Origin of the sequence: Enterovibrio norvegicus (genome assembly GCF_002876705.1) — a bacterium.
In the GTDB taxonomy this organism is placed as follows: Bacteria; Pseudomonadota; Gammaproteobacteria; order Enterobacterales; family Vibrionaceae; genus Enterovibrio; species Enterovibrio norvegicus_B.
Genome location: NZ_MDAG01000013.1, coordinates 5,597 through 63,267, shown reverse-complemented (window position 1 = coordinate 63,267; position 57,671 = coordinate 5,597). Strand labels below are relative to the sequence as shown.

Annotated in this window: 51 protein-coding genes (1 of these 51 cut by a window edge); 27 read left to right on the top strand and 24 right to left on the bottom strand. The window is 47.5% G+C overall.

From position 1 onward, the window contains the following. Both BCT27_RS07905 and BCT27_RS07900 read right to left on the bottom strand, forming a co-directional pair. Positions 1-337, bottom strand: partial view of a response regulator gene (locus BCT27_RS07905; protein WP_102395493.1) — the 5' portion only. It extends 1,493 nt beyond the left edge of the window; 337 of the gene's 1,830 nt are visible here — the first part of the coding sequence; it begins with the start codon at positions 335-337; its stop codon lies beyond the left edge, outside the window. A gap of 201 nt (positions 338-538) precedes the next feature. Next, positions 539-1,432 carry a helix-turn-helix domain-containing protein gene (locus BCT27_RS07900; RefSeq protein WP_102395492.1) on the bottom strand — a complete coding sequence of 298 codons (894 nt, stop codon included), beginning with the start codon at positions 1,430-1,432 and terminating at the stop codon, positions 539-541. A 123-nt stretch (positions 1,433-1,555) separates the two neighbouring features. Here BCT27_RS07900 and BCT27_RS07895 point away from each other — a divergent pair, with 123 nt between their 5' ends. From BCT27_RS07895 to BCT27_RS07860, 8 genes are all read left to right on the top strand, one after another. Then, positions 1,556-2,632, top strand: coding sequence for a 4-oxalomesaconate tautomerase (locus BCT27_RS07895; RefSeq protein WP_102395491.1), 1,077 nt, complete (start codon positions 1,556-1,558; stop codon positions 2,630-2,632). A gap of 92 nt (positions 2,633-2,724) precedes the next feature. Further along, positions 2,725-3,597 carry an amidohydrolase family protein gene (locus tag BCT27_RS07890; RefSeq protein WP_102318351.1) on the top strand — a complete coding sequence of 291 codons (873 nt, stop codon included), beginning with the start codon at positions 2,725-2,727 and terminating at the stop codon, positions 3,595-3,597. Between the two features lie 10 nt (positions 3,598-3,607). Then, entirely contained in the window at positions 3,608-4,318 is a 711-nt protein-coding gene (locus BCT27_RS07885) for a 4-carboxy-4-hydroxy-2-oxoadipate aldolase/oxaloacetate decarboxylase (RefSeq protein WP_102395490.1), read from the top strand. Next, positions 4,315-5,364, top strand: a complete 1,050-nt coding sequence (locus BCT27_RS07880; protein WP_102395489.1) for an amidohydrolase family protein — start codon at positions 4,315-4,317, stop codon at positions 5,362-5,364. The genes BCT27_RS07885 and BCT27_RS07880 overlap by 4 nt, the downstream gene beginning before the upstream one ends. Positions 5,365-5,385: 21 nt before the next feature. Beyond that, positions 5,386-5,883, top strand: a complete 498-nt coding sequence (gene ligA, locus BCT27_RS07875; RefSeq protein ID WP_102395488.1) for a protocatechuate 4,5-dioxygenase subunit alpha — start codon at positions 5,386-5,388, stop codon at positions 5,881-5,883. Further along, on the top strand, positions 5,876-6,790 hold the full coding sequence (locus BCT27_RS07870; RefSeq protein WP_102395487.1) for a class III extradiol dioxygenase subunit beta: 915 nt from the start codon (positions 5,876-5,878) through the stop codon (positions 6,788-6,790). Before ligA ends, BCT27_RS07870 begins: the two co-directional genes overlap by 8 nt. Further along, complete coding sequence (locus BCT27_RS07865; protein ID WP_102395486.1) at positions 6,787-7,728, top strand: Gfo/Idh/MocA family oxidoreductase; 942 nt, start codon at positions 6,787-6,789, stop codon at positions 7,726-7,728. Before BCT27_RS07870 ends, BCT27_RS07865 begins: the two co-directional genes overlap by 4 nt. A 131-nt stretch (positions 7,729-7,859) precedes the next feature. Then, complete coding sequence (locus BCT27_RS07860) at positions 7,860-8,870, top strand: aldo/keto reductase (RefSeq protein WP_102395485.1); 1,011 nt, start codon at positions 7,860-7,862, stop codon at positions 8,868-8,870. A 71-nt stretch (positions 8,871-8,941) separates the two neighbouring features. Here BCT27_RS07860 and BCT27_RS07855 read toward each other — a convergent pair whose 3' ends face one another. Continuing rightward, positions 8,942-10,162, bottom strand: coding sequence for an NRAMP family divalent metal transporter (locus BCT27_RS07855; protein WP_102395484.1), 1,221 nt, complete (start codon positions 10,160-10,162; stop codon positions 8,942-8,944). 402 nt (positions 10,163-10,564) lie between these two features. Here BCT27_RS07855 and BCT27_RS07850 point away from each other — a divergent pair, with 402 nt between their 5' ends. After that, positions 10,565-11,062, top strand: coding sequence for a DUF2867 domain-containing protein (locus BCT27_RS07850; RefSeq protein ID WP_102395483.1), 498 nt, complete (start codon positions 10,565-10,567; stop codon positions 11,060-11,062). Here BCT27_RS07850 and BCT27_RS07845 read toward each other — a convergent pair. Together BCT27_RS07845 and BCT27_RS07840 are read right to left on the bottom strand one after the other, a co-directional pair. Then, entirely contained in the window at positions 11,059-12,525 is a 1,467-nt protein-coding gene (locus BCT27_RS07845; protein ID WP_198597527.1) for an Ig-like domain-containing protein, read from the bottom strand. The genes BCT27_RS07850 and BCT27_RS07845 overlap by 4 nt on opposite strands. A 155-nt stretch (positions 12,526-12,680) precedes the next feature. Next, the gene (locus BCT27_RS07840) at positions 12,681-14,300 is read right to left on the bottom strand and encodes an MFS transporter (RefSeq protein ID WP_102395481.1); all 1,620 of its coding nucleotides are present in this window, start codon (positions 14,298-14,300) and stop codon (positions 12,681-12,683) included. 468 nt (positions 14,301-14,768) lie between these two features. Between BCT27_RS07840 and BCT27_RS07835 the strand changes: the two genes are divergently transcribed. From BCT27_RS07835 to BCT27_RS07825, 3 genes are all read left to right on the top strand, one after another. Further along, on the top strand, positions 14,769-15,203 hold the full coding sequence (locus BCT27_RS07835) for a GNAT family N-acetyltransferase (protein ID WP_102318394.1): 435 nt from the start codon (positions 14,769-14,771) through the stop codon (positions 15,201-15,203). Positions 15,204-15,847: 644 nt separating this feature from the next. Then, positions 15,848-17,641, top strand: a complete 1,794-nt coding sequence (locus BCT27_RS07830) for a M28 family metallopeptidase (RefSeq protein WP_102318362.1) — start codon at positions 15,848-15,850, stop codon at positions 17,639-17,641. Between the two features lie 123 nt (positions 17,642-17,764). After that, positions 17,765-18,340, top strand: coding sequence for a hypothetical protein (locus BCT27_RS07825; protein WP_102395480.1), 576 nt, complete (start codon positions 17,765-17,767; stop codon positions 18,338-18,340). Between the two features lie 51 nt (positions 18,341-18,391). On the opposite strand, the gene BCT27_RS07820 is transcribed toward BCT27_RS07825, so the two are convergent. From BCT27_RS07820 to BCT27_RS07805, 4 genes are all read right to left on the bottom strand, one after another. After that, the gene (locus BCT27_RS07820; RefSeq protein ID WP_102395479.1) at positions 18,392-20,245 is read right to left on the bottom strand and encodes a bifunctional sugar phosphate isomerase/epimerase/4-hydroxyphenylpyruvate dioxygenase family protein; all 1,854 of its coding nucleotides are present in this window, start codon (positions 20,243-20,245) and stop codon (positions 18,392-18,394) included. Further along, positions 20,242-20,700, bottom strand: coding sequence for a type II 3-dehydroquinate dehydratase (aroQ, locus tag BCT27_RS07815; RefSeq protein WP_102395478.1), 459 nt, complete (start codon positions 20,698-20,700; stop codon positions 20,242-20,244). Before aroQ ends, BCT27_RS07820 begins: the two co-directional genes overlap by 4 nt. A 28-nt stretch (positions 20,701-20,728) precedes the next feature. After that, complete coding sequence (locus BCT27_RS07810; RefSeq protein WP_102395477.1) at positions 20,729-21,793, bottom strand: Gfo/Idh/MocA family protein; 1,065 nt, start codon at positions 21,791-21,793, stop codon at positions 20,729-20,731. Positions 21,794-21,871: 78 nt separating this feature from the next. Continuing rightward, positions 21,872-22,516, bottom strand: a complete 645-nt coding sequence (locus BCT27_RS07805) for a GntR family transcriptional regulator (protein ID WP_102318367.1) — start codon at positions 22,514-22,516, stop codon at positions 21,872-21,874. A gap of 325 nt (positions 22,517-22,841) precedes the next feature. On the opposite strand from BCT27_RS07805, the gene BCT27_RS07800 reads away from it, so the two are divergent. The 4 genes from BCT27_RS07800 (at position 22,842) to BCT27_RS07785 (ending at position 26,278) form a co-directional block, all read left to right on the top strand. Continuing rightward, entirely contained in the window at positions 22,842-23,846 is a 1,005-nt protein-coding gene (locus tag BCT27_RS07800; protein WP_102318368.1) for a sialic acid TRAP transporter substrate-binding protein SiaP, read from the top strand. 11 nt (positions 23,847-23,857) lie between these two features. Beyond that, positions 23,858-24,376: a TRAP transporter small permease gene (locus BCT27_RS07795; RefSeq protein ID WP_241905209.1), complete on the top strand. Its 519-nt coding sequence runs from the start codon at positions 23,858-23,860 to the stop codon at positions 24,374-24,376. Further along, entirely contained in the window at positions 24,373-25,668 is a 1,296-nt protein-coding gene (locus BCT27_RS07790; RefSeq protein ID WP_102318369.1) for a TRAP transporter large permease, read from the top strand. Before BCT27_RS07795 ends, BCT27_RS07790 begins: the two co-directional genes overlap by 4 nt. A gap of 256 nt (positions 25,669-25,924) precedes the next feature. Further along, positions 25,925-26,278, top strand: a complete 354-nt coding sequence (locus BCT27_RS07785; protein ID WP_074928809.1) for a DUF4870 family protein — start codon at positions 25,925-25,927, stop codon at positions 26,276-26,278. A 105-nt stretch (positions 26,279-26,383) separates the two neighbouring features. Here BCT27_RS07785 and BCT27_RS07780 read toward each other — a convergent pair whose 3' ends face one another. After that, a complete protein-coding gene (locus BCT27_RS07780) occupies positions 26,384-27,349 on the bottom strand; it encodes an AraC family transcriptional regulator (protein ID WP_102318370.1) in 966 nt (321 codons plus the stop codon). A gap of 73 nt (positions 27,350-27,422) precedes the next feature. Here BCT27_RS07780 and BCT27_RS07775 point away from each other — a divergent pair, with 73 nt between their 5' ends. Together BCT27_RS07775 and BCT27_RS07770 are read left to right on the top strand one after the other, a co-directional pair. Further along, entirely contained in the window at positions 27,423-28,067 is a 645-nt protein-coding gene (locus BCT27_RS07775; protein ID WP_102395476.1) for a cytochrome P460 family protein, read from the top strand. Positions 28,068-28,078: 11 nt separating this feature from the next. Further along, positions 28,079-28,630, top strand: coding sequence for a cytochrome P460 family protein (locus tag BCT27_RS07770; protein WP_102395475.1), 552 nt, complete (start codon positions 28,079-28,081; stop codon positions 28,628-28,630). 117 nt (positions 28,631-28,747) lie between these two features. On the opposite strand, the gene uraH is transcribed toward BCT27_RS07770, so the two are convergent. From uraH to BCT27_RS07745, 4 genes are all read right to left on the bottom strand, one after another. Next, the gene (gene uraH / locus BCT27_RS07765) at positions 28,748-29,101 is read right to left on the bottom strand and encodes a hydroxyisourate hydrolase (protein WP_102395474.1); all 354 of its coding nucleotides are present in this window, start codon (positions 29,099-29,101) and stop codon (positions 28,748-28,750) included. Between the two features lie 303 nt (positions 29,102-29,404). Then, entirely contained in the window at positions 29,405-30,613 is a 1,209-nt protein-coding gene (locus BCT27_RS07760; RefSeq protein WP_102318374.1) for an MFS transporter, read from the bottom strand. A 798-nt stretch (positions 30,614-31,411) separates the two neighbouring features. Further along, on the bottom strand, positions 31,412-32,290 hold the full coding sequence (locus tag BCT27_RS07750) for a sulfotransferase (RefSeq protein ID WP_102395473.1): 879 nt from the start codon (positions 32,288-32,290) through the stop codon (positions 31,412-31,414). A gap of 283 nt (positions 32,291-32,573) precedes the next feature. Further along, positions 32,574-33,317: a glutamine amidotransferase-related protein gene (locus BCT27_RS07745; protein ID WP_102395472.1), complete on the bottom strand. Its 744-nt coding sequence runs from the start codon at positions 33,315-33,317 to the stop codon at positions 32,574-32,576. Positions 33,318-33,742: 425 nt separating this feature from the next. Here BCT27_RS07745 and uvrY point away from each other — a divergent pair, with 425 nt between their 5' ends. The 3 genes from uvrY to pgsA are packed head-to-tail and all read left to right on the top strand — an operon-like array spanning position 33,743 to position 36,824. Next, the gene (uvrY, locus tag BCT27_RS07740; protein WP_102318377.1) at positions 33,743-34,387 is read left to right on the top strand and encodes a UvrY/SirA/GacA family response regulator transcription factor; all 645 of its coding nucleotides are present in this window, start codon (positions 33,743-33,745) and stop codon (positions 34,385-34,387) included. 15 nt (positions 34,388-34,402) lie between these two features. Further along, positions 34,403-36,229, top strand: a complete 1,827-nt coding sequence (gene uvrC, locus BCT27_RS07735; RefSeq protein WP_102395471.1) for an excinuclease ABC subunit UvrC — start codon at positions 34,403-34,405, stop codon at positions 36,227-36,229. Between the two features lie 43 nt (positions 36,230-36,272). Beyond that, the gene (gene pgsA / locus BCT27_RS07730; protein ID WP_017009184.1) at positions 36,273-36,824 is read left to right on the top strand and encodes a CDP-diacylglycerol--glycerol-3-phosphate 3-phosphatidyltransferase; all 552 of its coding nucleotides are present in this window, start codon (positions 36,273-36,275) and stop codon (positions 36,822-36,824) included. A gap of 143 nt (positions 36,825-36,967) precedes the next feature. Here pgsA and BCT27_RS07725 read toward each other — a convergent pair whose 3' ends face one another. The 5 genes from BCT27_RS07725 to BCT27_RS07705 all read right to left on the bottom strand — a co-directional run bounded on the left by BCT27_RS07725 (position 36,968) and on the right by BCT27_RS07705 (position 43,200). Continuing rightward, positions 36,968-38,497, bottom strand: a complete 1,530-nt coding sequence (locus tag BCT27_RS07725; RefSeq protein WP_102395470.1) for an O-antigen ligase family protein — start codon at positions 38,495-38,497, stop codon at positions 36,968-36,970. Positions 38,498-38,707: 210 nt separating this feature from the next. Continuing rightward, positions 38,708-40,072: an ATP-binding protein gene (locus tag BCT27_RS07720; RefSeq protein ID WP_102318380.1), complete on the bottom strand. Its 1,365-nt coding sequence runs from the start codon at positions 40,070-40,072 to the stop codon at positions 38,708-38,710. Positions 40,073-40,099: 27 nt separating this feature from the next. Then, a complete protein-coding gene (locus BCT27_RS07715) occupies positions 40,100-40,774 on the bottom strand; it encodes a response regulator (RefSeq protein ID WP_102395469.1) in 675 nt (224 codons plus the stop codon). A gap of 177 nt (positions 40,775-40,951) precedes the next feature. Continuing rightward, positions 40,952-42,637 (bottom strand): aspartate:alanine antiporter, encoded by a 1,686-nt coding sequence (locus tag BCT27_RS07710; RefSeq protein ID WP_017017574.1) that lies wholly within the window; start codon positions 42,635-42,637, stop codon positions 40,952-40,954. Between the two features lie 296 nt (positions 42,638-42,933). After that, on the bottom strand, positions 42,934-43,200 hold the full coding sequence (locus BCT27_RS07705) for a GrxA family glutaredoxin (RefSeq protein WP_017011768.1): 267 nt from the start codon (positions 43,198-43,200) through the stop codon (positions 42,934-42,936). A gap of 314 nt (positions 43,201-43,514) precedes the next feature. Between BCT27_RS07705 and BCT27_RS07700 the strand changes: the two genes are divergently transcribed. From BCT27_RS07700 to BCT27_RS07685, 4 genes are all read left to right on the top strand, one after another. Then, on the top strand, positions 43,515-44,696 hold the full coding sequence (locus tag BCT27_RS07700) for an iron-containing alcohol dehydrogenase (protein ID WP_102391701.1): 1,182 nt from the start codon (positions 43,515-43,517) through the stop codon (positions 44,694-44,696). Between the two features lie 110 nt (positions 44,697-44,806). Next, entirely contained in the window at positions 44,807-45,529 is a 723-nt protein-coding gene (nfsA, locus tag BCT27_RS07695; RefSeq protein WP_102395468.1) for an oxygen-insensitive NADPH nitroreductase, read from the top strand. A gap of 423 nt (positions 45,530-45,952) precedes the next feature. Next, positions 45,953-47,170, top strand: coding sequence for an L-lactate MFS transporter (locus BCT27_RS07690; protein WP_102395467.1), 1,218 nt, complete (start codon positions 45,953-45,955; stop codon positions 47,168-47,170). A gap of 643 nt (positions 47,171-47,813) precedes the next feature. Then, complete coding sequence (locus BCT27_RS07685; RefSeq protein WP_017011775.1) at positions 47,814-48,398, top strand: RNA polymerase sigma factor; 585 nt, start codon at positions 47,814-47,816, stop codon at positions 48,396-48,398. 147 nt (positions 48,399-48,545) lie between these two features. Here BCT27_RS07685 and BCT27_RS07680 read toward each other — a convergent pair whose 3' ends face one another. The 4 genes from BCT27_RS07680 to pabB all read right to left on the bottom strand — a co-directional run bounded on the left by BCT27_RS07680 (position 48,546) and on the right by pabB (position 53,793). Then, positions 48,546-49,907: an L-serine ammonia-lyase gene (locus tag BCT27_RS07680; protein WP_074928719.1), complete on the bottom strand. Its 1,362-nt coding sequence runs from the start codon at positions 49,905-49,907 to the stop codon at positions 48,546-48,548. 196 nt (positions 49,908-50,103) lie between these two features. After that, on the bottom strand, positions 50,104-51,372 hold the full coding sequence (locus BCT27_RS07675; protein WP_102318385.1) for a serine/threonine transporter: 1,269 nt from the start codon (positions 51,370-51,372) through the stop codon (positions 50,104-50,106). A 243-nt stretch (positions 51,373-51,615) separates the two neighbouring features. Next, positions 51,616-52,308 carry a CoA pyrophosphatase gene (locus tag BCT27_RS07670; protein ID WP_017010844.1) on the bottom strand — a complete coding sequence of 231 codons (693 nt, stop codon included), beginning with the start codon at positions 52,306-52,308 and terminating at the stop codon, positions 51,616-51,618. An 87-nt stretch (positions 52,309-52,395) separates the two neighbouring features. Continuing rightward, entirely contained in the window at positions 52,396-53,793 is a 1,398-nt protein-coding gene (pabB, locus tag BCT27_RS07665) for an aminodeoxychorismate synthase component I (protein ID WP_102395466.1), read from the bottom strand. 492 nt (positions 53,794-54,285) lie between these two features. Here pabB and BCT27_RS07660 point away from each other — a divergent pair, with 492 nt between their 5' ends. Then, positions 54,286-55,800, top strand: coding sequence for a fumarate hydratase (locus tag BCT27_RS07660; RefSeq protein WP_102318388.1), 1,515 nt, complete (start codon positions 54,286-54,288; stop codon positions 55,798-55,800). Between the two features lie 69 nt (positions 55,801-55,869). Here the strand turns inward: BCT27_RS07660 and BCT27_RS07655 are convergent, their stop codons facing one another. Further along, a complete protein-coding gene (locus tag BCT27_RS07655; protein ID WP_102395465.1) occupies positions 55,870-56,832 on the bottom strand; it encodes an integron integrase in 963 nt (320 codons plus the stop codon). A 233-nt stretch (positions 56,833-57,065) separates the two neighbouring features. Between BCT27_RS07655 and BCT27_RS07650 the strand changes: the two genes are divergently transcribed. Beyond that, positions 57,066-57,395: a hypothetical protein gene (locus BCT27_RS07650; RefSeq protein WP_102395464.1), complete on the top strand. Its 330-nt coding sequence runs from the start codon at positions 57,066-57,068 to the stop codon at positions 57,393-57,395. Positions 57,396-57,671: the final 276 nt, after the last annotated feature.

Sequence of the window (57,671 nt, the reverse complement as noted above, 5' to 3'; positions counted from 1 at the left end):
TCAATGCCATGGGGTTGTCATCATGCGGGCGATCCCCCCATTGCCCCACTTCAAGGCCGTTGTTGTTAAGAATGGAGACGTAGCATAGGTCGGGGTAATGCACGGCAAGCTGCTCGAGTTTTTCGTTCAAATCCCCGCTTTGCTTGGCAATGACATCGCCAGAAAAGGTGGTGGCTAAGGCTGAAAAATTCGATTTGATTTGGTTGTCGAGCTGTTGTTCAAGGTAGCGTTTTTCGAATGAACGAATGGCTTCACCCGCCACGTAGCTTAGGCCTGCGGTCAATAACAGTACCAAGGTGACGTATTTGAACCACAGAGGTAAACGCGAAAATTTCATCGACTTTCTCCCACAGCAACGAAGGTGAGGTGTGCGATTGTGAAAATGCGTTTTCTCAAAATGCACTTCTCAATTTGAGAGTGATTTTGCGTAATGTTATCGCAAACTGACACGATTTCACGAGGTTATCGACACGGCATCACCGGTTAGGGGTAACAATGCATGGAGCTTGCCAAGTTGTCTTAATCAGAGGAATGCCGGTTACTGTTGCTGCTTTACCTGCTCTCGGAGCAACTGTTGTTGGAATTGTTTGGGTGCTTGGCCAACGTGGCGAGTAAAGAAGCGAGAAAAATATCCCGGGTCTTTAAAGCCGAGTTGATAGCCAATCTCTTTCGAAGAAAGCTGGGTGAAAATCAGCAGGCGTTTTGCTTCATCCACAATCCTTCCATGAATGATCTCCAATGCCTGTAGGTCAGCGCTGCGTTGGCAAGTTCGGTTTAGCTGACCTTGGCTTAAACCCAGTTCGGCAGCGTATTCATTGACGCTCCAATGCTGATGATAGTGAAGCTCAACCAATGCAGTGAATTTCTCGAACAGGGCGGTTTTCGCGTCGGATGCTTGTATAGGCTCTCGGTGCTGAGTGTGTCGACTCAACAAGATGAACACCACCTTCAAGTAAGCTCCAATCATGGAGGCTTGCCCTTTCTCGCGCCCTTGGTATTCGGCCAACAAGCGCTCTCCGAGAGATTTCAATTCAACGACATTCCTGCCTTCTGTAATCGGGATCACTAACGGCTCGCGAAAGAGGGATGAAAGTGCCTGACGTTCGGCTTCGTTGAACAAGCTCAAGATGAAGGGCTGGGATATCGACAGAATAAATCCCGTCACTCCTGGCTGGTGGATAAAACCGTGCACTTCTTTTGCGGGAATGGAAAGCACACAGCCTCCGCGGTATTCGGCGCTGCTTTCACGGATTTGCGCTGTCATTGAACCGGATTCAAGGATCATCAATTGGTGAAGGTCATCGTGCCGATGAGGGTGTATTTCCCAGTTGTGTTTTGGCAGCGATTGCTCAAGACGCGCGATGTGCATGTAATCCGGCGAGCCTTCTGGCTGTTCTTCACCGTAAAGAAAGTAATGGGGGATGTTTGACATCACACTCGTGCTTCAAAAGTCAGTAATGTTAAAAATGTACAACAAAATGTAAAAAAGTTGAATTTATTGCGAGCAATATCATGACTATTCTCACCGTATTACTCATGCGAAGGTCAGGAAGACATGGTTTCGATCCCTTATATGCAGCTCAGAGGCGGAAGCTCCAAAGGCATTTATTTCCTTGCAAGTGACTTGCCGGAAGATGTTGAAAAGAGAAACCAAGCCATTCTCGATGCCGTTGGTCGTGATGCGCGCCAAATCGATGGATTAGGCGGTGCAAACCCATTAACGAGCAAAGTGGCGGTGGTCTCAGCCTCATCGGATGCTGACTGCGATGTCGATTACCTGTTTGTACAAGTGGTGGTGGGTGAAAACCGCGTAGACACCACGCCCAATTGCGGAAACATTCTGGCGGGTGTCGGTGCCTTTGCCATTGAATCTGGCCTTGTTGAAGCGACCCATCCCAAAACAACAGTACGTGTATCGATGACCAACAGCGGCAATCGCTGTGATTTAGAAATCGAAACACCCAACGGTGACGTGAAGTACGACGGGGATGCTGCGATCGATGGCGTGCCCGGTACAGCCTCTCCCGTGATTTGTCATTACCAAGATATTGCTGGCTCGATCACCGGGGCGTTGCTTCCTACCGGAAACACCCGCGACACGTTTGAAGGCCTCGATGGCGACTACGAAGTAACCTGCATCGATAACGGCATGCCCGTTGTGGTGATGCGCGCCGATGATTTTGGCGTGACAGGCTACGAAAGTGCCGATGCGTTGAATAACGACGCCGAGCTGAAAGCGCGCATTGAAGCGGTGCGTTTAAAAGCAGGCGCGGCGATGAATCTCGGGGATGTCACTGACAAGGTCGTGCCAAAAATGTGTTTGATTGCCTCGCCTGTTGAGGGCGGCAATGTCTCTTCCCGTACGTTTATCCCTCATGTTTGCCACTCTGCCATTGGCGTGTTGGGCGCAGTGTCCGTTGCGACGGCATGTGCTTTATCAGGCTCGGTCGCAGAGGGGATTGCCTCCATACCTGACGGCTTGGTGAAAACCTTGTCCGTTGAACACCCTTCAGGGGAATTCTCCATGACGTTGACGTTCGACTCCTCTGGCGCAGTGCAGCGCGCTGGGTTAGTCAGAACGGCGCGTTTGCTCGCGAAAGGCGAGCTTTATTTGCCCAAGAAAGTCTATTAATAGAAAGCACTTATGAACCGAAAGCACGAGAGCCAGTGCTTTAAACAAACAGTGAAAACGCAGTCACTCATCGATTGCACAGGAGTCACGGAATGACCAAACCAAGTTGTATGCCACCTGATAACGATACGCGCACACCGCGATTTGTGGCACCCGCGAATGCATGCGATGCCCATTGCCATGTGTTTGGCCCGCACGCGCAATTCCCTTATGCGGATACCGCGACGTACTGGCCGCCTGATGCGGGTAAAGACGCACTTAAGCGTATGCACGATAAGCTCGGTATTTCTCGCGCAGTATTGGTACAGGCAAGCTGTCATGGCCGTGATAACCGCAGCATGATGGATGCGATTGCGACGAGCAATGGTGCTTACCGTGGCGTGTGCATGGCGGATGATTCGTTTACCGAGAATGACTTTCAGGATCTTCATGAAGGCGGTGTTCGCGGCATTCGCTTTAACTTCGTGACCCACCTTGGCGGCGCACCCAACCTTGAAATGATGGAAAGGGTGTTGAAGCGCGTGAAGCCATTCGGTTGGCATTTGGTGATTCACGTTAATGCGGAAGACATCATCCGCTACGAAGACTTCTTCAACCGTTTCGACATGGACATTGTGGTTGACCACATGGGCCGCGTGCCGACCACGGAAGGTGTGGGTCAAAAAGCGTATCAAATTCTGCTTGATTTCATGCAGCGCGATAACTGGTGGGTGAAGGTGTGCGGTTCTGAACGCATCGCTATTGCGCCACCTTTTTACGATGCAGTGCCATATGCACAAGGGCTGGTGGAAGTCGCGCCTGATCGCATCCTTTGGGGCACAGACTACCCGCACCCGAACATCAAAAAACACATGCCAAACGATGCTGACCTGCTGGATCTCGTGCCTTTGATTGCTCGTGATGAAGCGACGCAGAAGAAGATTTTGGTGGACAATCCAGCACGCCTCTACGGTTTTGACGACTAAGGAAAGCAGTATGTCTATGAGAACAATCCAAGGCGTCGCCGTTCGACACATCGAACGTGCTGACAAGGAAGTATTGGAGGGCCTTGCGGCGTGCGGAAGTGCCACTGTGCATGAAGCCCAAGCGCGAACAGGCAACCTTAACCATAACCTGCGTCCGATTTATTCTGGTGCGCAAATCGCAGGCAGTGCAGTCACTGTTTTGGCACAACCTGGTGACAACTGGATGGTGCATGTGGCGATTGAGTTGTGTCAGCCCGGCGATGTGCTGGTGATTGCGACCACCTCGCCGTGTACTGACGGTTATTTTGGTGACTTGCTGGCAACGTCTGCCCAAGCACGCGGCGTGCAAGGGCTGATCATTGATGCGGGTGTACGTGACACGAAAGACCTGACAGAAATGCATTTCCCCGTGTGGTCAAAAGCGGTGTCTATCAAAGGCACGGTGAAGGCGACATTAGGGTCGGTAAACGTGCCCGTTGTTTGTGGCGATCAACCCATTTATGCGGGTGATGTGATTGTTGCGGATGACGATGGCGTGTGTGTTGTGCCAAAAGACCAGGCTGAAACGGTATTAGCAGCAGCGAAAGCGCGTGCGGCATTGGAAGAAGATAAAAGACAGAAACTCGCCACCGGCATTTTGGGGTTAGACATGTACAACATGCGCCCTAAGTTGGAAGACGCGGGTTTTCGCTATGTAGATGTTTTGGAGGATTTGGAATGAGCACGGATACGCTAATTATTGATTGTCATGGTCACTACACAACGGCACCGAATGAATTGGGTGACTATCGTGACCAACAGAAAGCTGAATTGGCGATCGATCCTTTGTTTGATCATGTCAAAGGCGTGGTGAACATTTCCGATGACCAAATTCGTGACAGCCTTGAAGGCGCGCAGTTGAAGCTACAAAACGAGCGCGGCACAGACGTGACGATCTTTTCGCCGCGTGCAAGCTGGATGGGGCACCACATTGGCAACCAAACCACGAGCAAGTATTGGACGGAGCACTGTAACGAACTCATTCACCGCATTGCTGAGCTTTACCCACAAAACTTCATTGGTGCGGCGCAACTCCCTCAGTCTCCTGAAGCGGATTTAACCGCGAGTGCAGCAGAGCTTGAGCGCTGTGTGAAAGAGTTTGGGTTTGTCGGGTGTAACTTGAGCCCGGATCCATCGGGTGGCTATTGGACAGCGCCGCCATTGGATGACAAATACTACTACCCGGTTTACGAGAAAATGTGTGAATTGGACGTGCCCGCGATGATCCACGTGAGTGGCTGTTGCCACCCTTGTTTCCACACCACGGGTTCGCATTATTTGGGTGCTGACACCACGGCGTTCCAACAGTTGATGATGTCGAAAATCTTGTTCAAAGATTTCCCTGAGTTGAAGTTCATCGTGCCGCACGGCGGTGGCGCTGTGCCGTATCACTGGGGACGCTTCCGTGGTTTGTGCGACATGATGGGCTTACCGCCACTGAACGACATCATGGGAAACAACATCTTCTTTGATACCTGTGTGTACCACCAAGAAGGCATTGATTTACTGCTTGAAGTGGTGCCTAAAGATAACATTTTGTTTGCATCTGAAATGATTGGCGCGGTGCGTGGTATAGACCCGCAAACGGGCAATTTCTTCGATGATACAAAGCGCTACATTGATGGTTCGTCATTGAGCGATCAAGACAAAGCTAAGATCTTCAATGGAAACACGCGTCAGGTGTTCTCTCGATTAGATGCCAGACTGAAAGAAGTCGGATTGATTTAAGCGTTATTTAAGGAGTGAATAATGCGCGAAAAAAGAGATTATGACGACATTCCCGGCACCTATGTGTTCGACGGGCAGGCATCGCGCCAAGGCTATCACTTGAACATGTTTTGTTTGTCTCTCAACAAGGCGGCGAACCGTGATGTGTTTCGCCAGGATGAAGCCGCATACCTTGATAAATACCCCATGACTGACGCGCAGCGTGACGCGGTATTATCACGAGATTGGCTCGGAATGTTACGTTTGGGTGGCAATATCTATTACACCTTCAAACTGGCCATTTTTGATGGTATGACCATGCAACATGCTGGCGCGGCGATGTCGGGCAACAACATGAACGTTGACGATTTTCGCGACATGATGCTCGCGGGTGGCCGCGGTATCGACGGTAATCGCAGTAAGCAGGAATGGGCGGAGTACTATTCCAAGCCAGAAAACCGTGCGCACTATCAAGGTGATGCGAACAGCGATTTTGCTCGCCGTGCGGCCAACAAGAACAAGGATGATGCGAATGGGTAAAATAGTCGGCGGTATTGGTACCTCTCATATTCCGTCAATCGGTGCGGCTATGGATAACGGCACCATGTATGACCCCGCTCACAGCGACTACTGGCAGCGCTTTGTTAACGGTATTCAGCCTGTACGAGAATGGATGGAAACCGTTAAACCTGATGTATGCCTGATTGTGTATAACGATCATGCGTCTGCCTTTTCGCTGGAATCTGTGGCGACGTTTTCCATTGGTGTAGCGCCGACGTTTAACCCGGCTGACGAAGGCTATGGCCCGCGCCAAGTACCGGCATGTGAAGGTAACAGCGAGTTAGCTTGGCACATTGCAGAATCACTGGTGCTTGATGAATTCGACATGACCATCGTGAGCGACATGGATGTGGATCATGGTCTTACCGTGCCGTTGTCTGTGGCTTACGGGCAACCGAAAGCATGGCCGTGCCAAGTGATCCCACTGGCGGTGAATGTAGTGCAATACCCGCAACCGACGGGCAATCGTTGCTTTAATCTTGGAAAAGCTATCCGTAAAGCGGTGGAATCTTTCCCTGAAGAGACGAAAGTGGCCATTTTCGGCACGGGCGGTTTATCGCATCAGCTTCAAGGTGAGCGCGCGGGACTGATCAACACTGAGTATGACTGCCATTGGTTAGACATGATGGTGAATGATCCTGATGCGGCAAAGGCAGTGTCTCACACTGAATATTTGCGTGAAGCGGGTTCAGAAGGCATTGAAGCCATCATGTGGCTTGTCATGCGCGGCGCAATGGATGAAAAGGTGGATGAGGTTTATCGATTCACTCACGCACCTGTGTCGAATTCCCACTATGGGTTAACCGTTTTAGAAAATGCCAGTGACAGGGTCACACAAGGCACGCTGACGTTCAAGGCAGACTTAGGTTCAAGGAGTAGCGAATGAAAATCATCATGGTGGGAGAGGGTGCATTCGGCCACAAGCACTTGGATGCGCTGAAAAACATTGATGACGTGGAGGTAGTGTCGATTGCGGGTGGTGTAGAAGAAAGCACCCGTGCGACCGCAGAGAAGTATGGCATCACGCACTGGACGTTGGACTTACAGGAAGCGCTGGCACAGCCGGGTGTTGAGGCGGCAATTATTACGTCGCCGACACCTATACATGCCCGACAAGCCATCCAAGTGATGCAAGCGGGCAAGCACGTCATGGTTGAAATCCCGATGGCGGATTCGCTGGAAGATGCAGAAAGCATTGTTCGTGTGCAAAAAGAAACGGGCACAGTCGCCATGGCCGGACACACGCGCCGTTTCAATCCAAGCCATCAATACCTCAACAAGAAATTCCGCGCCGGAGAGTTGAAACTTCAACAGCTTGACGTGCAAACCTATTTCTTCCGCAGACAAAACCTGAATGCATTGGGTGAACCGCGCAGTTGGACCGATCATCTGCTTTGGCACCATGCGTGTCACACGGTCGATTTGTTTGCGTATCAAACCGGTGAAGAGATTGTTCAGGTGCAAGGCATGCAAGGGCCTAAACATCCTGAACTTGGCATCGCGATGGACATGAGCATTGGCTTGAAAACCGCGTCTGGTGCGTTATGTACCTTGTCCTTATCGTTCAATAACGATGGCCCGCTGGGGACCTTCTTCCGTTATATCTGTGATAACGGCACTTACATTGCGCGTTATGATGATCTGGTGGATGGGCGTGAGAATCCTATCGACGTGAGCAAGGTCGATGTATCGATGAACGGCATTGAACTTCAAGATCGTGAGTTTATTGCAGCCATCCGTGGGGGTCGTGAACCCAACGCCAGCGTGAATCAGGCATTGGCGGCAATGAAAGTCTTGGATGAAATAGAGAAAGTGCTCATTTAAACCGCAGATTCGTGATGTACATGCTTTGCATGTCACCCGGCACAATACGTAATGTATAAACCCTTCCTTTAACGGGGAGGGTTGTTTTGTTTAAAGCTCGACTTGTTATGCATAACACGGAAAAACACAGAATGGATAAGCGCAGAATTGGTTCGCTACAGGTTTCTCCCATTGGTTTAGGTTGCATGAGCATGTCGCACGGCTACGGCCCTGCAGACGAACCGACCTCAATCAAACTGCTCAATGAAGCGTTGGATGTGGGTTATGACTTCCTTGATACGGCCACCATGTATGGCGGTGGCAAGAATGAAGAATTATTGGCAAAAGCGCTGAAAACACGTCGACATGAATATGTGCTTGCCAGCAAATGCGCGCTGTTCAAGAAAGACGGTAAGCCGACCATTGATGGCCGCCCTGAAACGATTCGCCAACAATGTGAAGCGAGCTTGCAGCGCTTACAAACTGACGTGATTGACTTGTATTATCTGCACCGATTAGACCCAAATGTGCCGATTGAAAAAAGTGTAGGGGCGTTGGCTGACCTCGTAAAAGCGGGGAAGATTCGCGAGATTGGGTTGTCAGAAATATCGAGCGACACACTGCGTCGTGCGAATGCGGTGCATCCGATTGCCGCTGTGCAGTCTGAGTACTCTTTGTGGTCTCGCTTGCCAGAAATTCAGATGCTGGCAACCTGCGAAGAATTTGACACCACTTTTGTGGCATTCTCGCCATTAGCACGCCAGTTTTTAACGGGCAAAGCGCAAGATGCTACGCACTATGGTGACGGTGATATTCGCACGAACAACGCACGTCCGCGTTTTGAGCCTGAGGCGTTTGCCAAAAATATTCAATTGCTCGAACCGCTCAAAGACATTGCCGCGCAGCTTAAATGCACGACAGGTCAGCTAGGGTTAGCGTGGTTAATGGCGCAAGCCGATAGCCAAGGCAACAAAACCTTAGTCTCGATTCCGGGCACGAAACACATTGAGTTCATGCGCGAAAACATTGGCGCTACGCAAGTATCGCTCAGTGACAGTCTTCGTGATGAAATTGGTGCTTTGCTGCACGAAGACATGGTGATTGGCGCGCGGTACGCAGACGGGCAGATGAAAGTGATGGATTCGGAGCGCGACCGCGACTAGCCTTTTTCGCCATCGCGGACACTGAAAGAAAGCCGTCGTTGTCGACGGCTTTCTGGTGTTTAGCGGTCGGGTTAACCCACAAACTTGCTCACGAAGTTACCAATGTTGCTGAAACTTGCAGCGGCCATGATAACAACAATCAACGCGCCTGAAAGGGTCAGGTATAGCGGGTGTTTGTAGTTGCCTACGATGTCTTTACGTCGCGTTGCAGCCAGTACGAAGGCCAACACCACTGGCAGGATAATGCTGTTCACCAAGCCTGCAAGCATAAGCAGTAGAATTGGCATGTTCATCATCACAGTACCGACACTGGTGATGATAATGAACGCCACACACCATGCTTTTTCGTTGCGAGCAACCACTGGGAACAGGGTCTTAATCAATGATATTGCCATGTAGGAATTACCGACAACCGAGGTGATCGAGGCAACAAACAACACCAAACCAAAGATGAAGTAACCCACTTCGCCTGCGCCTTGGCGGAACGCATCGGCTGCTGGGTTTGAGCTATCAAGCGTTGCACCTGTTGCAATCACACCGAACACGGCAAGGAACAGCAGGATACGAATCACGACGGCGATGGAAATGCCGGCCCATGCAGCCGTTTTGATGGTCTTAACGTTTTCTTTGCCTTGCAGGCCAATGTCCACCAAGCGTTGTGCGCCCGTGTAATAGCCGCCTACTGCGCCACCCACGATGGTCAGGGTAGGGAGTAGAAGATTACCAATATCAGCAGGCATAACCGCAGCGGTCAGCGTCTCGCCCATTGGCGGCAAGCTCGTCATGGCGACGTAGGCAATCAGCACAATCATGAACAGGCCGAGGTAGCGCGCCATTTGGTCCATGCGTTTTGAGGCGTTGTGTACAACAAACAACAAGCAACCAATCACACCCGTAAACAAGGCACCCCATGTGGTATCCACACCTGTCAGAACATTGATGCCAAGTGCTGAACCGCTGACGTTACCGAAGTTGAACGCGACGGCGCCAAGGGCGAGCAAAATGCCGATGAAGTAACCCGCACCTGGGGCGATTTTGTTGGCAATGTCTTGAATGCGAAGGCCAGACACACCCACGATGCGCCAAAGGTTCATCACAATACCGAAGGTGATAAACATCGATGCGAAAACAGGGAAGGCCATGTCCATCTTGTAGATGTTGGTGAATACGGCAGTTTGCGTAAGAAATCCAGGGCCAACGGATGTTGTTGCCATAAGGAATGCGACGCTAAGAATGGCTTTGTTTTGCCAAGATGTTGTAGGGGTGTTTTGAGTAATCGTTTGCGTTGTCATGCCGAATCCAAAAGTTGTTGTCTCTCTCTTTATAAAAAAAGAAAAACAACTGACCGGGATCAGCTGACGTTTGGCGGGTAACTTGTTGAAAAGACTCGTCGTTACGGCTTGTCTTTTTGCTGGGAGCGGATACTAAAGACTCAACAAAAGTAAGTCAATCATTAAGTCAGAAAAAACGGAAGGTTTTAATGCCATTGCGTACCATTGAATGGTTTTTCGATGATGTAACACATCCGCATTGTTCGACAGTGTTTATGAGATGTGGTTAAGGTTTCTACCAGATGCGGCGAGCATGCAGCCAATTGCGTGGCTTTTGCCATTGAATCTGGGCAAGGCAATTCGTAAGGTCAAAACAGCAGAAAATTTTACGACTTTCGATATGAATTTTTAGAGGAAGCGCCAATGGACGGAATACCTAACCATGTCATGCTGAAACAATACAGTCACGACGCCACATTTTCCGACAACCATGATCGAGAGATCCGTTATAACGGGGAAACGGCGATGGATGTGTATTTGCAGGTAATGAATAGCACGCCAAGATGGGTGGGTGCGTTGATGCGATTGCGCAATCGTATTACATCCGCAATAGGCTTAAAACATTTGGGGAATTTCGATGATTTCGCTCCCGACAAAACAGATTACAAGGTCGGTGATCGTGTCGGTATTTTTACCATGATCTACCAATCACCCGTCGAGGTGATCATGGAAGACCAAGACAAACATCTTGATGTTAAAGTGTCGTTTCACATCGCCCCACATGGCGATCACGCCACTGTCACAGCAAGTACCGTGGTGCACGTTAAAAATCGCCTCGGTAAGGTGTACATGTTTTTCGTCGGCCCCATCCACAAGCTGATTGTGCCAGCGACCTTGAATAAAATGGAATCGGGACGTTAGCTGGGGGGGGAAAGGCAGGCCGCATAGTTAGGCGTTTCCGGTTTACTTTTCCCAAGGCCCGTGTCTTCAATAAAGCTATTAGTAAAGAAACCGGAAAAAGAAACGTGAGTAGCGACTTTTGTATTGTACTCTCGCTCTGAAGCAGCCCAGCCATGATTGGCTTTCATGTTTCCAAACCTGTTTCTTGTTTTGTTCATGTCACCCAATACAATTCGGCGCCAGTTGTTTTTGTAATTGAAGTTAATGTCCGCAAGGTGGTTGCAAAACCTATCATACGCACCGTCTGCGCCAAATGTGTCACTCTCTAAGTCACTGTCCCAACCAAGCCCTGTTTGTTGGAAACTGGCAAAATAAGCTGTAGTCCCTCCAGCAAGCGTTTCCGAAACGAGTTCACCATAGGTCTTGCCAGTATTGCTAGAAGTACTGTCTAACGTATACCCGAGGGCAATCATAGCAGCCTCACTCGGTGTGCCTGTAACGTACCTGTCCGCAAAGAATGCGACCTTGAGACATGCGCCAGCAGCATTGTTGAGGTCGACATCATTCACAATGCCTCCGCACAAAGGAAATGTAGCAACATTGAAGTCAGAGGGTGAGCTAGTGATTCCATTCAATGATGCAGTGATCTGCGTACTCCCAGTCGTTACACCTGTTACCGTGTTGGATGAAAAGTGTGCGATGTCACTCACCGTGCTGTTCCAGGTGACAGAATTGGTCACGTCAGATGTGCCGCCATCGTTGTACGTTGCAATGGCATTAAATGCCTGACTTCCCTCAAATGCTACCGACGCCGTTGCGGGAAACAACGTAAGGTCCGTCATTACTGTTGCAACAATTGTGAGTGGGAGGCTATTGCTGGTGAAGCCATTGGATGACGCTGAAATGGTCGTTGTACCGACAGAATTTAATGAGGGGATACCAGTATTTGAGATCGATACCACTGTGCTGTTCGAGGAATGCCAGTCGACAAGTGATGTGACATCGTCTGTTTCACCATTGCTGAATGTGCCGGACGCTCTAAACGTTGGAGAATCAGAGATAAAAACACTTTCATCCGTCGCTAGGATGGTAATGCTGGTCAAGTAGGGTTTGATGATAGTGAGGGAAAATACATGGCTTTTGACATTGTTATACGTAGCAAAAATGGATGTCATCCCTTCACTGAGCGCTGTAATAGTTCCTTCGTCATTTATGTCTGCGACAACGGGGTTAGACACTTCCCATAAAACGGAATCAGTGATGTCCACACCAGAATCTTCAGAATAAAATACCGCTTGAAGCTTGAGAGAGTCGTTAACGTTAAGTTCAGCAGATTGTGAGGTGGTCTCTGGAACACCGATCACCAAGCTCTCACCAGATTGAGATGTTCCAGACCCATCAGTAAAAATAGGATCATCCCACTGACAGCCAAGGATCTGAGAACAAATAACGACGAAGACCCCAATAACAACTGCTTTTTTCAAACCGCACCTATAATTCAATTCTTTTCATATGATCTGATTCAAGTGTAGCAACGTAGTCGCATTTTTAAATCAAAATATTAACAAATGAAACGCATTGTAAGTATTTATTTACACTTAGTTAAATTGTCTAGGCAGTTGTGTATTGAAAGTCATGTTTATGGCGAAAGGGTGTCTATATTCTCATCTAGCTTGGTTTTAATTTCATCAATCAAATCCATGATGGCGGACGCTTCATCGGCTGAAGCACCATCTAACAATGCTTCTTGGATCAGTGTGTTGATGCGTTCTTTTCTCAATATGAACAAATCGTGCAGGGAATAGGCCACTTCGAGGCGACGTTTCGGGAATTGTTCTATGAGATGACGCAGAATCTCTCCGGAACGTTTTGGATAGGCCATGACGATATTTTTGGCGACGTCATTGGCATTCAAAGCAGAGCCTTGCAAAGCGAGTTTAATCAACAAACCCGGGTCTGAGGGATTTTGTCCCAGGGCTGCAATCAAGAGTTTCAGTTCTGGATTGGTGGTGTTGGTGTCTTTAAAGTCGAGCATAGGATCAAGCTCAGACGCGCCAGGAATGGGCTGAACATTCACCTTGAATGGTGTGGTTGAAGGAAGTGTTTCGGTGCGGACAAACAGTTTTCTGAACATCAAAAACGTGAACACAAAAATATGAACGGCGATGATGTAGTAGTACAACCAAACCACGCTGAATGCATTCATTAACTGACTGGCAATGATAGGCCCGATAACGCCGCCCGTGCCGAGTAAAATCTGCATGGTACTGGTCGCTGGCATTGCTTCTTTTGAGTCGATATGGTCAAACACTTGTGTGACGGCGAGTGGGAACAAGGCAACGCCGGAACCCCCAGATATCCAGAACAAGACGGCGAGCAGTTCTATGGGATAGGGATAGAAATTATCCAAAACGATGAGACTGTTACTGATGATCCCCATGACCATTAAGCCTGAAGCGATGACACGCTTATCAAAGCGATCAGCTAACCAACCTGTTGGAAACTGCGTGAGCAGCCCACCCATTTGATAAGAACCCAAAATTAAGGACAACCAGAGGCCAGATATTTCTTTGTCATAGGCATATAACGAAATCAAAGACACGCTAGCGGCATTGATTAACCCGGCACAGAAACAGGAAAGGGTGCCTGATGGCGAATATCGCCATAATTGCTTGAGTGACAGTGGTGCGCTCTTTGCCGGTAGTTCGGGGGCGGGCAATCGGCTCATCGACATGATGATGAGCGAGAAGCACAAAAACACAGAGATTAGGCCAAATAACCTTGGGTCGCTTTCGCTAAAAATGCTGAACAAAAACGGTGCAGTACCAAAACCAACGGCGAAACAAATTTGATACGTGGCATAAACCCGGCCACGGTTGCTCCGATCACTCAGAACGTTTAGCCAACTCTCAAGCGTGATAAAACTCGTGACATAACAAAACCCCGCAATCATTCGCAGGCCACCCGTTAACCAGATATTGCTGGTGTAACTATGGATGACAGAAACAATGGAAATGGTCGCTGCCATGGAGGCAAAGGCACGAATATGACCCGCCCGAAGTACAGCGCGCGATCCAAAAAGCCCCGCACAGATGGCACCAACCGCAAACATACTCATCGCGAGGCCGATGTTTGATGTTTCGTAGCCCGTTTCCTTCATGCGTATTGGTAGCATGACGAAAAAGAGGTTATGGCTGATCGCGAACCCAAAAATGGTAAACAGGATGGGTCTGATCCTGACAAAAATACTCGTATTCATATCCGTATGTTTCGAGGTTAGATAGGCGACCGATGACGAAGTCTAACGTTCGCATTAAAAAGGATGAATCGCGCCACACCGCGGCTTTGAAGAGTAAAGTGGTATTTGTACGCTGTTTTTCATCAAACAGAACGCAGAGACGCAAAAAATGCAGATTTCATGGGGCTATGATACCACTTAACGACCTTAGTTTTGTGAGGGTATTAGGGCGTTTAAACACCTCTCTCGACACTCTGACAAGATTCTTATTACTGAAAAGTAAGAGGTAATAGGGTCTGCTCACCCTTGGTAATGATAAAACTAATATTAGGAGGTTTTGGGCGCTTTCGTTGGAAATATGCGAGGAAATAGTAAGGAATGTGAGTTGATGTGTGAGAGCCGAGGACGCATGATCGGAACAGCCAATCATTTTACCAAACCAAACCAAACCAAACCAAACCAAACCAAACCAATGCTGGGAGATGCGTTATGGATAACTATACAGTCAGCACACACTTCGATGATTTTGATATCGATGTGATTCATGATGTGCTTTCTAACAGCTATTGGTCGAAAGGCATTCCCAAAGAGACATTGGTAAGAGGAATAAAGAACTCGTTGTGTTTTGCCGCATTGACTGCGAAAGGTGAGCAAGTGGGGTTTGCTCGAATGATCACGGACCGTGCGACGTTCGCGTATTTGGCGGATGTGTTTGTGGTTGAGGCTCATCAAGGGAAAGGCATCAGTCGCCTGATTTTGGATAGCATTGCACATCACCCTGAACTTAAAGGGCTTCGTAGGATTATGTTAGCTACGCGAGATGCCCAAGGGTTATATAAAAAGTATGGGTTTGAGGAAATTGAAAACCCTGAAATATTCATGCAACGTTGGGATCCGGATGTTTATAAAGGCAATGTGGATTGACTTGGTTATGGTTTTAATTTTTCCTTAATCTTTGTCAATATGTTCTGGTGTTGAGTTTCTAAAATCTAATGTGACGTGAACGCGTTCGATTATTATATTTTCTTGTAAATATATTGAAAGAAAACCATGACGACATTGGTCATGTTTAATTGTGTTCAAACGGCCAGTGATTTTGAGCGAAATTATCCATCTCTGCTCGAATTTCAATCGTGGTTGCATATTTAAATTTCCAACGCCGCCTTTGTGTTCAAGAATGGCGGGGCAGAGGGAGTGATGTGATGATCTGGCGCACACATTTTCTTTTTACACATAAACGTCGATATTTGCTTTGTGTGAATGCCTATGCAGCTTGATGTTTAAATATACTGTTGAAAATAACACGCTGTTGTCGTTATCACACATATATGTTTTAATAATTATATTGAAAAAATGAATTCCGCACCTCACTTTACATTTAACACTTCCTCTCTTTCGTTAAGAATATGTCTCTTCATCAAGGCGAAAATACTCTTTTTGACTCGTTTATATATTAAATGAGGAAGTGTGATTCTCTGCCAACATATCTGTATTTTATTTGCCTGATTTCTGGAACATTAATTTTTTGAGTGTTTGACTGACTGAGTCAGTTAAAAAGGATGACAATAATGAAAACATTCAACGTTAGTGGAAAGAAAGTGATCGTGGTTGCGATCAGTGCTGCCCTTTTAACGGGTTTCGCGGGTTGTGAAGACCCGCGATGGGTCGCTAAAAAAGTCAGTAATGCGATGAAGGAAAAGCGCCTTGTTGACCATTTAGAAGGGTTAGAGGCCATTGCGGTACCAACGCCTGATGGTGAATCAACAACACGCGCCGCAGGTTCCGATGGTTACGCGAATTCCGTCGATTACATTACGGAGACGTTAGAGCGCCATGGCTACGAAGTGACTTATCAAGCCTTCGATTTTCGTGCTTGGGAGGAGCAGAGTGGTACATCGTTAAGCGTGAATGGACAAGCGCTGGTGCATGTTCGTAATGCGACGGACGATATTCCCGCGGACTTTGCAACCATGTCTTACTCTGGTGGTTCTGATGGCGCAGTCAGCGCTGATATTGCCTTTGTAACGCCCGATTTCAATTTTGAATCTCCAGATTATGATGACACTGATGGCTGCGAAGCATCAGATTTTGACGGTATTGATGTGTCTGGCAAAGTTGCCGTTATCCAGCGGGGTGGCTGTACGTTCAATGCCAAAGTGGTGAACGCTGAAAATGCGGGTGCAGTTGGGGCAATTGTCTTTAACCAAGGCAACAATGATGGCCGAAAAGCGGTTGTAAACGGCACATTGGGTAGCGACAGTGAAGCGACCATCCCAGCGTTTGGTGCACGTTATGATCTCGGTAAAGAATGGTATGACGCACTTGAGGCAAACACGATTGCTGCGGCGCTGAATGTGTCTGTCGAAGATGAAGTTGTCGAAACTCGCAATGTGCTCGCTGAAACCAAAGGGGGCGATCCTGATCAAATCGTCATGGTAGGCGCACACTTGGATTCCGTGCCTGAAGGGCCTGGCATTAACGATAATGGTTCAGGCACCGCGGGCATCCTTGAATACGCGATTCGTTTGAAAAAGAAACTGAAAAAACTGCATGTTGATCAGAAGAACAAGGTGCGTTTTGCTTGGTGGGCCGCGGAGGAAGCGGGTCTCGTAGGTTCTGACTACTATACCAATGAAGTGTTCGGTGCGATTTACAATGACGCACAAACGCAAATCATGGAAGAGCTAGGTATCACTGATCCTTCTGAGTTAACGGATGCACAACGTGACATGGTAGAAGCACGCTATAACGCGCTTAATCCCGTCAAGATGTACTTAAACTTCGATATGATCGGTTCGCCAAACTATATCTACGGCGTGATGGATGGTGATTTGTCGGATACGAAAGACGATCCGAACAATGCGTATCCGGGTGATTTCGAACCGCCTAAAGGCACATCTGACATCGAAAACTTGTTCAATGAGTTCTTTACCGACAACGACGAGGCAACCATTCCTCAAGCATTGTCAAAACGTTCAGACTACTCTGGCTTTGCTGACTGGGGTGTGGCATTCGGTGGTTTGTTCACGGGTGCAGAGCGTGTGAAAAGTGCTGAAGAAGCGGAGTTGTTCGGCGGTGAAGTGGATGTGGCTTATGACAAGTGTTACCACCAAGCGTGTGATGACTTGAACAACGTAAGCAACGAAGCCTTGACCAAAAACTCGCGCGCGTTGGCGTATGTCGCGACGTACTTTGCGATGACAGAAGAGTTGTTTGAAGAGCAAGAAGAACAGAAACAACGTTCGCTTCTTCGTTCAGCGCCGCAAGATAAACACCGCATCGGTGAAAAAATCAAAGCAGCGTCTCGCGAGACGGCTGATCACGGTCACTTCCACGGAGATTTCGACCAAGATCGTGACTAAGTTTTCTCGATATACGTAAAAACAAGGGAGCCAAGTGGCTCCCTTTTTGTACCTATAATAAGACAATCGCTGTCAAACTATATTGGTAGCCTTAGTATGTCTGTAAATTCCTAAGGAGAGGAAATGAAAAATTTATCGAGATGTGGTGTTTTCACCATTGCCGTATCGTCTTTTCTAGCTGGTTGTACTCATATGGCAACAAACAAGTTGGAAGCTACCAATGGAACTGGGGCTATAGCAATTCCAATCTCAATTGTGACTAACTCAGAGTCAAAAAAATACCCTTGTCGTTCTCTAGAATTAGTTATCAAGAAAACATTTGTTGATCCGAGTGATCTTAACGAAGGCATCAAAGAAGAAATATATGTTGGCAAGAAACCAACATATTCACTGATTACGAATCTAGCGCCAGGTGACTATTCAGTAGGAGAATATCGCTGTTACGCTAACTATCGCCGTGTTTTTAATGATTCAAAATCCTATTTAACAAGTTATGCAGGGCTGAGTTTTGAGGTTAAGGCTGATCAGGTACTTATTCTGAAGAAAGGATTTGAGGGAAGTGTCGACTATGATGCCGTTGGCGGTTCTAGTTTTAATTATGGGTTTTATAGCGCCACCGGCGGTCAAAAAGAAAGCATAAAAGAAACGATGACCAATCAAGGGCTACCCGCTGGATGGACAATCGTTGAGCAGCAATAGCATCGTACGCAATTCAATAAAAGCCCCAAGATAAGGGGCTTTTATTGATTTCTACCCCGCCAATTCTCTCGCCTGCATGGTCAAACGCATTTGGCTGTTTGCGGCGCCAAAACCCTTATAGCCATTTCGTTGCAAGATTTCGAAGCAGAATCGACCTGCAAACAGCGTGGTATATAGCTGGAAGAAGGTGCCATGCTCATCTTCGTCATACAGAATGTTAAAACGTTTCATTTTGTTCAACACGTCATCTGACAACGAGAATCGGGCGGCGATGTCGTCATAGTAATTCGCCGTGACCGCCATGGTGGTGCTCGATTGCTTTTGCATGAACTCTGCAATGGCAAAAATATCTGTGGTGGCAAAGGCGATGTGGTTTACACCGGTTCCAGCGTATTTGTCCAATATACGGGTTGATACGGTTCGTGCTGATTGGCTGCTGTTCAGCGTGAAACTGACTGCACCGTCTGGTGTTTGTAGCGCCTGACTTTTTACAAGCCCGCCGGGGTCAGAAACATCCACGGTCGGCATGGTTTCCATGCTAAACATTGAGCGATACAAGAGCACGGAATGCAGCATTTCTTCGTAGCTCATTGTTGTCGCGACATGATCGACGCGGTTAAGAAAACCTTGAGGCTGCAGGTTGTCGTGCCAGACGAATTCACGTTCCCAATGCGCAGGTTTGTCAGCGTCATCAACCATATAAAGCAGGCTTTCGCCTGGGCCATGAATGGCGGGAATACCATGGGTATCTGTCTCTGGGTTGCCATAAACTGGGGGGAACCCTAGTTGGTTGGCGCGTTCAACCATGTCATTGACGTTGTGACACGTTAGCCCGACGGCACAAACTGACACACCATGCTGCTGGTGGAATCGCTGCGCAAAGCTGTCAGGTTCCATATTCATCACGAGGTTGATGTTACCTTGTCGCCAAAGCTCCACGTCTTTCTTTCTGTGCGTTGCTGTATGGCAGAAGCCAAGCTGCGCCAGAATATTGCTTAAGGCGTCTTTCTCGTTGGCACTCAACGCAAACTCAATGAATTGGATTTCTGATGGCGGTGAAACCGTTGAAATCTTTTCAGGCTCGATATCGGGTGTTTTCTCAATGGCTTGATTGGCGAAAACCAAGGAACGATAACCATCTCGCGCTGTTTTCTCTGTTGAGCCTGAGCGGAATTGGTCATTGAAAATCTCGAGAGAGAAGGGGCCGTCATATCCCGTCGCACGCATGTTGGCAACGAACTTATCGAGCGGTAAATCCCCTTGTCCAGGGAAGCAACGATAATGGCGACTCCAGCTTAAATGATCCATCGACAGGCTAGGTGCGTCGGCAACTTGCACCAAGAATATGCGGTCGCCTGGGATGTTGAGCATGGTGTCGAGCTCAGTTTGGCGCGAGAAAATATGAAAGGTGTCTAAGCACACGCCCACGTTTTCATGATTGGCGCGGCGCACGATTTCCCAAGAGTCGCGGTAATCGCACACGTATTTCCCCCAACCGAGTGCTTCATAAGCCACGCGCATATTGCGTTTTGCAGCGCGTTCGCCTAATTCATGGAAGTCATCAGCTGCGCGCTGAATCCCGCCTAATGCGTGGGGTGATACGCTACTGCACACCATTAACAGATCGGTGCCTAACTCTTCCATTAAATCGAATTTACGCTCGGCGCGATCAAAAGCTTTTTGACGATAGGGGGCAGGCAGGCCTTCAAAATCTCGAAAAGGTTGGTAGGTAACCACATCTAGGCCGTGGTTATCCAACATGCTGCGAATTTCATGCACAGAGCCATTGTGGGTGATCAGGTCATTCTCAAAGATTTCGATACCACGAAATCCGGCTTTTGAAATGGCTTCGATTTTTTGTCTTAGGGTGCCGGAAAGGCAAACCGTCGCGATGGAGTAAATCATAACGACATCTCCGCACGATCCGCCAAGGCTTGAATAGCCAATGCGTAGCCGTTAACGCCAAACCCTGCGATAACGCCAATAGCCGCAGGGGTTAAATAGGAATGATGACGGAATGATTCACGTGCATGCACATTGGAAATGTGCAACTCAATCACTGGGACCTGTGCACCTTTGATTGCATCATGCAGTGCCACAGAGGTGTGTGTATAAGCGCCTGCATTGAACACAACACCGAGCAGTTCACCACTTTTATGGTTTCTGCCCGCTTCGTGAATGGCATCTATCAATACGCCCTCGTGATTACTTTGCAAGCATTCAACACCAAGGTTCAACGATTCGCCTTTTTGACGACAAAGTGCTTCAACATCATTTAGCGTTGAAGAACCATACTGCTCAGGCTCTCGCTGTCCGAGCAAATTCAAGTTTGGGCCGTTTAACACCAGTAAAGATTTCATCGTTACAGTCCTTTGCCATTCCCTAGAGTTAACCAATATCGTTTACAAAAACGGTTCTTCCGTTTTTCACCGCTTCAACAACAGCTTCTGTAACGCGTAGGTTTTGTAAGCCATCTCGTACTGTGACCAGTGGCTTCTCTTCTTTTCGGATTACGCGGCAGAAGTGGGTCAGTTGTTCTACCAGTGGATCTTTACGTTCAAGCGACACCTTGTCGCATTCGAACGGTTTCCACCAAGAGCGGTCTTCTTTTTCTTTGTAGTATTTTAATCGCATGGTCGGAACAGAGATCGAACCGTGAGTGCCAGCGATGTGGTAGCAATCTTCGTCTTCATAACTCGAATAGGCTTTGTTTTCTTGGGATGTTTGCTCCCAGCTGCGGCCTGAACCGGCGGTGTCTGATAACAAGAACGTACCGAGAGAGCCGTTTTCGAAATTGAAGGTAATCGACACGGTGTCTTCGACATCAAACCCACGACGACGGCTGGATGCCATGGCTTGAACGGCGACGATTTCTCCGCACAAATAGCGCAGGTTGCCGATGTCATGAATAAGGTTAATCAGGATAGGGCCGCCACCTTCTTTGGTGCGCCACGGTGCTGCATCGAAATAATCATCGGGTTTGTAAAACACGGCGCTACCTTGCGATGCCACCAATGCACCCAATACACCCGAGTCGATGATTTCACGGGTACGTTTGATGATGGGGCTGTGCATTCTGTGGTGGCCAACCAGCAAAGTATCCCAAATGCCTGGGGTGTTCACCGCGATATTGAGCAGTTCTGTTGCTTCTTCAACGGTGTGTGACACGGGCTTTTCAATGAGCACGGGAATGGCATGTTGGATACACATTTTTGCTTGGGTAACGTGTAGGTTGTTTGGTGTTGCTAAAATCACGCCATCGACATCGATCGCGTCGATCATGGCTTCAAGATCAGCAAAATGGGGCGTTTTGTATTCTTCTGCAAGTTGTTTGCTTGCTTCGAAAGGATCGACAATTGCCGCGAGCTGGCAGTTTGGGTGTGCATCAACGAGTCGAATATGGTTTTTACCAATCAGCCCAGCGCCGACCACGGCGATACGTAGCATTTCCATGTTTTCTTGCTTTCCTTGTCTATTGGGTAAAAGCACGCGTTTTAACGCGTGAAAATAGCGATCGCGTCTTACTGTTTGTTATTTTTCTGTGCTTGTTGCTTTCACGCGTTCTACAAACCCACCAAGGTGTGATTCAAGCGCATGAATGCAGGCGTCAATATCTCTATCTAGCGCTGCATCGAGGATGAGAGCATGTTCGTCGACAATGTGTTTCCCACGAAATCCAGACGTACGTAATTCCATCATCACAAATTGTCGAAATTGGTCATAAAGCTGGCGGTGGTAATGCATATGAAGTTCAGAGTGGCACGCACCAATCAGCGCTGCATGAAATTCGTAGTCGCAGCGGTGCCACATGACGAAATTGTCTTCGATGCTGTTTTGCATCTTGCTCTCTACGTGTTGGAGCTTGTGGTGAGCAGCAACGAGGTTGCTTTCCCATTCCATATCGCCCGCTGCAAACGACTGTCTTGCACCATCGCTTTCGAGCAAAATGCGTAGCTTGGTCAGTTCTTCCATTTTCTTGACCGAAAAACTGGCGACATGAAAACCTTTCTGGCCTTCAGCCACGACCAACCCATCACTTGCTAAGCGCGTGAGGCTTTCACGGAGCACGTTAACGCCGCTGCCATAGCGAGATTTCAGGCTCTCCATGCGTAGGCGACTGCCTGCCTTGAATTCGCCTTTCAATAAGTCTGTTCGAAGTGTTTCGTAGAGTGTCATTGCTACTTCTCTTTGTTTAAAACGACGAAAGTAACGTCTGTAACGCTTCTATTAATGCATCAATCGCCGATGCGCATTGCCGCAAAATTGAGATGAATCTACGTTTTGTTAATTTCACTATAAAACAAAAAATATCACCTAAAATTAAAAATAGATGATGTTTTAACAATTGAGACACAATTGGCTAACATCGTGATCAATTATTCGTCTACGCTAATGACATATTCATGGTCAACTGTTGTTTTGATGCGTTTATTCATATTACGCATCAATGCGTTGACCCTATAAGGGCCCGCAGTAAGGGCTTTAATCAAAGGAGTGGTGTATGAAATTGTTGTCCCAATCATCAGCAAGTTGGATGAAGAACCTGATGAAGATGACTGCGCTATCAGTAAGTATGTTTGCTGCAACAGCAGCTGGCGCGGCGGATATGAAATTGCGTTTGTCGGCACCGAGTTCAGAAACCGATCAGCGTGCAGTTGCACTAACAACGGTATTTGGTCCTGGTGTTGCAAGTTTTGCTGAGTTTGAACCGCACTGGAATGCCTCACTGTTCAAGCAAGGTACTGAGCTTGAAGCGATTGCGCGTGGCAACCTCGACATGGCAATGGCATCGGCGCAAGAGCTGGCAGAATTTATCCCTGAGTTCTCCATTTTCTCTGCTGGTTACATGCACCGTGATGCGGACCACCAAGTGGCTGTATTTAACGCTGATTTTATGGACCCATTGAAAGAGCAAGTTGAAGATACGCTGGGCGTGAAACTGCTAACAGTGATTTACCTTGGCCGTCGTCAGTTGAACTTGCGTACCGATCAAGAAGTGAAAACACCTGCGGATCTTGCGGGCGTGAAGCTACGTATGCCGGGTTCAGACTCATGGCAGTTCCTGGGTAAAGCATTGGGTGCTAACCCAACGCCAATGGCATTTACTGAAGTCTACACGGGTCTTCAAACCGGTGCGGTTGATGGGCAAGATAACCCGCTTCCAACAGACAAAGATGCAAAATTCTACGAAGTAACCAAGCAAATCGTCTTGACGAGCCATTTGGTTGACTTGAACTACCTCGCTATCTCTAAAAAGGTGTGGGACAAGCTAACGCCAGAACAACAAGCGCAATTGCAAAAAGCGGCAGACGATGCAGCGGCATTTGGTCGTAAAAACCAATTAGCACTTGAAGGTGAACTGGTGGACTTCTTCGTCGAAAAAGGTCTAAAAGTATACGAACCTGATCTAAACGCGTTCCGTACTCACGTACAAAATGCGTACTTGGAATCAGATTTCTCTGACACTTGGCCTGAAGGCATGGTAGAGAAAATCAATAAGCTGTAATGAGGTCGCGTGTGAAATCGATATTAACTTGGTTTCAGCGAATTGCAGATGGCGTTGCCGTCGCTATGTTGGCGGCAATGTTCCTGATGTTTTGTGCTCAGATTTTCTCACGCTACGTCCTGAATTCACCCATAGGTTGGTCATCTGAACTCTTACTGACTTTGTGGCTATGGGTGATTTTCTGGGCGGGCGCGTTTTGTCTTCGCCATAAAGACCACATTCGCTTCGACCTTCTCTTTTTAAGCGTACCGGGAAAAGTCCAACGCGTATTTCTCATCTTATCGGCTTTGGGCATCATTATCGGTTTCGGAATGAGCTTTTTGCCAACGTGGGATTACATCACTTTTTACAAGATCAAGAAGAGCGCAATTTTAAAATGGCGTCTTGATTATGTATTCAGTATTTATGGCGTTTTCCTCGGTGTCATTATTCTCCGCTATAGCGTGTCGTTGATTCAGTATTTGAACCCTAAATACAAGGTCACGGATGAAGACGCAGATGCCAACAAGGATGAGCAGGTGGAACAATGAGTTTAGCGTTAACACTTTGCTTGGTGACTGTCCTTTTACTCGCCGCCTTTGGCACACCCGTGTCGTTTTCTATGATCATTGGTGCCATTGTATATTTGGCGGTCAGTGGCCAAGATCTCGCGCTGGCGGGCGAGCAGATTATCCAAGGTTTCTATAACAGTTTTATCTTGCTTGCAGTGCCTTTGTTCATTGCTGCTGCCAATATCATGAATGCAGGAAGCATCACGGATAGGCTGCTGCAATTTTGCGTTGCATTGGTGGGTCACTTACGTGGTGGGCTAGGGCATGTGAACATTGTGTCGAGCCTTATTTTCTCCGGCATGTCGGGTTCTGCGGTTGCAGATGCTGCCGGCATCGGTCGCGTCATCATTAACATGATGACCAAAGATGGTCGATATCCGCCTGCGTATGCAGCGGCGATTACCGCGGCTTCAGCAACCATTGGACCGATCATTCCTCCGTCGATTCCGATGGTGATTTATGCGTTGGTGTCTGATACATCAATCGGCTATTTGTTTATTGCAGGTCTTATTCCAGGTTTGTTGATGGGCATTATGTTGATGGGGATGAATGCGTTCCTCGCCTCGCGCATGGATATCGTGAAAGAGCCTCGCACGCCGATAAAAGACATTCCAGGCATTACTTTCCGCGCGCTACCGACACTCCTTATGCCGGCCATTTTGCTGTTTGGTATCTATGGTGGTATTACAACGCCAACGGAAGCTGCAGCGGTTGCAGCAGCCTATGCCTTGTTCCTTGCGGCAGTGGTGTATCGCTCAATCAGCTTTAAGCAGCTGTATCATGCGTTAAAAGAAAGTGCGTATTCGTCCGCGTCTGTCGGTTTGGTGATTGGCTCAGCGCTGATCTTTAACTACATCATTGCGACAGAAAATGTACCGACATCGATCGCGAACATGATTGCTGCGGCGGATTTGTCGCCGATGGCGTTCCTGATCATCGTCAACTTGATTTACCTTGCGCTTGGCTTCTTGCTGGATGCGACAACCGTTATTTTGGTCATCGTTCCTCTGTTTATTCCTGCATGCCGTGAATTGGGTATCGACTTGGTGCACTTTGGTGTGATTACCATTGTAAACTTGATGATAGGGCTGATAACACCGCCTTATGGTGTGTTGTTGTTCGTGATAAATGGAACAACAGGCATACCGTTAGCGGGCATTATCAAACAGATTATTCCTTTCATTATTGCGCTGCTCGCTGCATTAGTGATCATGATTCTGTCACCAGATTTGGTGCTGTCACTGCCACGCATTATGGGCTATCAAGGTTAGCGTCCTAGTCGGGTATGACAATTAATCAAAAAGGCCGGTTGGCCTTTTTTTGTGCCATCTATATGTGAATGTCTAAGAAACCGTTAAAAACAACATAGTCAGTTACTGAATGATCGCTGGCTTGTCGCAAAAAGAGAAACTTCGTCATGGACGCATCAATGCCGTTCTTTGGCTTGGGTATATTAGTGTCAGTCTCGTTATAAAATGGCGTCAGACAGTATCTGATGCGTTTAGCACTATTCAAAAGGAGAGGACAATGAGTGATACCATGGTAGAAAATGTACCTTCGACAGAAGGCACGGCAAAAATTGTTTATGTGTTGTATTTAGTGGGCATATTATTCGGCCTAACGACACTTATTGGTGTTGTTATGGCTTATGTGAACCGTGGCGACGCGCCTGAATGGCTGAAAACCCACTATCAATATCAGATTCGAACTTTTTGGATTGGCGCGCTTTATCTGATCATTGGTGCAATCACGTCATTGGTGCTTGTTGGTTACTTGATCTTGTTGTTTTGGTTGGTGTGGACTGTCGTTCGTATGGTCAAAGGCATGAAACAATTGGATGCTAAAAAAGCGGTTGAGAACCCGACAGGTTGGCTCTTCTAACCGTTCACCGCCAAAAATGAAAAAAACCGCATTTTTTAATGCGGTTTTTTTGTGTATTAACGTATCAGCTTTAGTCTGGAAGGCGCTATTTTAGGGGGGAATGGGCTAACTTTTCTTTTGTTTTCGCAACTCACCCGGGCTAATACCCATTTCACGGATCATGGCGCGGCTGAGTGTTTGGCCGGATGTAAAACCTAACGAAATCGCTATCTTATCAATCGATTCATCGGTGTATCGAATCGCTTGATATGCTTTGAGACGACGCCAGTGATTTAGATAGGCAATGGGGGCCATTCCAACTGCGTCTTGGAAGTGGCGCACTATGGTTGCACGTGACATACCGATTTGTTTACCCAGCTCATCAAGCGTCCAGTCATTGTCGGGTTGTGTGTGCATGAGCGATAAAGCTTTCAAAATTCTTTTATCACGTGTTGTACCTAGAAAATCAAATATTTCAGCATCCTCAGATAAATAACTCCTCAAAAGCATGATAAATAGCACTTCAGTCAACTTATCAATAATGAGGTTGTCATGATTGCCGAGCTCTTGGATCTGTTGATCTATCAAGGTGATGAGATTCCAAACTGGACTGTCATGAGCAATGCTTTTGAAATGCAAAATACTGGGGAGAGCGTCAAGTAAAGGATGGCTTAAATCATCATCAAACTTCACCATGCCACACATTAATTTGTGTGTCGTTGGGCCTTCTTGAAATTTGGGGTCATTCAACGAGCACGCTTCAATCATGCTCTCACTCGGCGTTTTATGATTGTCAGGATTATCTGCCACCCAATGCTTATCGCCATTGGGTAAAAAGACGAGTTCCATTTCATTGGCTTGAACGTGCTCTTGGCCATTGACGCCAAAAAAGCAGCTCCCCTTCATCGTAATGTGAAACCTCGGATAGCTTTTCTCATCGAGCGATATGCCCCACGGTGCTGAGAGGTTAGAACTTAGAAAAATTGAGCCTCTAAACCTAAGTGTTTCAAGAATATCGGTCAGCAAATTGAAGTTTTCGTCGTTTTTGATTCTTCCAAGCGCCAATGTGAGTCTCCCGATGATTACACCCATTTCTTATATAGCCTAAGCTCTGACCAAATGCTTGTCTACTGAGCATTTTGTCACTAGAAAGGAGTAACAATAAATGGAAGCACACAAAGCATTCGCAACAAAAAAAACTCCATCTTCAATTCTGACTAAAGGATTGGGGGCGGCTGCTTTATTGAGCGCGTTAACCTTGGCGTCAACCAGTGTCTCTGCACAAGAGTATTTCACTATTGTAGACGGTGCCCTTGAGCGTCCTACTGGTTATCGTGAATGGGTCTATGTAGGGACACCCGTTACACCTAATGATATGAACAATGGCAAAGCGGCTTTTCCAGAGCACCACAATGTGTACATTGACCCTGAAAGCTGGACGCACTGGAAGGAAACGGGTGAGTTCCGTGATGGCACCATCATCATTAAGGAACTTGTTGATGTGGGTTCAAAAGCGGCAGTGAGTGGCGCGGGGTATTTTCAAGGTGACTTTATTGGCTTGGAAGCGACTATCAAGAGTAAAAAAGTGAACCCTAACGAGCCGGGTAACTGGTCTTACTACAGCTTTTCTACGCCGGATCATTCGTCACTGACAGAAACAGCAACGGCATTTCCTGCTGCTGCATGTAATGCTTGTCACGCTGCCGCCGCAGCTGATGATTTTGTATTTACGCAGTACTACCCAGTACTTCGTGCGGGTAAAGGTACCGGTGAGCTTGCCATTGGTGGCGTGTCTTCATCATTAAAATAAGGTAGACAAGAATGAAAAAAGGCATCATAGCTTTCGCTTTACTGGCTAGCGCTGGGGTAGTTACGACCTCTATTGCATCAGACAACACATCCTTTTCGGGGATTGTTGATGCAGACGGCAGCATCGCTTTTCCTGAAGGGTTTCGTACGTCAATGGTCCATCTTGGATCGTGGTTTGTTCCTGATGGTGGTGCGAGCGGTTTCCACGGCGTTTATACGGAAAAAGAAACGGTAGAGGCTTTCCAAAAAACGGGTAAATTCCCCGACGGAGCGACCCTGGTTAAGGAACTTCGCGCACATGCGAGCGGCGATTTCACAACCGGTGCTGGTGTTAACTATGAAACCGAAAACCTTAAGCAATGGTTTGTCATGGTAAAAGACACGGAAGGTCGTTTCCAAGACACTGGTGTATGGGGAGATGGATGGGGTTGGGCGCTCTTTAAACCAGATAACCTTGGCGTCAATGCTTCATCAGATTACAAAACTGATTGTTTAGGTTGCCATATTCCAGCTAAAGACAATGATTGGATCTACACAGAAGCGTACCCAATTTTAGCGGAATAAATGTTCTTTATAAACATCCCTCAGTAAGACAAGCCAGCCCGCCAAAGCTGGCTTTTTTTCGTTTTAGTTAGCGGGTTTCTCGTTATTGTGTAAAGCGCTTTTGTAAGAGCGAAGGCGTTAGCTTCCTCTATACGTCGAGTAACTGTAGGGGGAAACAAGTAAAGGCACATGGAAGTGCTGATTGTGATCTGAGATACCAAATCGAATCACGATTTCATCAAGAAAGGGAATAGGGTCAACGGGTGTGTTGCGATGACGAAAATACGCGGCCGTCGAAAACACAAGTTGATATTGGCCGGAACGAAAAGCGTCGTTTTCTAGAAGCGGTTGCTGAGTTCGGCCATCTTGATTTGTTGATGTGGAAAGAAGGGGTTTGAGTCCATCATCATCAATGCGATACAGCGATATTTTCACACCCGCGGCAGGCACACCATTTGCGGTATCAAGAACATGTGTCGTGAGTTTCCCCATTTTTAACCCCTAATTAATGGTGTATTGAATGCACTCGCTTTCAAACTAGCAGGGAGGCGGGCGAGGTGCATATCTAGCATTGATAAATGATAACAGAATCAACAACTAGTTAACGTTTCCGATACATTGTTCAATTAATAATGCAATCGCGAGTAAATACTCTCATTTTGTATGAGCGGTGAAACGCCCAAAAACAATAGCTTTTTCGCAAGGAATAGACATGAAAATGGGCCTTATAAAGGCCCATTTCATAGTCGATGTATGTTGCTTGAATAGCGATGTTGACCGAGCCGTTTAAGTGGATTAAGCGGGTTGCGCTACAACACGGACGATCGGTTTATCGTTGATGGGTAGGTGAAGAATGGCTGCGGTTAGTGCGAGAACCACTGTTGCCCACCAAATCGGCTCGTATGAACCGTAGTGATCAAAGACACGACCACCTACCCATGCGCCCATGAAGCTGCCAATTTGGTGTGTAAAGAAAACCAAACCGTACAAGGTCGACATGTAACGTGCTCCAAAGATTTGGCGAACCAATCCTGAGGTAAGTGGCACGGTGCCTAACCAACAAAAACCAATGGCTGCGCCAAAGATTGTCGCGGTTTCTGTTGTTAGTGGTAACGTCACAAAAAGAGCCAGCACCACAGAGCGCATCATATATAGAGAAGACATGACGTAGCGCTTGTTGAAGCGATCGCCCATCAATCCCCAGAAATACGATCCGAAGATATTAAAAATACCCACATAGGCCAATGCCATCGCTGCTGTATTGCCGGGTAGCCCCTTATCTGCAATGTAGCTTGGTAGGTGGGTAGCAATGAACATGACTTGGAAACCACACACAAAGAAACCAGCATGAATGAACCAGTAACCTTTGTGGTTGAACGCTTCTTTGAGTGCTTGTTTTAGTGTTTGAGAGTCGTCAGCAGGGTTTGCTAGTCCCGCCCCTTGCGATGTTCTTACAAAAACTGAGAAGGCAATCATGATGGTACAAAGTACCGCGAAAACCTGCATGGCTGTTTGCCAGTCAAAATTGGCGAGTAATGACTGCGCGCCTGGGATCACGGCAAACATGCCAAATGAACCTGCAGCAGTGGTTAAACCAAATGCTTTCGCGGTGTGCTCTGCGGGTACAACTTTGGCAACCGCACCCAAAATGATGACGTAGCTGGTCGCACTAAGACCCAAGCCAACCAAAATCCCAAGAGACACGTACAACATGCCTGCACTGGTGGCGATGGACGTGAGGTATAGGCCGAGTGCGTAAGCGACACCACCAATAGCGATGATGCGTTTTGCGCCAAATTTGTCAGCTGCCATCCCGATAAAAGGTTGGAACGCGCCAAACATGAGGTTTTGCACGGCAATGGCGAGGCTGAAAAATTCACGTCCTGTTTGGAACGTGTCGCTGATAGGCATCATGAAAATACCAAATGACTGCCTGATCCCTAGGCTGATGATCAATATCCCTATTCCCATCCAAACGACGAGCGGGAAACGGAAAATACTCATTAAACTACCTTAACGTTGAGAGTGAATCGTGTTCACTTATTGCTTGTAAATTCGAAAATAGCGCGTGCTGACTCTGTTATATGCACCGCATGTTTTACTCAGTGATGGGGGGCTTCTCTGTGTTGTTGATGACACCCGCCGTCGACGGCATATTCCGTTAATGCACGCTGAAAAGGCGCGCAATGATGCACCGCGACAAGCGTTAACATAAGGACGATTGCCCAGCGGCAGAGCTGAGACGCCAAAGATTGTGATTGCAATGATGTTCGAAACATAGCGACCTCAGGGTGAGAAAGGCGCGTAGAGTAGAGTTATCAATGGCATGAAGCAAATGAATTAGATGCAAAAAGATCATGCGTTTTTTGCATGGCGAATGAATCAATGCTGTAGAGGAAAGGGAAGGGACAATAACAATTGGGGAAATACCGAGCGCTGAGTATGGCGGCTGTTTAAGACTATGTGCGCTGAAGTATGTTTTTACATCAGTGCCAGGGGCATTGGTGAGTGCGTATTTTAGTCGCTTTGGTATTACGGATTTCCAAGTATGTTTCTATTCTTTACGGGTATCACCAAAAGTGAACGCGATACGCGGATCAATACCTTAAAGCTCTTGATGCTCTGGATGACGAGTTCCCTGGTTTGAACATGAAACCGAAGGGGCTGAGAAAGAACACGGTAAATACCACGTTCTTTGCATCAAATCTGACGCGCCTTAAGTAAAGGAAAAGAAAAAACGCCTTTCCTGTTTAGGGAAGGCGTTCTTGTGTGTTCGCTTATTGAATGTCGTGGGCGAGGGGATTAGGACGCAGGACACCAGGTATATACGGTATTGATGTCGGTTGCCGGCATCTTCATTACCTTGTTACTGCATCGGATCTCGTTTTGTTTCATTGCCGCATTGATGTGTGGGCTGGCGGGTAAGTCTGCAAAATCAAGAATAGATGCCATTGTTTCATAAGGATTCGCTGAGAAACGCTCGTAATCGATGGTGAGCATGTTAAGCCCTAATTCTTCCTCTTCTTGCTTGGTTGTCTGAAGCAATTTATTCAGTTGAAATGCCGTGCCCGCAATCGGGTGATCACGCAGCATGTCATATTGTGCAAGCTCTCTGATGGAGTATGCACCACGCCACCACAGCATATGTTTTCCTTGATATTCCCATTCTTCTGTCGAGAGCATAGAGTTGACGGTAGAGGCAGGATCGCGAACGATGTTCACGAACTTCGCTTCGGGAAACAGGCTGCTTAAATAATGCAAGCGCGATGGGCCTGTAAATTTCAACGCAAGGCGAGGGCGCTGCGTCGCGATTAAGCGTTTTCTCAGCACCTCTTTGATGGTTGAAATTTCAATGGGCGTGGCATGTTTACCTTTTGCAAACCCACGGAAGAAATCAATTTCATCACGTGAATAGTCGTCCCAAAATGACAGGGCTTCTGAAGGTGTTGATGCGAATTCTCGTGCCATTCCTGAAAGCATGGTGTTGCCAAGCACGCCAAAAGAACGCCATTGGCTGGTTTGGGTGAACACACGGTTTTGCCATTGCGAGCGCGGGTGTTTTTCAAAACTCTCATCGAGCCAACACAGATCGGTATGATGGAAAACCAAGTTAGAAATCAGCGTCACACCTGAACGTGGTGGTCCAACAAATATCAGCGGCTGGTTTAACGATGATGTCATGGCTTAGCTCCCGTCGTGTTTGATGAACACAAAGGAGCAAATTAAATGCCAGTATAGTAAGTCTTATTATTCAATAAGATGTAACCGTATTCTGTGCGTATAGCCACCTTGGTTTGCATATTGAGAATGTACACATCAAAAAATGCAATGAGGTAAGAGAACAGAGGTGCGAGTTAAGAGGTGCGAGATAAGAGATAAGAGGTGAGAGATGAAAGATGAGAGGTGAGAGATGAAAGATGAGAGGGAAGAGGATGGGGTCTTCCCAATCTTGGATCTTGTGTCGTTAGGCTTGGCGTTTTTCTCGTGACACCACTTGCTGATCCAAAAACGCAAACAGGCGATGGATGACGATGCTTCTGTCACCCATGCCGCACGCACGAATAATCGCTGCGGCTTCATCCACTTTTTCATCGCCCGCTTTTTCTCTCAAGCGTTCAATCAATTGAAGTAGAAACTCATCCGTGAACTCAGGGTGGCATTGCATGGTCAATACGCGGGTATCTTTTTGAGTGATGGCGATGGGACAAAAATCGGAACCCGCTAAGACGTCGAAATCAGGCGCGGACTCTAAGACTTGGTCTTGATGCACAGCTATCAAATTGAGGGAGGCTTGCTGAGCACCCGTATCGAACGCGTCTTGGTCGAGAATGCCGACAGGGTAGAGACCCATTCCCCATCCTTTGTTGGATTTGGCTGCTTTTCCGCCCAATGCTAGGTGGATCAATTGGTGACCAAAGCAGACACCAATTAATGCCTGGCCTTCTTGGTCGCAGCGTTGCACAAAGTTGATGAGCTGGGTAATCCAAGGGTCGCTTTCATACACGCCCCATTTACTGCCCGTGACCAACCAAACATCACATTCTGAGGGAGATGCTGGGAAGGTGTTTTCAAACACGCGGTAGGTCACAAAGGAAGACACAGCACTGTTGTCGAAAAGGCGCTTGAAGGCTTCATCATAGTGCCCATATACCGCTTGAGACTCTGGATAGTGATCATCACACAGCAATATCCCAAGGGTTAATGTCATTGTCTTTTCCTTCTTAGCTGTGGTGACGTAATGTCTTTTTTAGCGTACTTATGGGATCGAAAATGTGCCATAACTTTTGCTTATAGTATTCTCAATGACGCGACTTTTTGATACAAAATAGTGGAATAGAACAGGGTTGGGCAATGATCTGTACTGAAAGGTAGACAGTTTGTGTTTTGTGTGCAAGATAGACACTGACGCTAACTTTTTGGGTTTAAACAGATTTTCACGCCAACGAATGAAGACATGCTGAATTTTTTGACCTTGTTGGCTTATTTGTTACGTTTTAAAACGAAAAACATGTTCTTTTACACATAATCAATGTGTTCGCTCTTTTATTGTTGGGTTAAACTCAAGTAATATGCAGTTCAAGTCGAGCGCCATCCCGGCGCAAGGCGAGCCAAAATCATAGTGGAGAAACAAGCTTGATAAGTGTTTTCCTTGTAGATGATCACGAGCTGGTTCGCACAGGGATACGACGTCTTCTCGAAGACGTTCGTGGTGTTAAAGTGGTAGGGGAAGCCGAAAGCGGTGAGGAAGCAGTCAAGTGGTGTCGTAGCAATCATGCGGACATTATCTTGATGGACATGAACATGCCTGGTATCGGTGGCTTAGAAGCAACGAGAAAGCTCCTACGCTACAACCCCGACGCCAAGATTATTGTTCTAACTATTCATACTGAAAACCCATTTCCGACCAAAGTCATGCAAGCAGGAGCGGCTGGCTACCTCACTAAAGGTGCAGGGGCGGATGAAATGGTTCAGGCAATTCGCGCGGTGAACAGTGGCCAACGCTACATTTCACCTGAAATTGCACAGCAAATGGCGCTAAGTCAGTTTTCGCCTGCGGCGGAAAATCCGTTCAAGAATTTGTCTGAGCGTGAACTTCAAATCATGTTGATGATCACCAAAGGGCAAAAAGTGACGGACATTTCAGAGCAGTTGAGCCTTAGCCCTAAAACCGTCAACAGTTATCGTTATCGATTGTTCAGTAAGTTGGGAATTAACGGCGACGTTGAATTAACCCATCTGGCAATTCGTCATGGTATGCTAGACACAGAAACTCTCTAACTATTTCTGTTCACTGTGTTTGATGCCAAAGATTTCTTAAAGACTGTCTCAGATAAACCGGGCGTCTATCGTATGATGGACGCCTCCGGTGAGATCATTTATGTCGGTAAAGCCAAGTCGTTAAAGAAACGACTCTCTAGCTATTTCCGCAAAAACGTCCCTGGCGAAAAAACACGCGCATTGGTGCGAAACATTGCCAATGTTGAAGTGACGATCACCCACAGTGAAACAGAAGCGCTCATCCTTGAGCACAACTTGATCAAGAAGCACCTTCCGCGTTACAACGTCTTGCTACGTGATGATAAGTCTTACCCCTATATTTTCTTGTCTGCCAGTAAACATCCACGATTGTCTATTCATCGTGGTGCGAAAAAGCGCAAAGGTGAATACTTCGGACCATTTCCTGATGCTGGCGCTGTTAGGCAGAGCTTGTATCTGCTGCAGAAAATATTCCCTGTCCGTCAGTGTGAAGACTCCGTGTATGGCAACCGCACACGCCCTTGTTTGATGTATCAGATTGGTCGTTGTTCCGCCCCCTGTGTCGAAGGCATCATTTCGGATGAAGAGTACAACGAGCTTGTCGATTTCACCCGCATGTTTTTGCAGGGCAAAAATCGACAGGTGATTGCGACGCTGGTGGAGAAAATGGAAGCCGCGAGCCAAACGCTGGAATTTGAAAAAGCCGCCGAGTTTCGCGACCAAATCCAATCACTCCGTCGTGTCCAAGAGCAACAGTTTGTTTCGCAAGACAGTGATGATGATTTGGATGCCATTGGTGTCTCAGTCGAGAACGGGATTGCCTGCATTCACGTGCTGTTTTTGCGCCAAGGTAAGGTGTTAGGTAGTCGCAGCTATTTCCCGAAAATGCCTGCAAATACAGAAACCAATGAATTGGTCTCCAGCTTTATTGGTCAGTTCTACTTGAACCAAGCGGAAGGGCGAACGATCCCAACAAGCATTTTGATAGGACAGGAAATGGGGGAAGAACTTGAATCCCTTGCCAGTGCGTTATCAGAAATTGCAGGACGCAAAATACACCTTCAAAGCAAACCGCGCGGCGCGAGGGCACGCTTCCTCAAGTTGGCACAAACCAATGCAGCAACCGCGTTAACCAGCAAGATTAATCACAAGATGACGATCCACAACCGTTTTGCGATGCTGACAGAGGCATTAAATCTCGAGTCAGTGAAACGCATGGAGTGTTTCGACATCAGTCATACCATGGGTGAGCAAACCGTCGCCTCATGCGTGGTGTTCAACCAAGATGGACCGCTGAAATCTGAATATCGACGTTACAACATCACGGGCATTACCGGTGGTGATGACTATGCAGCGATGGCGCAAGTGCTAGAGCGTCGTTACAGCAAGCAAGTCGACCCAGAGAAAATCCCTGACATCATTTTGGTCGATGGCGGTAAAGGCCAGCTAAATCGTGCGTGGGAGGTCGTTGGTCCGCTTATGGCTGATTGGCCTAAGCATCCGCTCATGTTGGGTGTCGCTAAGGGCACCACGCGTCGTCCGGGGCTTGAAACGCTGATTAAAGTGTCTGGCGAAGAGTTTTCTATGCCGTCGGACTCGCCAGCGTTGCACCTTATTCAACATATTCGTGATGAAAGCCATAACCATGCGATTTCAGGGCACAGAGCAAAACGCGCAAAAGCGAGAAAGAGCAGTGTGTTGCAAGAAATTGAAGGCGTGGGTCCAAAACGTCGACAAGCACTGCTCAAGTATTTAGGCGGAATTCAGGAACTTAAGCGTGCGTCTGTTGAAGAAATAGCCAAAGTGCCGGGAATTAGCCGAGTTTTGGCTGAGAAGATTCATTCGTCATTGCAACAGCCGTGAGTTTCAAGCACCATAACGCGGTCATTCATAAGAAATAAAAACTATGCGACTGAACATTCCAATTATTCTGACTCTCATACGCATCGCATTAATTCCGGTTTTTGTTGTGGCGTTCTATTTGCCTTATGAGTGGTCGGCCATGGTCGCTGCTCTGATTTTCGTTGTTGCCGGTTTCACTGACTGGCTTGATGGTTATCTCGCTCGAACCCTTGAGCAAACAACCCGATTTGGCGCTTTCCTTGACCCTGTCGCAGACAAGGTGATGGTGGCGATTGCACTGGTGTTGATCACCGAGCATTTCCATTCCATTTGGGTCACGATTCCAGCGGCAACCATGATTGCCCGTGAAGTCATTATTTCAGCACTGCGTGAGTGGATGGCTGAACTTGGCAAACGCGCTAACGTTGCAGTGTCTTGGGTGGGTAAATTCAAAACCGCCGCACAGATGTTTGCACTGACCATGCTGATTTGGCGACATGACGATATCGTGTTGTACATCGGCTATGCTGCGCTTTACGTAGCAACAGCGCTGACTTACTGGTCAATGTATCAGTACCTGCTTGCCGCGAAAGACGACTTGCTGAACGCCGACTAAAACAACTGGCTGTTCATCACCGCTTTCCACGTAAAAGGCCGCTCAGCGGCCTTTTTCAATTCCATCGTTATGCCTATGCTTGTCGGTTTTTTCTTTATTATCTCGATGCTTCTTCTCAAGATTTCTAGTTTCTAATCTCGCATCTACCTTTTCTTTGCATACGGATTGGGGATCACGGGTCGAGCAGGGCGTGAGAATGCGTTCTTGGCTGTCTGTGGTACATCCTCGGGTTCATCGTCGGCATCTCCTCTGGCTTCAGCCTCTTTCTTCCTTTCTACCTCTTGTACCCTGACATAGTTTGATACCGCTGCGGTCAGCGCCAAAAGGATATATATAGGCCATGTGAAACCCTGAGTAAGAAAAGTGCCTGAAACACAAAACGCGATGATGCCTGAGTAAAGTCCTTCGCCGATGGTTCGAACGACGGGCGAGTAATAGGTGGCGTTTGCCACCACGATATTGACCGTCTTAAGGGCTGAACGGTAGATAATAAACGTCATGACAAGGAAGGCGATCAGGCCGATAAATCCCGTTTCCCCCAATACGCCAAACCACGTGCTGTGAACGGCGTGGTTTAACCCATCCCAGTGGGGGGAATAATAGAAGTAGTTGAAGTAAAAGTTGTTGAGACCTACGCCAGAAATTGGATTATCGACAGCCATAAAGAAAGCGGCTTCCCATGCGTAAAGGCGTCCTTTTGCTGATGCATCTAGCCCTTCTTCCGCTGCCCCACCTGATTTACGGTCACTGATGCCCGCTGCAAAGAATAAAATGGTGCAGACGATGGTGCCTAAGGTGAACAGCAGTGCTTTGGATTTCACCCGTCGCCATGCCAGTGTGCCAAGCGCTGACAGTATGCCCAATAAGCCACCTCGGCTTTGTGTACCAATGATAGCGATGAAGATGGCGATGGCCGTAACAAGGCCGAAGAAACGCTGCTTCTTCGACAAACCCGGCGTCATGGCAATACTCAACGTGAAAGAGAACGGAAACAGCAGCACCAAGGCTAAATCATTGGGGTCGCCAAGCACTGATCCTAAATCGCGCCCAACAGTAACGCGTGTTTCTTCCACCATGCCAATGCCATTGACCTTGTTGTAAATCGTTACCAGCGCAATAAGCAGACCTGAAATCGAAATCATGTTCAGGGCTTTTTTGTAGTGTTGAACGTTACACAAAAGCCAAGCCAGAGCAGGGGTCATGATGCCGATTTTAATGTACGTCTGTTTGTAATAATTGAACGCTTCACCGAGGTTTCCAGCCAGAGGGATGCCAATGGTGACGAGTGCAAAAAATACGTAGAAACCCGTCAGTTCAGCACAGTTGAACATTCGAATTTTTCCACTGATACCGATGTGCCACGCCAAGGTGGTCAGTGTGCCCAAAGAGAGCATTAGTGGGATTTTTAGGGAATATAAAGGCGCGAAAGCTTCGTGAAGACGAAAAAATGAAAAGGCGATAAACAACAGACCCAATAACACAGGCTGGCTGATGGTAATCAGAATGGCGAGAGGGATAAGGCCAATGGCAACAGGAATGACGGGGTGAGGAATGATGAACCACAGGCCACAGGCAAGCACGACGAAGAGCGCCGTTGCATGCACAAAATGTGTTTTGAGGCGAGTTAACAACAACTCTCGTTGATCGTTAAGCCACTGGATTGCCTGCATCATTTACTCTCAATAGTTTCTAACAGTCTATTAGAGCAAATGCTGTGCCACCAAATATTGCCGACATGAAGTGCCTAAAAATGCGGCATTCGGCGATAAAAAGGGCCAATGTAAGTCAGTGAAATTACCGCCTTTCTCAAATTGCATGTCAAAGTGATAAAAAGCGGCTTTTTTATACACACTGGCTATCGTTGTCTCGCTAACATTGTCGCGCTAACGTTGCTTCGGAAACTGAATCACAAACGCTGCGCCTTCGAGTTCTGATGTTGTAACACTGATGACGCCTTCGTAACTTTCCACGATTTCATGACAAACGGCTAAGCCTATGCCTGTTCCTGGGTTCAGTTGGTCTGCACGAACGCCTCGTTGAAACACCGAGTCTCTTATTGGTTCAGGAATGCCGGGGCCATCGTCTTCAATCAACAAGATGTAGCTTTCTACGGTGTCTCGGGTGCGAACCCGCACTTCACCAATACAAAAGCGAAACGCGTTTTCGAGCAGATTCCCGAGCAATTCTGTTAGATCGTTTTTGTTGAGAGGCAGAGATTCGAGTTCTCGCAAATCTTGGGTCACGTTCACAGGCTTGTCTCGATACACTTTTGATAGCATTCCCGTGAGGCTATCCACCGACGGTTTGATCTCTGATTTTTCTCGAACCAATCCACGTTGACCAACCAAAGCGCGTTTAAGCTGATATTGCACCATGTCGTCCATTTGGCTGACTTGTTCCACGATGCGCTTGCTCATCATTTCTCGACTCAAAGCGCTGTCATCAAGCAACGCATTGGTCGCCGCTAACCGACTTTTTAAACTGTGTGCTAAATCATCCATGGCATGACGATATCGCTGCGTTTGTTCTTTCCTCAATTCGATCATTCGGTTGAGTGCATCGGTGACGTCTTCCAGTTCGGACGGGTAGTCGGTATTGAGTTTTTCAAGGCGAGACTCTGCAATCTCGTTGAGCTCACCTGCCAGTTTTCGTAGTGGGCTGAAGCTCCAGTAAGACGCCGCATAAAGCAGGGCAGTCGTGGTAATGAACAAAATGCCAAGATAGAACCATGTTTTTCTCTTTATCGCCGACAATCGTTCCAGTTGAGGTGCAACTTCACGTACTACGAAGAATTTATCTTCGATTAAACCTGAGCCTTCTGCGATCTCATGAACCACGTAGGGATGCGTGTTATACATGATGAGTTCGGGGTCAACAAGATCATAAGGCAGGACTTGGCAGATATCGCTGAGGCCAAGCCCCTTCGCGTGGCTAGACATCCAGAATAAGGATTTGTCGGGCTGACAGATAAACGCCATATAGTCAGATTCCACAGAGCCCATTTCGGCACGATTCTCCGGCGCAACATGGATTCTACTGGCGTCAATTTCAAGCAAATTATCGCGCTTAAGTTCGCCGACAATCTGAGGCACCGCGGAGAGTAAATCTGAGGAATACAGTGCCAAATAGCTTTTGTTGTAAAGTTGGTTGAGCACCAAGCCTAACGCCACGGTGAACACCAAAATAATGGAAATAGACGTGGTGATCACGCGTCGATGGATCGGAGAAGGCATTTTAGGTTTTATCATCAGATTCTTCGCAGCGGTGTGTTGTGATTAACTGGCGCTAATTTCGAAAATGTATCCCTGACCGCGAACGGTAGAAATCGGATTATCTTGCCCGGCTTGTGTCAGTTTCTTGCGTAAGCGGCTCATCATGACTTCGATGGTATTTGGGTCGCCTTCTTGGTCTTGATAAAGCACATCAAGCAAACGTTGCTTGGATACCACCTGGCGACTGTGTCGAATCAAGTATTCCAACAGATCGTACTCAAAGGCGGTGAGCTCGACAGGCTGTTCTTTTACGCTGACTTTCTTGGCCAACAAATCAACACAGATATTGTCGGCATTGATCTCAGGTTTTACGAAGCCTGCGCTGCGGCGTACCAAGGCATTCAAGCGTGCGACGAGTTCTTCTTTTTGGAAGGGTTTAACTAAATAATCATCAGCGCCAGCATCAAGGCCAGAGACCTTATCTTGCCAGTTTGCACGGCCCGTCAGGATCAGGATAGGCATACGTATACCCGCACGGCGAATGTCACGTATCAGGCTCAGGCCATCTCTGTCAGGCAACCCCAAATCAACAATGGCGATGTCGTTGGGGTAATCCTTGGCGACAAACAACCCTTCTTCTGCGGTGCTTGCGCAATGGATTTGGTTTCCAAGCTCTGACAGTTCGGATTTAAGGTGATGACTGAGGAGGGGATCATCTTCAACGATGAGGACACGCATATTTCGACACCTATATTTCGACGGCTATCTTTCAACAGCGATGATTTTCAGCAACGTCTTTCAGCGACCGAGGGGATGCGAAAGAGAAACGCCAGCAAGATTAGAGGAATAAAAAAATTCAGCGAACAGTGTAACGCTGTTCGCTGAATCTTGGCTGACTATTGATTCGATTCTCGATCAGAACAGAATAACGAGCAGCGTACCTGCGAAGGTCAATAATACGTTGGCGATGGCGTAGGTACCCGCATAACCCAGGGCGGGCACTGTGCTGCGTGCATGTTGGTTGATCATGTCCATGGCAGGTGCACAGGTACGCGCACCGATAATGGCACCGAACAACAATGCACGGTTCATCTTAAGCACGTACGCGCCCACGAGATACGCGAGGATAACAGGCACAACACTGACAGCCAGCGCGCCAAACATGATGGTAAAGCCCATCTGTTGCAGGTACTCCCAAAGGTTACCACCTGCGCTTAGGCCTACGCCGACCATAAAGGTCATCAAACCAAGTTCTTTCACCATGTTGATCGCGCCTTGCGGCACGTAACCAAATGTTGGGTGGTTCGCACGTAAGAAGCCGAGCAAAATGCCTGCAATCAGTAGGCCGGAAGCATTACCCAGCCCGAGTGTCATTTGGCCGAACGTCATGGTGATCAAACCAAAAATCAGACCGAAAATGAAGAAAGAACAGAACGCCAACATGTCAGAAACCTGACTGTGGATTGAGATAAAACCAATGCGTTCTGCCAGTCCCATTACGCGGCGTTTTTCGCCACTGACTTGTAACACGTCCCCTTTAGAAAGCAGGATGTTGTGGTCCATTGGCATTTCAATCTGTGCACGGACAACACGGTTCAAGAAACAGCCGTATTCAGACAGGTTCAGATCAGACAATCGTTTACCAATGATGCTGTCATTCTTTACGACGATTTCTTCTTCAACCACGCGTAAATCAAGCAAGTCACGGTCGAAAACTTCTTTGCCGTTTCGGAATGAAGGATCAAGACGCGCGTGGCTGTCTGGGTAGCCCACCAATGCGATTTCATCGCCTTCTTGCAAGATAGCGTCACCATCTGGGTTCGCCAGAATGCCGTTGCGTCGAATGCGTTCTATGTAACAACCAGTCTGACGATAAATACCCAACTCACGGAGGTTGCGTCCATCGACCCAATTGATGAGCTCCGGCCCTACGCGATAGGCGCGAATGATAGGCAAATAGACTTTACGCTGTGAAGACGACCCTAAACCGCGTTCCATAGTGATTTGTTGCGCGGAATGCTCGAGGTTTTCTTTTTGCAGTTTTGGCATCAAGTTGGCGAGAAGAATCAAGCTCACCAAGCCCACTAAGTACGCGAGGGCGTAACCGACACTTAAGTTGTCAATCATCGCGGCGATTTGTTGGGGGGAGTAATCCATTCCAGCGAGGCCAGCATTGAGCGCATCTTTTGCACCCACTAACACTGGGGTTGCTGTCATTGCTCCCGCCATCATGCCGGTTGCAATGCTGCCGTCGACACCGAATTGATACTGCATCAACAGCGTGATGCCGATGGATGCACTCAACACCGTGAACGCAAGGATCAAATAGGATTTACCGTCTCGGAAGAAAATGCCGAAGAAGTTAGGTCCCGCTTCAATGCCCACACAGAAAATGAACAGCATGAAACCAATGTTTAGCGCTTCAGGGCTAAAACTAAACCCCGCGTGACCAAAACTCAGGGCGGTGACGAGCACGCCGATGGAGTTGCCGAATTGGAAACCACCAATTCTAATTTTGCCAATGGCTAAACCAATAGCGAGAACAACGAAGAGCAAAAGAATATCGTTTTGTACGAGCAGGTTGTAGACGTCTATGTTCACTGAACCGTAATCCGCGTGCGGGGAAAGGGAAATTCTGGACGGGCATTATACGCATTTTGGATGATTTGTAATGGAAAGTTGCGGTAATTTTGGCATTTTATTTCAGAGGCTTGTCAGAGTTTGGACAGTTGTTTGTGGGTTTGAAAAAAGTATTGGTTTTTGTGCTGATTTTTAACGAAAAAAGCCAGCGGTTACGCTGACTTTTGTATGAGTGTTTGCACGCGTTGTGTCTATTTTCTGATGGGAGAAGTAGACGCGCGTTTTATAGCAATACGAACCCGTTGTATGGATCCAAATTACTCGTTGTACAGACCCAGGTTTGCTTTTGCATACGCTTCGAATTCTGTAAAACCACCAACGTGTTCTTGGTCAACAAAAATCTGTGGAACAGTTTCCACTGGCTTACCAACCGTTTTTTCTAGGTCGGCTTTGCTGATGCCTTCAGCATGAATATCAACATAGCGGTAGTTGAAATCATCGCGCTCAGCTTTCAGTTTGTCGGAAAGATCTTTTGCGCGAACACAGAAAGGGCAACCTGGACGACCAAAAATAACAACGAACATACCTAGAATCCTATTTTCATAATCAATGGTGAGAGATATCAGCCACCAACACATCCTGTGTTTGGTCTATCTCTGAAAGTTGTGATTACTATGCCTCAAGCTCAAAGAAGAGAAAAGAAGGTTTTGTCTCTTAATTCGATAGAGGTTGCCTATCAATGCGTGTTGTCCTCTTTTTGACGCACCGTCGAGATGTGATGACATCGACACAAGCGAAACACAATGCCCAATGAACAAGCGAATCCTGCGTTGAATCAAGATGCTACGGAAAAGGTTGAGTGATGCTGGTCGGCAGATGTTTTTGAAAAGGAAGAGCCATGTTTCAATTCATGACGGCGACAAGGATTATTTTCGGTGAGGGCGCGTTAAGTCATTCCCTCTCAATGCTCAATCAATTTGGTTACAGCGCCTTAGTGGTGACAGGCAAAGATGAGCAACGTGCAGCCCCGTTGCTGGGTTATTTGAAACAGCAGGGAATGCGCTACCAACAACTCTCTGTGCACGGCGAGCCGCTCATCGCAATGGTCGAAGAAATGGCCGCGGCAGGACGAGTGTTTAAACCTGACATGGTGATTGCAGTGGGCGGTGGCAGTGTGATGGATGTAGGTAAAGCCTTATCGGCACTCATTCCTAACCAAGGTAGCGTTTACGATTATGTAGAAGTGGTGGGGCGCGCGCTGCCATTGACCGCCAAGCCATTGCCTTGTATTGCCGTACCGACCACGGCAGGCACAGGGTCGGAAGTGACGCGCAATGCGGTGCTTATTTCTGCGCAAGAAAACGTCAAGGCAGCGCTGCGCAGTACAGACCTGATCCCCGACATGGCGATCATTGACCCCACATTAACGTACGGCACAGACAAAGAACTGTCTGCACGCTGCGGCATGGATGCGTTTACACATTTGATGGAAGCCTATGTGTGTGGTGATCCAAACCCGCTTACGGACATGGTGTGTGAAGAAGGTTTACGCCGTTTAGCGCCCGCCATTATTCACGCCTGTGAAGAAGATGACCCGAAAGCACGCGCTGACATGGCGTTTGCTTCTATGCTGGGTGGCATGGCGCAATCCAATGCCAAACTGGGTGCAGCTCATGGCCTGGCAGCCGCCCTTGGCGGTATGTTGGATGCTCCGCATGGCGCAATCACTGCGCAACTTGCGCCATATGTTATGGCGGAAAACATTTTGGCAGCACGCGAAGCAGGGCGCATTACGCTGCTGAACCGTTATCGCCAATTAGCGGTCATTCTCACGGGAAGACAGAACGCAGAGCCAAGCGATGGCATTGTGTGGGTACAACGCACCTTGAAGCGCCTCGGCCTGCCGTTACTCACAGAGTTGGGGTTGTGTGAGACCTTATTTGACGATGTCGCTTCAACGGCGATGCGTTCGAGTTCAATTAAAGGAAACCCTTTGCCATTGAGTAAAGACAGGCTAGTGCACATTCTTGAGCGAGTTTGTCAGTCGGAAAGCGTTGCTGAAGAAGCCGACCCATATTGATATCAATGAGATATGGGTTGTGATCCAAACGGGTACCTTGCGTACCCGTTTTGCTTTTTACGGTGTAATTGCAGAATATTAACGTTCTACAAAGGAACTGAGAGTTTTCTATGAACGACGTCATTAATGCCTTACTTGCCCACCGTTCTATCCGTAAGTTCAATGATCAACCGATATCTGATGAACAGCGCAACGCAATTTTAGATTGTGCGAGAGCCGCTTCGACCTCAAGTTTCATTCAGTGCACAAGTGTCATTCGCGTTGTTGATCAGGAAAAGCGTCGTTTGCTGGCTGAATACGCAGGCGGACAGCCTTATGTTGCCGAGGCTGCTGAGTTTTTCGTATGGTGCGCCGATTTCAATCGCCACTTGCAGATCAAGCCAGATGCAAAGCTGGGTTTTGCTGAACAGACCTTGATCGGTGCAATAGACGGCGCATTGGCTGCGCAAAACGCGTTAGCGGCAGCGGAATCGTTAGGGTTAGGGGGTGTATATATTGGGGGGCTTAGAAACAACCCCGAGAAAGTGAGTGAATTGCTCGGACTGCCGATGCATGTGATCCCTTTGTTTGGTTTGTGCCTGGGGCATCCAGCACAAGATCCCGAGGTGAAACCGCGCTTACCTTCATCTTTATATATACATGAAGATACCTATCAGTTGATGGATGACGACACATTAGTATCCTACGACCAAACCATTCGTGAATACTATCGAACGCGCACGGGTGGCAATAAAGCAATGAGCTGGAGCGATCAAATTTCTGGCACGTTAGATAAAGAAGCGCGCCCCTTTATGAAAGCGTTTTTAGAAAGCAAAGGTTTCAGTACGCGTTAGCCGTTGCTCAATCGGTATTGATTCACTAATGAAACACCGTCTTTGAAATAATTTGCAGATGGGTTGTGATCTATCAGCCCATCTGAATCATCTTTTGTTACTGCGGCTGGTAACAGATGTGTCTACCTGTAAAAGAGTGTGTATTGCAACGAAGCCTTTATTAAACAAGGGTTTCGTCGCATTTCCTTCCGTGCATCATGTTTGGCCATTTACACTTCTCGTTTGTTTTTTCGCCAAATAAGCAACTATTTTGACCCTGATCAAAAGTAGATTTTGATCACATTGAGATTCCTTGATAGACTCCGCGCGCTTTGGTTGTTCTCAAACTATTTTGAACATTTCCAAAAATATTTTATTTCGTGGGTGACGCGCTTCTTTGATTGTCGTGACACCTTGTGATTTGTGAGTCTATTGAGTCGTAAGATGAAAAAAATGAACAAAGCTGCAGGCATTTTGGCTGCTGGTTTCTTTATCAATATGTGTATTGGTATTCTGTACGCATGGTCTGTATTTAAGCAGTCATTGGTAGAGCAAGGCTGGTCAAACGCTGATGCATCTATGCCTTACACCGTCGCAACTATCTGTTTTGCGCTTTCTTTGCTAGTGGCGGGTAACCTTCAAGATCGCATGGGTCCACGTAAAGTGTTGATCCTAGGCACCGTGATGGTCGGTCTTGGCATGATCGTTTCAAGCTTTGCTGATTCTCCTATGACTCTGCTACTGAGCTTTGGCTTGGTAACAGGTTGTGGTATCGGTTTCGGTTACGCATGTCTTGCACCAGCGGCAATGAAGTGGTTTCACCCTTCTAAGAAAGGTCTGGTTAACGGTCTTATCGCTGCGGGCTTTGGTCTGGCTGCGGTTTACCTTGCACCACTGACGTCAATGCTGATCAATACTTACGGCATCCAAACCAGCTTCTTAATCCTAGGTGTGGGCATTTTGGTTATCGCTGTTCCATTGGCGTTAACGATCAACAATCCACCGGCTGACTACACACCAGAAACGCCTGCAGGCTACGTTGCGAAAAGCGGCGCTGCTAATGCTGACATGGGCTGGCGTGAAATGATGAAGACACCACAGTTTTACTCACTGTGGCTGATGTACGCATTGGCGTCTTCTGCAGGTCTGATGATCATTGGTAACATTACCTCTATCGCTATCAACCAGTCTGATTTGACCCAAGTTGCATTCCTTGTTGTTGTACTTGCTATCTTCAACTCAGGTGGCCGTGTTGCTGCTGGTATCTTGTCTGACAAGATCGGTGGTATCAAAACGCTGATGATTGCGTTCATCATGCAAGGCATCAACATGATGATGTTTGCAACGTACCAAACTGAGTTCACTCTGATGGTAGGTGCTGCGGTTGCTGGTGTGGGTTACGGTACGCTTCTGGCGGTATTCCCATCTATCACTGCTGATTACTACGGTCTGAAAAACTACGGTGGTAACTACGGCGTGCTATACACCGCTTGGGGTGTAAGTGGCTTCATCGGTCCAGTTGTTGCGGCTACCGCAGTAGACATGACCGGTAACTACGTCATGGCATACACCATCTGTGCAGCGATGCTGGCAGTGGCTGTTGTTCTGTCATTCGTGACGAAGCCAGTTGGCGCAGTAGTAGCGAAAAAAGCAACGGCTTAATTGCTGACGCGATACGCATTCAGAAAGCCCGCTATATATAGCGGGCTTTTTTTATGGCTGAAATTCAGTAAGTGCGGAGCAAGCAAGGTGGGAACAAAGAGGCTGCCGAGATGCGAAACCGAAGTTAGAGGCAGAAGTTAGAGGCTTAGGTTAGAGGCAGAGGTTCGACATATTGCTATGTGAAGGTTAGCGGGGAAGCTTGAATGCGTGGCTAAGCAGAGCACTAGGAAAGAGGATTGAATAGGCTCACTCATTGAATGCCATATGATTTAATATTTTTAATGCACCTTGTTGCATTTATATGGCTATTTCCCCAAAACAAAAATGGCTAAAAAAACACCCATTATCGTCTCTCGTTGTATAAGAATATGGTGGTCAGACCTGCGGCCAGTTTTGATAATGTGTGTCAGCGGTGAGAAATACACTATCTGGTTGAATGCACAAAAATTGTAGGGTAATTGAACGGCGTTCGATAATGATGTTTGTAAGTTGTTGATTAAAAAACGCTGTTCAATATTTTTTTGAAAACGCGTGTTTAAATTGCCCAAAAATCTGTCAGTTTTGAATAGAAAACACTGTTTGATTGTTGATCTTGGTTTGGCTAGGTTGAGTGCACCACTCGAATACCAGGAGGGTATTAATCATGCATTCAGTGGATTCAAACTGTCTCAACAGTGAGCGTGAACAGATAGCGAAGATTCAGGCGGGGGACCCATTAGCTCGCCACTATTTTGACCAAGTGGTCGCTCGTTATCTTTCACCATTACATCGTCGATGCATGGCGTGGCTGGGTTGTTCTTATGATGCGGATGACGTATTGCAAGAGACCCTTGTTCGTAGCTACCGCTACATCCACGCCTACCGCGGCGAAGCGGCATTCAGAAGTTGGTTATATGCAATTGCAGACAATCAATGCAGAAGCTATTTAAAGAAACGTGCTACACACCATCAGCGTTTCATTTCGGAAGAGCAATCAGAAGAGCAGGGCAGTGAAGAAGTGTGTCCCGTTGCTGCAGAGCAACAAGGCATCGCCAACACTGTTCGAAACTTGGCAAAGACGGCACAAGAGATACTCGTACTGCGTTTTGAGCACGATTTATCCCTTGAAGAAATCAGCCAAGTGCTTGGACTGGGGCTTAGTGCAACCAAGATGCGCCTTTATCGCGCGATAGACGCTGCAGAGCGGCATGTCGTGAAAGAAGAAGAACGTATGTTGGCCACCGCTTGAAATGAAAAGTGATGGATAAAAGAAACCCGCCAATCGGCGGGTTTCTTTTTTTCTGGTGAGTTCACGAGGTATTCGCGTTGTCGCCAGAGTCGATATCGTTGCCAGAGTCGATATCGTTGCCAGAGACTATGAATTCGTTACTGCGTATTAGCAGATAACTTTGATTGCCAGACCGCCCTGAGACGTCTCACGGTACTTCGCATTCATGTCTTTGCCGGTTTCCAGCATGGTTTCGATCACTTTGTCCAACGACACACGCGGCTCAGACGAGCGACGAAGCGCCATACGCGTTGAGTTGATCGCTTTCATTGCCGCAATGCCGTTACGCTCGATACACGGCACCTGAACCTGACCTGCAACTGGGTCACACGTTAGACCTAGGTTGTGCTCCATGCCGATTTCAGCCGCGATACACACTTGCTGTGCGCTACCGCCCATCAACTCAGCCAGACCTGCAGCCGCCATAGAACACGCCACGCCAACTTCACCCTGACAGCCCACTTCTGCGCCAGAGATAGAGGCATTCTGCTTGTACAAGCCGCCAATTGCGCCAGATACCGCAAAGTAACGCATGTATTCACGTGGACCTACGTTCTGAATGAACTTGTCGTAGTACGCCAATACCGCAGGGATGATGCCACACGCGCCATTGGTTGGTGCTGTTACAACACGGCCACCGGCAGCGTTTTCTTCATTCACAGCAAAGGCAAACATGTTTACCCAGTCAACCACTGCCATTGGGTCGTTTGAGAACTTCTCAGACGCAATAAGCTGTTGGCGAAGAGCCGCAGCACGACGTGGAACACGCAGTGGACCAGGCAGCACGCCTTCATTGTTCATACCGCGGTCTAAACATTCGCGCATGGTGCGCCAGATGTTACCGAAGTACGTTTGAATTTCGTCTTCTGAGTGCATAGCACGCATGTTAGACATGACAACTGCGCTGATAGACAAACCGGTTTCTTTACAATGTGTCAGCAGCTCTTCTGCGCTGTTGAAATCGTAAGGGACTTTGATTTTGTTTTCGTCTTCTTTGCCGAAGTTCTCTTCATCAACGATGAAGCCACCGCCGATAGAGTAATAGGTTTTGGTGTAGATCTTTTCTTCACCGACCCACGCGTGGATTTCCATACCATTTTCGTGCAAAGGCAGGTTCGACGTGTGGAAGTTCATGCCGCCGTCGCGTGGGAAATCGACAGTGTGGCAATGCATACCAACAGGCATACGCTCGGTTTCTTCAACACGTGCGATAAAGCCTGGAATGCTGTCGATATCAACGTGTTCTGGGGTGTTACCCGCAAGACCCATGATGATAGCAACATCGGTGTGGTGGCCTTTACCTGTCAGAGACAGAGAGCCGTATACGTCAACGGTGATTTTTGTTACATCACGCAGTTTTTCCATACTGCGCAAATCGTCGATGAAAGACTTACCCGCTTTCATTGGGCCCACAGTGTGTGAGCTAGATGGGCCTACGCCGATTTTAAAGATGTCAAAAACACTGATCATTTGTCATACCTCAGTCAATGCGCGCGGTTTACATTAAGCGCGCATTTGGATTTATTCTTAAATAGTTATCCATCCGTGGAGGCGACCAGATTCAGAGCAGGAAAGGAATTCCATGGCTCGTGATTGGAAAGCAAAAAAGAGCAAGGTCATTAGAGAATCCTTGCTCTTTTACAGGTCGGCTAGTTTACACGAAATTTTACGATACGAAACTGTACATAATCGCTGAAATTGCTACCGCACCCATGAAGGTCACGAAGATGTTGCTGGCTTTGCCGCCATACTTCTTCATTGCAGGCACTTTCTTGATTGCGTACATCGGCATGATGAACAGAATCGTCGCAATAATAGGGCCGCCCAGTGACTCGATCATACCCAGAATGCTTGGGTTGATGGTCGCAACAATCCAGCTTGTGATAATCACAAACGCAACAGTGAACATGTCGATTTTCTTCAGGTTAACTGTTTTATTGCGTGAACGTAGTTGCTTGATGATCAAACCGTTCAGACCTTCACGTGCACCCATGTAGTGACCGAAGAAAGAAGAAACGATAGCAACGAACGCAACGACAGGACCCAAGTAAGAAATGAATGGGCTTTCGTGCTTGTTCGCAAGGTATGACAGTACTGCCAAGTTCTGCGCTTTTGCTTCAGCAAGGTCAGCAGGCGTTAGGCTCAGTACGCAAGAGAACACGAACAGCATAACGAAACCAAGTAGCATGCCCGCAGTGCGGAACAAGATTTGGTTTGATTTGCGCTCAGCGTTGTCGCCGTATTCACGTGTTTGTGCCATAGAGAATGCAGAAATTGCAGGGCTATGGTTAAACGCGAACACCAATACAGGGATAGAGATCCAGATAGTTGTCATGAAATCACCTGCGGTTGGAATTTGCTGCAGCGCAGACGTGTTCCAATCAGGGATCAGGTAGATAGACATGAACAGCAGGATAGCAACCAGTGGGTAAACCAAGAACTGCGTGACTTTCAGCATCAGTTTTTCACCCGCAAGCATGACAGACATCATACCCAGGATAAGAACGATAGACAGAACGGCACGTGGCAGTGATTCCATGCCAAGTTGGTTCACCATGAAAGAATCAACCGTGTTGGTGATACCAACGCCGTAAATCAGAACGATCGGGTAAATCGCGAAAAAGTACAGAAGAGTGATGAGTTTACCCGCGGTCGCGCCGAAGTGTTCTTCAACAACTTCAGTGATGTCGCTTCCAGGTTTTTTAGAAGACAGTACAAAACGTGCTAGGCCACGGTGAGCGAAGTACGTCATTGGGCCAACAAGCAGCGCCAAAGCAACCAGCGGCCAGAATCCGTTTAAGCCAGCATTGATTGGAAGGAAAAGAATACCTGCACCTACCGCTGTTCCGAACAGAGATAGCATCCAAGTTGTATCTTGCGCAGACCATTTCATTTTGGCAGCGCTTGAAGTTGTGGTGGATTGGGTGGTTTGCATCGTTTAATCACCAAAAAAATACGTAACGGATCATAGTCGACGCGTATTGTTTACATATTTGCATTTTAAACTGTGATTAAGATCACTTTTCTATGTAAATGTAAGGAGGCCGAAAGAATATTTTTTGTTACGCGCTATCGCTTTTTTATCGTTTAAAAACGATGTTTAATAGCCTAAAAATAATTTTAAATTATCAACAAATGTTAGCGTTTTAAGGGCGAAAAAGCGGAGTGAGATTTGGCATCAATGAAGGTGAAGTTGCTGGCTCAGTGTATGGAGAATTTGCGCCGTCACCCCCCAAATTAAGTGCTCTTGGTAGGTCATGGCATAAATGTCGTACGTTTTTCCACGCACCAAAAACGGTTGTTTGGCGATGGCGTTGCGTCTCATGAATTGGGCAAGTGGTACTTCAAATAGGCAGTCCACTTCGTTTGCATCAATCACCGCCTCATAATCCGCGTCAACAAAGGCGATCACGGGTGTGACCAAGTAGCCGCTAACCGTCGGCAGCGGGGCTAAACAGCCAAGAAGGTTGTCTCGCGTCGTCGATACGCCGATCTCTTCTTCCATTTCTCGAATCGCGGTTTCAACAATGTCTTTGTCTGATCTTTCCACCTTGCCGCCGGGGAAGCTGATTTGCCCAGGGTGATGCTTCAAATGCATCGCTCTTTTGGTGAGCAATACCTGTAACTCGCCATTGCGCTCAGCAAGGGCGATCATTACCGCGGCTTCTCGAAGTTCAGTGGTGTTGTTTTGCATGAAGGCATCACGAGCGCGCTGTAACACACGCTCATCATAATTGTTACAAGGACTTAGGCTAAATCGTTGTACAAGCCAGTGACGGGATAGGGGGCGCATAGGGTTCTGGCGAGTGCATCGCTGCAGTACCTCTAAGGTTAACGGTTCATCGTTTTCCATCCCTGGCGTTTTTAACATGATTTCCTTTCCATATGTGTTCATCAAAGCGCTGCGTCAACAAAGCACCGGATTTGCCGCGGGGTGAAAACCTAATGCGACGGCGTGCTACGCAGAAAGAACGGGTAAAATCTTACTCAGTTTATCGAGTGTTTCTTGGTATTCCGATGCGGCTTCGCTGTCAGCAACCACTGCACCGCCAGCCCAAGCGTAAATACGCTGTTTGTGACACACCAAGGTACGAATGGTGATGCTCGTGTCCATGGTGCCACAACGGCTGAGATAGCCAATGCTGCCGCAATAGATGGTGCGACGGTGGGGTTCTAATTCTTCAATGATTTCCATTGCGCGCACTTTCGGTGCGCCAGTGATTGAACCACCAGGGAAACATGCTCTGAGCAAATCAATGGCATGCGCGTTGTCAGCCAAGGTTCCCGTTACAGTACTGACTAGATGATGGACGGCCGGAAACGTCTCGATATTGAAAAGTTTAGGCACATTTACCGAACCCGGCGAGGCCACGCGGCCAATATCATTCCGCAACAGGTCCACAATCATCAAATTTTCCGCGCGATCTTTTTCTGCGGTGAGCAAGTCTTCTATCTTTTCGGCGTCTTCAGACGGCGTTTTGCCGCGGGGCCTTGTTCCTTTTATCGGCTTGGTTTCGATTTCTTTACCGTGCAATTGCAAAAAGCGTTCTGGCGACACGGACAACATCGCCGCGTTATCTAATCGCAAGAAGCCCGAGAAAGGTGCGCCATTGTTTTCTGCCAAGCGTTGATAAGCCTCCCATTCACTGCCTTGATAGGGGGCTTCAAAGCGCTGCGCAAGGTTGATTTGGTAGCAATCCCCCGACATCAAATAGGCTTGCACCGCATCGAATTTGTTCTCATAGCTCTCTGGCGTCATGTTGGCTTGCCAACCGTCAGTGAGCGAAAACGACGCAGGGTTTTTGTCTTGTTCAGATGATGAAGACGTTAAAGGCGATTGTTGGGCATTCAGCCACGCCCAGCGATCTTGTCCTTCAGGCTGGATCAGCACCAATTTCTGTTCTTTATGATCTGCAATCAACGCCCAATCATACATGCCGATTGCCATGTCAGGGATCGCAATGTCGTTGTCAGCAAGGGTCGGTAGCGTTTCTACTTGTCGGCCCAAGTCGTAACTGAAATACCCCAGAGCACCGCCCAGAAATGGCCAAGGCGCAATCGGTTCGAGTTCCGGGAGTAATGCCTCTTGCAAACGACGGAGCACGTGGAATGGGTCGTCACTGTTGTGCTCGATGGTTTCATTCTTATCAGCGCCATCACGATAATGAATCGTGTTTTCGCCATCATCACTGCATAGCGTGGCGATAGGGTCTGCAACCAGAATATCAAAACGATTATCAGGGTGAGAAGCTGCCGCTGATTGCAACAACATTGACCAAGAATGCGCTTCAACGCGTGAAAATAGATCGGCAAGGCGAGTCGGTGAGTACTCAAAAAACTGCAGGGTGATGGGCATTCGTCTCGATTCTGTCATTTTCGTGTTTTTGTGATCGGTATTGACGCGTCTGTTGGCGCTGAATGGACCGTAAGAGTATCATAATCGCGGGTTTTATGACGAACATTCCCGCGTTGAGATTTCGCAGAATCAACGGCATTCGGGTCAAATGACGCAGATTGCACACTCTATTGTGTTTTTGCGTTATTAGAAGACGGTTTCGCTGCCTTTCTTAACGCTTTTCATCGGAATATTGTTATAAAATCGCATCAGAAAACTGCATTAACAAGGATACGTAACAGGTTGCCAAGAAAGGTGAATACACTGGGTGAATCATCCCCAACCCGCCAAAGCAGCCTACACTACCCAAATACAGAGATGTTGCAAAGGCCAGACCTTTGCGCCTTTGTGCACACAGGGTAGGTAACGAACGTTAACTGGAAGCACTGTATAGCTTGTGACTACAAACGGGCAGACAGCGCCATGGAATCTATAACAATTAAAGAGGCAATTATGACTGTCATTCGTAAGGAAGACGTCATCGACAGTGTCGCTGACGCCCTGCAGTATATTTCTTACTATCACCCTATCGATTTTGTTCAGGCGCTAGAAAAGGCGTACAACAAAGAGCAAAGCCAAGCCGCGAAAGATGCCATAGCACAAATTCTGATCAACTCACGCATGTCTGCAGAGGGCAAACGCCCAATCTGCCAAGACACAGGCATCGTGACGTGTTTCGTGAACATTGGCATGAACGTGCAATGGGAAAGTGACCTGACAGTGCAACAAATGGTGGATGAGGGTGTGCGCCGTGCGTACAACAACCCTGACAACCCATTGCGCGCATCTGTTGTTGCCGACCCAGCAGGCAAGCGCTCAAACACCAAAGACAATACACCCGCCGTTGTTCACATCAACATGGTGCCGGGCAACACGGTTGAAATCCAAATCGCAGCCAAAGGTGGCGGTTCTGAAAACAAAACCAAAATGGTGATGCTGAACCCGTCAGACGACGTGGCAGCGTGGGTAGAGAAAACACTGCCAACCATGGGTGCAGGTTGGTGTCCACCAGGCATGTTGGGCATAGGCATTGGCGGTACGGCTGAAAAAGCGGCTGTGCTGGCAAAAGAATCTCTGATGGAACACATCGACATTCAAGAGCTGATCGATCGTGGTCCTGAAAACGCAGAAGAAGAACTGCGTTTAGACATCTTCAATCGCGTGAACAAACTCGGCATTGGCGCACAAGGCCTTGGCGGTTTAACCACAGTGGTTGACGTGAAAATCAAAACCGCCCCAACACACGCCGCATCAAAGCCTGTGTGTTTGATCCCGAACTGTGCAGCAACGCGTCATGTTCACTTTACCCTTGATGGTTCAGGCCCTGCCGACCTTCAGCCACCAAAACTGGAAGAGTGGCCAGAAGTGACGTGGGAAGTGGGCGATAACGTGCGCCGCGTAAACCTTGATGAAATCAGCAAAGATGACATTCAAGAGTGGAAAACCGGCGAGACTGTACTGCTTTCAGGCAAAATCCTGACAGGTCGTGATGCGGCACATAAACGTATTCAAGAAATGTTGAACAACGGTGAAGGCTTGCCAAAAGGCGTCGACTTCAACGGACGTTTCATTTACTACGTCGGCCCTGTTGATGCAGTGGGTGATGAAGCGGTTGGCCCAGCAGGCCCAACAACGTCAACCCGTATGGACAAGTTCACCGAGATGATGCTTGGTGACACTGGTCTTATTGGTATGATTGGTAAAGCAGAACGCGGCCCTGCAACGGTTGAATCCATCAAACAGCACAAAGCGGTTTATTTGATGGCTGTTGGCGGTGCTGCTTACTTGGTAGCAAAAGCCATTAAGAAAGCCCGCGTCGTGGCCTTCGAAGATTTGGGTATGGAAGCGATCTACGAATTTGAAGTAGAAGACATGCCAGTGACCGTTGCCGTGGATTCACGCGGTGACAATGCACACCAAATCGGCCCTGATACATGGAAAGTGAAAATCGCTGAAATGGAAGATTAATTTCAACGCGATTTTAGAATTAAAAACCGCGGCTTCGGCTGCGGTTTTTTTCGTTTGAACGAAGGGGGGCTATATCCGAGACAAGGGGCTTGTGACGCCATGCGCACCATTTTGCAGTATGTGCGTGTAGATCTGAGTGGTACGAACATCTGTGTGTCCAAGTTGTGCTTGGACTGTTCGAATGTCGGCGCCAGATTGTAGTAAATGTGTCGCGAACGAATGCCTTAGCGTGTGAGGCGTCACATGCTTTTTTATTCCAACTTGAATGGCGGTTTTTCGAACCGAACGCTGGATTTGTTTTTCGTCTAGGTGGTGACGCCTTGCCAATCCACTTTCAGGGTCAATGCTGAGCTTGTTAGAAGGAAAGAGGTATTGCCAAGGAAGAGAGTGACTCTGATGTTGGTATTTTTCTCTGAGTCTATGCGGCATCCAAACGCCAGAAAATACGGGGTTCGCATTGTCTAAACTCAAGCAATATTCAGCATGCTTTATTTGTAAGCGAAGTGCGTCAAAGAGTTCAGGTGCCAATGTCACAACGCGGTTCTTTCCTCCTTTCCCATCAATGACTTTAATGCACTTATAATCAAAATCAATGTCTTGGACACGTAATCTGACGGTTTCGATAATACGCAGACCACTTCCATACATCAGTGCGCAGGGCAGATGGTGTTTGGCATCACACCCCTCTAAAAACCGTTTTATCTCTTGAGGGGTGAGCACAACAGGTAGCTTTTGCTTTTTCTGGCTTGATACAAAGTTTAGGGACTGTGATAACGGAGATTTTAAAATCTCACGATACAGATAGACCAATGAATTTAGCGCGACCGCCTGCGTATTCGCCGCCACATTTTTCCTGTTTACTAGATCACTTAAAAAAGCTTCTACATCTGTATCACCCATTGTTGATGGGTGCTTTTTATCATGGAATCGAATGTATTCAGCAATCCAATGTAGGTATGTTTTTATTGTACGTTTTGAATATCGGCGTTTGTACATTTGTTCGCTTATGGTGGTCAAAAAGAGTGATTTCATACCCATCCTTTAGCTGTGTTTTTATACAGTGATATTGCTTTTGGGGTATAATACCGACGCACGCCGTTTTGGGGTATTTCTGCGAGTTAAAACTGAGATTTTAACGATAGTTACATGAAATCAAGCTGTTACTCATTAGTAAAAATGATAGCTTGTTATTATTGGACAAAATGGTGTGTTTAATCGCCCCATTTTGGGGTTGAATACACTGTTATGTGTCAGTGGAGTGTTCTATGAGTCGAGTAATTGACCCAAGATATTTGCAACCTGAAATAGATTATATACTTGAAAGCTTTGAAACTGTTTTAGAGAGGTATAACAATTTCGGCTCTGAATTAATAACAGAGAGCATTTCAATGTTTGGAGATAATCTTGTGTTTTTAAAGGATCCCACTACAGATGATGTATGGGCATTCTGTGAAGGGCAATTTGGCTTTCAAATAGATCCTGATATTGAAATAGTGATTATTTGGCAAGACAAAATAAACTTTATTGAATTTGGTGAATGGCTTGAAACGCCAGTAAAAGATGCAATTAATCTATTAGAATCTTTACAGCGCTAGTTAAATGAGCTTACACATAACAAGCTGTTCAACTGGACAAAAAACAGCGGGCTATTTCGCTCCGCTCAATTTTAGCCCACTGCATTTTGCAAGTTAACAAGGGCGTTATCCGTCAGTTCTTCTCAGTGTTTAAGTTTGCGATGTTTGGCTAGCTAATTCCTCTCTTTGTCGCAGGCTGTTTAATCTCAAAAGGCTCATCAAACTAATCCCATACTCGATGCAAAATCATGTGGCTATCTTTGCTAAGTTGAATTCAACGCCTGTGGTTTTATCGAG

What these genes read in the sequence shown, in the direction of transcription:
- pgsA (WP_017009184.1), top strand. Translation starts at nt 36,273, where the DNA reads ATGCGACTGAACATTCCAATTATTCTGACTCTCATACGCATCGCATTA.
- ligA (WP_102395488.1), top strand. Translation starts at nt 5,386, where the DNA reads ATGCGCGAAAAAAGAGATTATGACGACATTCCCGGCACCTATGTGTTC.
- BCT27_RS07830 (WP_102318362.1), top strand. Translation starts at nt 15,848, where the DNA reads ATGAAAACATTCAACGTTAGTGGAAAGAAAGTGATCGTGGTTGCGATC.
- BCT27_RS07775 (WP_102395476.1), top strand. Translation starts at nt 27,423, where the DNA reads ATGGAAGCACACAAAGCATTCGCAACAAAAAAAACTCCATCTTCAATT.
- BCT27_RS07790 (WP_102318369.1), top strand. Translation starts at nt 24,373, where the DNA reads ATGAGTTTAGCGTTAACACTTTGCTTGGTGACTGTCCTTTTACTCGCC.
- BCT27_RS07780 (WP_102318370.1), bottom strand. Translation starts at nt 27,349, where the DNA reads ATGGGTGTAATCATCGGGAGACTCACATTGGCGCTTGGAAGAATCAAA.
- BCT27_RS07650 (WP_102395464.1), top strand. Translation starts at nt 57,066, where the DNA reads ATGAGTCGAGTAATTGACCCAAGATATTTGCAACCTGAAATAGATTAT.
- BCT27_RS07670 (WP_017010844.1), bottom strand. Translation starts at nt 52,308, where the DNA reads ATGTTAAAAACGCCAGGGATGGAAAACGATGAACCGTTAACCTTAGAG.
- BCT27_RS07785 (WP_074928809.1), top strand. Translation starts at nt 25,925, where the DNA reads ATGAGTGATACCATGGTAGAAAATGTACCTTCGACAGAAGGCACGGCA.
- BCT27_RS07660 (WP_102318388.1), top strand. Translation starts at nt 54,286, where the DNA reads ATGACTGTCATTCGTAAGGAAGACGTCATCGACAGTGTCGCTGACGCC.
- BCT27_RS07810 (WP_102395477.1), bottom strand. Translation starts at nt 21,793, where the DNA reads ATGGAAATGCTACGTATCGCCGTGGTCGGCGCTGGGCTGATTGGTAAA.
- aroQ (WP_102395478.1), bottom strand. Translation starts at nt 20,700, where the DNA reads ATGAAATCTTTACTGGTGTTAAACGGCCCAAACTTGAATTTGCTCGGA.
- uraH (WP_102395474.1), bottom strand. Translation starts at nt 29,101, where the DNA reads ATGGGGAAACTCACGACACATGTTCTTGATACCGCAAATGGTGTGCCT.
- BCT27_RS07865 (WP_102395486.1), top strand. Translation starts at nt 6,787, where the DNA reads ATGAAAATCATCATGGTGGGAGAGGGTGCATTCGGCCACAAGCACTTG.
- nfsA (WP_102395468.1), top strand. Translation starts at nt 44,807, where the DNA reads ATGAACGACGTCATTAATGCCTTACTTGCCCACCGTTCTATCCGTAAG.
- BCT27_RS07675 (WP_102318385.1), bottom strand. Translation starts at nt 51,372, where the DNA reads ATGCAAACCACCCAATCCACCACAACTTCAAGCGCTGCCAAAATGAAA.
- pabB (WP_102395466.1), bottom strand. Translation starts at nt 53,793, where the DNA reads ATGCCCATCACCCTGCAGTTTTTTGAGTACTCACCGACTCGCCTTGCC.
- BCT27_RS07885 (WP_102395490.1), top strand. Translation starts at nt 3,608, where the DNA reads ATGTCTATGAGAACAATCCAAGGCGTCGCCGTTCGACACATCGAACGT.
- BCT27_RS07655 (WP_102395465.1), bottom strand. Translation starts at nt 56,832, where the DNA reads ATGAAATCACTCTTTTTGACCACCATAAGCGAACAAATGTACAAACGC.
- BCT27_RS07840 (WP_102395481.1), bottom strand. Translation starts at nt 14,300, where the DNA reads ATGAATACGAGTATTTTTGTCAGGATCAGACCCATCCTGTTTACCATT.
- BCT27_RS07750 (WP_102395473.1), bottom strand. Translation starts at nt 32,290, where the DNA reads ATGACATCATCGTTAAACCAGCCGCTGATATTTGTTGGACCACCACGT.
- BCT27_RS07800 (WP_102318368.1), top strand. Translation starts at nt 22,842, where the DNA reads ATGAAATTGTTGTCCCAATCATCAGCAAGTTGGATGAAGAACCTGATG.
- BCT27_RS07880 (WP_102395489.1), top strand. Translation starts at nt 4,315, where the DNA reads ATGAGCACGGATACGCTAATTATTGATTGTCATGGTCACTACACAACG.
- BCT27_RS07850 (WP_102395483.1), top strand. Translation starts at nt 10,565, where the DNA reads ATGGACGGAATACCTAACCATGTCATGCTGAAACAATACAGTCACGAC.
- BCT27_RS07900 (WP_102395492.1), bottom strand. Translation starts at nt 1,432, where the DNA reads ATGTCAAACATCCCCCATTACTTTCTTTACGGTGAAGAACAGCCAGAA.
- BCT27_RS07745 (WP_102395472.1), bottom strand. Translation starts at nt 33,317, where the DNA reads ATGACATTAACCCTTGGGATATTGCTGTGTGATGATCACTATCCAGAG.
- BCT27_RS07720 (WP_102318380.1), bottom strand. Translation starts at nt 40,072, where the DNA reads ATGATAAAACCTAAAATGCCTTCTCCGATCCATCGACGCGTGATCACC.
- BCT27_RS07825 (WP_102395480.1), top strand. Translation starts at nt 17,765, where the DNA reads ATGAAAAATTTATCGAGATGTGGTGTTTTCACCATTGCCGTATCGTCT.
- BCT27_RS07680 (WP_074928719.1), bottom strand. Translation starts at nt 49,907, where the DNA reads ATGATCAGTGTTTTTGACATCTTTAAAATCGGCGTAGGCCCATCTAGC.
- BCT27_RS07805 (WP_102318367.1), bottom strand. Translation starts at nt 22,516, where the DNA reads ATGACACTCTACGAAACACTTCGAACAGACTTATTGAAAGGCGAATTC.
- BCT27_RS07700 (WP_102391701.1), top strand. Translation starts at nt 43,515, where the DNA reads ATGTTTCAATTCATGACGGCGACAAGGATTATTTTCGGTGAGGGCGCG.
- BCT27_RS07855 (WP_102395484.1), bottom strand. Translation starts at nt 10,162, where the DNA reads ATGACAACGCAAACGATTACTCAAAACACCCCTACAACATCTTGGCAA.
- BCT27_RS07685 (WP_017011775.1), top strand. Translation starts at nt 47,814, where the DNA reads ATGCATTCAGTGGATTCAAACTGTCTCAACAGTGAGCGTGAACAGATA.
- BCT27_RS07690 (WP_102395467.1), top strand. Translation starts at nt 45,953, where the DNA reads ATGAAAAAAATGAACAAAGCTGCAGGCATTTTGGCTGCTGGTTTCTTT.
- BCT27_RS07895 (WP_102395491.1), top strand. Translation starts at nt 1,556, where the DNA reads ATGGTTTCGATCCCTTATATGCAGCTCAGAGGCGGAAGCTCCAAAGGC.
- BCT27_RS07770 (WP_102395475.1), top strand. Translation starts at nt 28,079, where the DNA reads ATGAAAAAAGGCATCATAGCTTTCGCTTTACTGGCTAGCGCTGGGGTA.
- BCT27_RS07890 (WP_102318351.1), top strand. Translation starts at nt 2,725, where the DNA reads ATGACCAAACCAAGTTGTATGCCACCTGATAACGATACGCGCACACCG.
- BCT27_RS07715 (WP_102395469.1), bottom strand. Translation starts at nt 40,774, where the DNA reads ATGCGTGTCCTCATCGTTGAAGATGATCCCCTCCTCAGTCATCACCTT.
- BCT27_RS07820 (WP_102395479.1), bottom strand. Translation starts at nt 20,245, where the DNA reads ATGATTTACTCCATCGCGACGGTTTGCCTTTCCGGCACCCTAAGACAA.
- BCT27_RS07725 (WP_102395470.1), bottom strand. Translation starts at nt 38,497, where the DNA reads ATGATGCAGGCAATCCAGTGGCTTAACGATCAACGAGAGTTGTTGTTA.
- BCT27_RS07870 (WP_102395487.1), top strand. Translation starts at nt 5,876, where the DNA reads ATGGGTAAAATAGTCGGCGGTATTGGTACCTCTCATATTCCGTCAATC.
- BCT27_RS07705 (WP_017011768.1), bottom strand. Translation starts at nt 43,200, where the DNA reads ATGTTCGTTGTTATTTTTGGTCGTCCAGGTTGCCCTTTCTGTGTTCGC.
- BCT27_RS07835 (WP_102318394.1), top strand. Translation starts at nt 14,769, where the DNA reads ATGGATAACTATACAGTCAGCACACACTTCGATGATTTTGATATCGAT.
- BCT27_RS07860 (WP_102395485.1), top strand. Translation starts at nt 7,860, where the DNA reads ATGGATAAGCGCAGAATTGGTTCGCTACAGGTTTCTCCCATTGGTTTA.
- BCT27_RS07760 (WP_102318374.1), bottom strand. Translation starts at nt 30,613, where the DNA reads ATGAGTATTTTCCGTTTCCCGCTCGTCGTTTGGATGGGAATAGGGATA.